The sequence below is a fragment of the Chroogloeocystis siderophila 5.2 s.c.1 genome (genome assembly GCF_001904655.1).
Taxonomy (GTDB): domain Bacteria; phylum Cyanobacteriota; class Cyanobacteriia; order Cyanobacteriales; family Chroococcidiopsidaceae; genus Chroogloeocystis; species Chroogloeocystis siderophila.
Genome location: NZ_MRCC01000017.1, coordinates 1 through 57671 on the forward strand (window position 1 = coordinate 1; position 57671 = coordinate 57671).

47 protein-coding genes and 4 pseudogenes are annotated in these 57671 nt (G+C 42.6%); 24 read left to right on the plus strand and 27 right to left on the minus strand.

Annotated elements, in window-relative coordinates; genetic code table 11:
* Positions 1 to 565 (plus strand): annotated as a pseudogene (locus NIES1031_RS18440) (hypothetical protein); the annotation flags it as partial.
* Here the strand turns inward: NIES1031_RS18440 and NIES1031_RS18445 are convergent.
* The 7 genes from NIES1031_RS18445 to NIES1031_RS18470 form a co-directional block, all read right to left on the minus strand.
* Positions 566 to 1216 carry a class I SAM-dependent methyltransferase gene (locus NIES1031_RS18445; RefSeq protein WP_073550956.1) on the minus strand — a complete coding sequence of 217 codons (651 nt, stop codon included), beginning with the start codon at positions 1214 to 1216 and terminating at the stop codon, positions 566 to 568. It lies immediately after the preceding pseudogene.
* Between the two features lie 339 nt (positions 1217 to 1555).
* Positions 1556 to 2440, minus strand: coding sequence for a 2Fe-2S ferredoxin (locus NIES1031_RS18450; protein WP_073550957.1), 885 nt, complete (start codon positions 2438 to 2440; stop codon positions 1556 to 1558).
* A 204-nt stretch (positions 2441 to 2644) separates the two neighbouring features.
* A complete protein-coding gene (gene prfC / locus NIES1031_RS18455; protein WP_073550958.1) occupies positions 2645 to 4291 on the minus strand; it encodes a peptide chain release factor 3 in 1647 nt (548 codons plus the stop codon).
* 412 nt (positions 4292 to 4703) lie between these two features.
* Positions 4704 to 6407, minus strand: coding sequence for a bicarbonate transporter BicA (gene bicA / locus NIES1031_RS18460; RefSeq protein ID WP_073550959.1), 1704 nt, complete (start codon positions 6405 to 6407; stop codon positions 4704 to 4706).
* A 49-nt stretch (positions 6408 to 6456) separates the two neighbouring features.
* The gene (locus NIES1031_RS18465; protein WP_236738901.1) at positions 6457 to 7065 is read right to left on the minus strand and encodes a universal stress protein; all 609 of its coding nucleotides are present in this window, start codon (positions 7063 to 7065) and stop codon (positions 6457 to 6459) included.
* A 6-nt stretch (positions 7066 to 7071) separates the two neighbouring features.
* Positions 7072 to 7314, minus strand: a complete 243-nt coding sequence (locus NIES1031_RS25790; RefSeq protein ID WP_330219974.1) for a universal stress protein — start codon at positions 7312 to 7314, stop codon at positions 7072 to 7074.
* Positions 7315 to 7359: 45 nt separating this feature from the next.
* Positions 7360 to 8829, minus strand: a complete 1470-nt coding sequence (locus tag NIES1031_RS18470; protein ID WP_330219971.1) for a SulP family inorganic anion transporter — start codon at positions 8827 to 8829, stop codon at positions 7360 to 7362.
* Between the two features lie 493 nt (positions 8830 to 9322).
* Here NIES1031_RS18470 and NIES1031_RS18475 point away from each other — a divergent pair, with 493 nt between their 5' ends.
* From NIES1031_RS18475 to NIES1031_RS18490, 4 genes and pseudogenes are all read left to right on the plus strand, one after another.
* The gene (locus tag NIES1031_RS18475; protein WP_073550961.1) at positions 9323 to 9769 is read left to right on the plus strand and encodes a DUF4332 domain-containing protein; all 447 of its coding nucleotides are present in this window, start codon (positions 9323 to 9325) and stop codon (positions 9767 to 9769) included.
* A gap of 41 nt (positions 9770 to 9810) precedes the next feature.
* Positions 9811 to 10968 carry a GNAT family N-acetyltransferase gene (locus tag NIES1031_RS18480; protein WP_073550962.1) on the plus strand — a complete coding sequence of 386 codons (1158 nt, stop codon included), beginning with the start codon at positions 9811 to 9813 and terminating at the stop codon, positions 10966 to 10968.
* Between the two features lie 6 nt (positions 10969 to 10974).
* Entirely contained in the window at positions 10975 to 11769 is a 795-nt protein-coding gene (locus NIES1031_RS18485) for an SDR family oxidoreductase (protein WP_073550963.1), read from the plus strand.
* A 210-nt stretch (positions 11770 to 11979) separates the two neighbouring features.
* A pseudogene (locus NIES1031_RS18490) lies at positions 11980 to 12318 on the plus strand (DUF2267 domain-containing protein); the annotation flags it as partial.
* A 449-nt stretch (positions 12319 to 12767) separates the two neighbouring features.
* Here NIES1031_RS18490 and NIES1031_RS18495 read toward each other — a convergent pair.
* Both NIES1031_RS18495 and NIES1031_RS24485 read right to left on the minus strand, forming a co-directional pair.
* Positions 12768 to 13982, minus strand: coding sequence for a sodium-dependent bicarbonate transport family permease (locus NIES1031_RS18495; protein WP_073550964.1), 1215 nt, complete (start codon positions 13980 to 13982; stop codon positions 12768 to 12770).
* Between the two features lie 306 nt (positions 13983 to 14288).
* Entirely contained in the window at positions 14289 to 14462 is a 174-nt protein-coding gene (locus NIES1031_RS24485; protein ID WP_178378179.1) for a hypothetical protein, read from the minus strand.
* Between the two features lie 671 nt (positions 14463 to 15133).
* Here NIES1031_RS24485 and NIES1031_RS18505 point away from each other — a divergent pair.
* The gene (locus NIES1031_RS18505) at positions 15134 to 15448 is read left to right on the plus strand and encodes a P-II family nitrogen regulator (RefSeq protein ID WP_073551032.1); all 315 of its coding nucleotides are present in this window, start codon (positions 15134 to 15136) and stop codon (positions 15446 to 15448) included.
* A 96-nt stretch (positions 15449 to 15544) separates the two neighbouring features.
* Here NIES1031_RS18505 and NIES1031_RS23955 read toward each other — a convergent pair whose 3' ends face one another.
* Positions 15545 to 15730 (minus strand): hypothetical protein, encoded by a 186-nt coding sequence (locus NIES1031_RS23955; protein ID WP_143167813.1) that lies wholly within the window; start codon positions 15728 to 15730, stop codon positions 15545 to 15547.
* Between the two features lie 99 nt (positions 15731 to 15829).
* Positions 15830 to 16018, minus strand: a pseudogene (locus NIES1031_RS26255) (IS982 family transposase); the annotation flags it as partial.
* A gap of 176 nt (positions 16019 to 16194) precedes the next feature.
* Between NIES1031_RS26255 and NIES1031_RS18510 the strand changes: the two are divergent.
* On the plus strand, positions 16195 to 18561 hold the full coding sequence (locus NIES1031_RS18510) for an ABC transporter permease (RefSeq protein ID WP_073550966.1): 2367 nt from the start codon (positions 16195 to 16197) through the stop codon (positions 18559 to 18561).
* Positions 18562 to 18607: 46 nt separating this feature from the next.
* Here the strand turns inward: NIES1031_RS18510 and NIES1031_RS18515 are convergent, their stop codons facing one another.
* The 3 genes from NIES1031_RS18515 to NIES1031_RS18525 all read right to left on the minus strand — a co-directional run bounded on the left by NIES1031_RS18515 (position 18608) and on the right by NIES1031_RS18525 (position 20936).
* A complete protein-coding gene (locus NIES1031_RS18515) occupies positions 18608 to 19939 on the minus strand; it encodes an efflux RND transporter periplasmic adaptor subunit (protein WP_218596857.1) in 1332 nt (443 codons plus the stop codon).
* A gap of 77 nt (positions 19940 to 20016) precedes the next feature.
* Positions 20017 to 20499: an adenosine-specific kinase gene (locus NIES1031_RS18520; protein WP_073551033.1), complete on the minus strand. Its 483-nt coding sequence runs from the start codon at positions 20497 to 20499 to the stop codon at positions 20017 to 20019.
* A 17-nt stretch (positions 20500 to 20516) separates the two neighbouring features.
* Positions 20517 to 20936, minus strand: coding sequence for a hypothetical protein (locus tag NIES1031_RS18525; RefSeq protein WP_218596863.1), 420 nt, complete (start codon positions 20934 to 20936; stop codon positions 20517 to 20519).
* Between the two features lie 125 nt (positions 20937 to 21061).
* Between NIES1031_RS18525 and NIES1031_RS18530 the strand changes: the two genes are divergently transcribed.
* Positions 21062 to 21808, plus strand: coding sequence for an ABC transporter ATP-binding protein (locus tag NIES1031_RS18530; RefSeq protein WP_073550969.1), 747 nt, complete (start codon positions 21062 to 21064; stop codon positions 21806 to 21808).
* A 63-nt stretch (positions 21809 to 21871) separates the two neighbouring features.
* Here the strand turns inward: NIES1031_RS18530 and NIES1031_RS18535 are convergent, their stop codons facing one another.
* Positions 21872 to 24637 (minus strand): cation-transporting P-type ATPase, encoded by a 2766-nt coding sequence (locus NIES1031_RS18535; RefSeq protein ID WP_073550970.1) that lies wholly within the window; start codon positions 24635 to 24637, stop codon positions 21872 to 21874.
* Positions 24638 to 24939: 302 nt separating this feature from the next.
* Here NIES1031_RS18535 and NIES1031_RS18540 point away from each other — a divergent pair, with 302 nt between their 5' ends.
* From NIES1031_RS18540 to NIES1031_RS18550, 3 genes are all read left to right on the plus strand, one after another.
* Positions 24940 to 27030, plus strand: coding sequence for a cation:proton antiporter domain-containing protein (locus tag NIES1031_RS18540; protein ID WP_236738903.1), 2091 nt, complete (start codon positions 24940 to 24942; stop codon positions 27028 to 27030).
* Between the two features lie 36 nt (positions 27031 to 27066).
* Entirely contained in the window at positions 27067 to 28056 is a 990-nt protein-coding gene (locus NIES1031_RS18545; RefSeq protein ID WP_073550971.1) for a YihY/virulence factor BrkB family protein, read from the plus strand.
* Positions 28057 to 28175: 119 nt separating this feature from the next.
* Positions 28176 to 29237 carry an AI-2E family transporter gene (locus NIES1031_RS18550; RefSeq protein WP_073550972.1) on the plus strand — a complete coding sequence of 354 codons (1062 nt, stop codon included), beginning with the start codon at positions 28176 to 28178 and terminating at the stop codon, positions 29235 to 29237.
* A 48-nt stretch (positions 29238 to 29285) separates the two neighbouring features.
* Here the strand turns inward: NIES1031_RS18550 and NIES1031_RS18555 are convergent, their stop codons facing one another.
* Complete coding sequence (locus NIES1031_RS18555) at positions 29286 to 30401, minus strand: AI-2E family transporter (RefSeq protein ID WP_073550973.1); 1116 nt, start codon at positions 30399 to 30401, stop codon at positions 29286 to 29288.
* Between the two features lie 417 nt (positions 30402 to 30818).
* On the opposite strand from NIES1031_RS18555, the gene NIES1031_RS18560 reads away from it, so the two are divergent.
* From NIES1031_RS18560 to NIES1031_RS18590, 7 genes are all read left to right on the plus strand, one after another.
* Positions 30819 to 31196 carry a hypothetical protein gene (locus tag NIES1031_RS18560; protein ID WP_073550974.1) on the plus strand — a complete coding sequence of 126 codons (378 nt, stop codon included), beginning with the start codon at positions 30819 to 30821 and terminating at the stop codon, positions 31194 to 31196.
* Positions 31197 to 31216: 20 nt separating this feature from the next.
* The gene (locus tag NIES1031_RS18565; protein ID WP_073550975.1) at positions 31217 to 31999 is read left to right on the plus strand and encodes an N-acetylmuramoyl-L-alanine amidase; all 783 of its coding nucleotides are present in this window, start codon (positions 31217 to 31219) and stop codon (positions 31997 to 31999) included.
* A gap of 195 nt (positions 32000 to 32194) precedes the next feature.
* A complete protein-coding gene (locus tag NIES1031_RS18570) occupies positions 32195 to 32998 on the plus strand; it encodes a bacteriorhodopsin (protein WP_073550976.1) in 804 nt (267 codons plus the stop codon).
* Positions 32999 to 33144: 146 nt separating this feature from the next.
* Positions 33145 to 33702 (plus strand): CAP domain-containing protein, encoded by a 558-nt coding sequence (locus NIES1031_RS18575; RefSeq protein ID WP_073550977.1) that lies wholly within the window; start codon positions 33145 to 33147, stop codon positions 33700 to 33702.
* A gap of 93 nt (positions 33703 to 33795) precedes the next feature.
* Complete coding sequence (locus tag NIES1031_RS18580) at positions 33796 to 34752, plus strand: TIGR03885 family FMN-dependent LLM class oxidoreductase (protein WP_073551035.1); 957 nt, start codon at positions 33796 to 33798, stop codon at positions 34750 to 34752.
* Between the two features lie 145 nt (positions 34753 to 34897).
* The gene (locus NIES1031_RS18585) at positions 34898 to 37066 is read left to right on the plus strand and encodes an amylo-alpha-1,6-glucosidase (protein WP_073550978.1); all 2169 of its coding nucleotides are present in this window, start codon (positions 34898 to 34900) and stop codon (positions 37064 to 37066) included.
* A gap of 96 nt (positions 37067 to 37162) precedes the next feature.
* Entirely contained in the window at positions 37163 to 39163 is a 2001-nt protein-coding gene (locus NIES1031_RS18590) for a di-heme oxidoredictase family protein (RefSeq protein ID WP_073550979.1), read from the plus strand.
* Positions 39164 to 39234: 71 nt separating this feature from the next.
* On the opposite strand, the gene NIES1031_RS18595 is transcribed toward NIES1031_RS18590, so the two are convergent.
* Positions 39235 to 40308 (minus strand): AI-2E family transporter, encoded by a 1074-nt coding sequence (locus NIES1031_RS18595; protein WP_073550980.1) that lies wholly within the window; start codon positions 40306 to 40308, stop codon positions 39235 to 39237.
* 491 nt (positions 40309 to 40799) lie between these two features.
* Here NIES1031_RS18595 and NIES1031_RS18600 point away from each other — a divergent pair, with 491 nt between their 5' ends.
* Complete coding sequence (locus tag NIES1031_RS18600) at positions 40800 to 42014, plus strand: PQQ-dependent sugar dehydrogenase (protein WP_073550981.1); 1215 nt, start codon at positions 40800 to 40802, stop codon at positions 42012 to 42014.
* Positions 42015 to 42095: 81 nt separating this feature from the next.
* Here the strand turns inward: NIES1031_RS18600 and NIES1031_RS18605 are convergent, their stop codons facing one another.
* Complete coding sequence (locus NIES1031_RS18605) at positions 42096 to 42308, minus strand: hypothetical protein (RefSeq protein WP_073550982.1); 213 nt, start codon at positions 42306 to 42308, stop codon at positions 42096 to 42098.
* Between the two features lie 374 nt (positions 42309 to 42682).
* Between NIES1031_RS18605 and NIES1031_RS18610 the strand changes: the two genes are divergently transcribed.
* A complete protein-coding gene (locus NIES1031_RS18610; protein ID WP_269086028.1) occupies positions 42683 to 43855 on the plus strand; it encodes a hypothetical protein in 1173 nt (390 codons plus the stop codon).
* Positions 43856 to 43894: 39 nt separating this feature from the next.
* A complete protein-coding gene (locus tag NIES1031_RS18615) occupies positions 43895 to 45208 on the plus strand; it encodes an APC family permease (RefSeq protein ID WP_073550984.1) in 1314 nt (437 codons plus the stop codon).
* 34 nt (positions 45209 to 45242) lie between these two features.
* On the opposite strand, the gene NIES1031_RS18620 is transcribed toward NIES1031_RS18615, so the two are convergent.
* Positions 45243 to 46721, minus strand: coding sequence for a glycosyl hydrolase family 57 (locus tag NIES1031_RS18620; RefSeq protein WP_073550985.1), 1479 nt, complete (start codon positions 46719 to 46721; stop codon positions 45243 to 45245).
* A gap of 271 nt (positions 46722 to 46992) precedes the next feature.
* Here NIES1031_RS18620 and NIES1031_RS18625 point away from each other — a divergent pair, with 271 nt between their 5' ends.
* Positions 46993 to 47604: a nitroreductase family protein gene (locus NIES1031_RS18625; protein WP_178378184.1), complete on the plus strand. Its 612-nt coding sequence runs from the start codon at positions 46993 to 46995 to the stop codon at positions 47602 to 47604.
* Here the strand turns inward: NIES1031_RS18625 and NIES1031_RS18630 are convergent.
* Complete coding sequence (locus NIES1031_RS18630; protein ID WP_218596864.1) at positions 47591 to 48304, minus strand: glycosyltransferase family A protein; 714 nt, start codon at positions 48302 to 48304, stop codon at positions 47591 to 47593. The genes NIES1031_RS18625 and NIES1031_RS18630 overlap by 14 nt on opposite strands.
* Positions 48305 to 48411: 107 nt before the next feature.
* A complete protein-coding gene (locus NIES1031_RS18635) occupies positions 48412 to 49368 on the minus strand; it encodes a glycosyltransferase family 9 protein (RefSeq protein WP_236738904.1) in 957 nt (318 codons plus the stop codon).
* A gap of 57 nt (positions 49369 to 49425) precedes the next feature.
* Between NIES1031_RS18635 and NIES1031_RS18640 the strand changes: the two are divergent.
* Positions 49426 to 50405 (plus strand): annotated as a pseudogene (locus tag NIES1031_RS18640) (IS5 family transposase).
* Between the two features lie 254 nt (positions 50406 to 50659).
* Here the strand turns inward: NIES1031_RS18640 and ligA are convergent.
* Positions 50660 to 52699 (minus strand): NAD-dependent DNA ligase LigA, encoded by a 2040-nt coding sequence (ligA, locus tag NIES1031_RS18645; protein WP_073550986.1) that lies wholly within the window; start codon positions 52697 to 52699, stop codon positions 50660 to 50662.
* A gap of 261 nt (positions 52700 to 52960) precedes the next feature.
* Between ligA and NIES1031_RS18650 the strand changes: the two genes are divergently transcribed.
* On the plus strand, positions 52961 to 53257 hold the full coding sequence (locus NIES1031_RS18650) for a hypothetical protein (protein ID WP_073550987.1): 297 nt from the start codon (positions 52961 to 52963) through the stop codon (positions 53255 to 53257).
* Between the two features lie 5 nt (positions 53258 to 53262).
* Here NIES1031_RS18650 and NIES1031_RS18655 read toward each other — a convergent pair whose 3' ends face one another.
* From NIES1031_RS18655 to NIES1031_RS23965, 5 genes are all read right to left on the minus strand, one after another.
* Entirely contained in the window at positions 53263 to 54306 is a 1044-nt protein-coding gene (locus NIES1031_RS18655) for a FecCD family ABC transporter permease (RefSeq protein WP_073550988.1), read from the minus strand.
* Entirely contained in the window at positions 54303 to 55529 is a 1227-nt protein-coding gene (locus NIES1031_RS18660) for a FecCD family ABC transporter permease (protein WP_330219972.1), read from the minus strand. The genes NIES1031_RS18655 and NIES1031_RS18660 overlap by 4 nt, the downstream gene beginning before the upstream one ends.
* Positions 55530 to 55591: 62 nt before the next feature.
* Positions 55592 to 55987, minus strand: a complete 396-nt coding sequence (locus tag NIES1031_RS18665; RefSeq protein WP_073550989.1) for a cyclic di-GMP-binding domain-containing protein, MshE-related — start codon at positions 55985 to 55987, stop codon at positions 55592 to 55594.
* Between the two features lie 244 nt (positions 55988 to 56231).
* Positions 56232 to 57344 carry a dTDP-glucose 4,6-dehydratase gene (gene rfbB, locus NIES1031_RS18670; protein WP_073551038.1) on the minus strand — a complete coding sequence of 371 codons (1113 nt, stop codon included), beginning with the start codon at positions 57342 to 57344 and terminating at the stop codon, positions 56232 to 56234.
* A 38-nt stretch (positions 57345 to 57382) separates the two neighbouring features.
* Positions 57383 to 57574, minus strand: coding sequence for a hypothetical protein (locus NIES1031_RS23965; RefSeq protein WP_143167814.1), 192 nt, complete (start codon positions 57572 to 57574; stop codon positions 57383 to 57385).
* Between the last annotated feature and the right edge of the window lie 97 nt (positions 57575 to 57671).

The window sequence follows — 57671 nt, forward strand, 5'->3', positions numbered from 1 at the left end:
CTCCTCTGTCTCACCTACTTGTGCCATACAACCAGTGACTTTTGCAAGAAGTCTACTGTTTCTCACTCAAGCAGATATTGGTTTTAAAGCAGAGACTATGGAAATTGTGGATCGTCAAGCAAAAAACCGTTTTGGAGTACTAGCGTACATTCTTGCTAGTGCTAAGCAGTTGCAACATATGGAGTGGTTTACAACTACAGTAGAGACAGAAAACGAAACGTTAAATTTGAAAGCAACAGCAGTAACAATCGCTAATGCTGTTCCTCCTACCTCACCTTTAGCACAAGGAACAGAAGGTGTAACAGCAGATGATGGATTATTAGATATTACAATCACTACGCCTCAAAGTCGGCTCAATATGGTGACAGCAGCGTATCAGTTGTTACGTTCTAGTTTAAATAAAACTGCTGTTCAACATAAGGATGTCATCTCGTTAAGAGCAAAATCTGTAAAAGCGATCGCCAACCCTCAACAAAAAGTTGCTCTTGATGGTAGTTTAGAAGGCAATACACCTGTAGAGATTGAGTGTATCCCAGCAAGCTTAAATATTGTGGTGCCAAAATAGCTAGACTTCTAGCTTAAACAAAATATGCTTGCATGGATCGAGTTGATTAAACCGAAATTTTTGACTTGTAACTATATTCATTTGACAAGTTTCAATCATCTCATGCCAGTTTTGTTCTGTTAAAAACTGATACGGAAGATGTATGTCGTAAGGTTTGTTACCAATAAAATCAGCAAGTTTTAAGCTTGTAAAATCTTTAGAAGTATTCCAATAGTGATCTTTGATTAAAACGTATTTATTGGCAACGCGTTTTGCTTCTTGAATTACTTGTAAAGCTTCTTCCGTATGATGAAGTACATCAATAATCAAAACACAATCAAAAGAGTTATCTGGAAACGGTAAATGATGACCATTGTATCGGATAACTGGGATATGCGTTTCTGATTGGAGATGAACGTCACATCCCATAAAATTGGTATCTACATCTTGGCTTGCTAGCTTGTTCTGTAATAAAGCAGCTAATTTTCCATCTGATGCACCTAAATCTAGTACGGATTTACTATTTTTGAGATGAGGGGCAAGAATCCGAGTTAAATATCTACGCCTGAGAGGAAACAAGATAGCTTCATTGAGCAATTTTAGAGTAGAAGTAGAGACAAGCTTGAGGGCAGAAATCGAAAGACTTTCGTAGGTTTTATCAGAAAGAAACATGAAATTCTCTAAGTTAATTGACGCGACAATTTTTGAGTGTAACAAGAAAATACTGACAATCTCGCGACTATCAATAAAAAACTTAATCGCTCTAATTTCATCTCAATTAACTTTTTAAATCATCTTTCTATAGATAGAAAAACAAACATACTAAACCTATGTCTAAAAATGAGGAATATCTGTTAGATGCTTAAAGTTATCCAATGATTTTCAGTGATTAAGTAAATGATTTTCTAATTAAGAGTTATTTTATGTTTTTAGTTAAAATAAGGTAAATAACGGAGAATTAAGACAACCAAAAATGAATGCTGATTCATTCGCTTATTGACGCTCACAAATCTAACTACGCCAATGAAGTGTCTGCGCTTTAATTGGGTTAACAAAAGGACGTCCCTGCATTTGAGAACGTGCAAATTCTGCTTTTAATCTGTAATACCAACGAGATTGAGCATCGGCATCTCCAACTAAAGTTAAGGGTGGATCGTGTTGCAAGCCCATTTGTTGTTTAATCAAAATTTCTCGATCTTGATTGAGAAAACTGCGAGTAAACGATAGCAACAATGGTTTGAGAAGAGGAAACCACGCTAAAGTTGTATAAAAAATAGTTGTTTCCTCAGTTTCAGTGTCTGAAATCGGAGTAATTGCGGTTAAGTTGCAAACCTTATGCTTTTCAGTAGTTACTTGCTCAATCCGAATTCCTGGTAGCTGAAATGAAATTTCGATATGGGGATTGCGCCCAACCAAGCGATAGAAAAAAGTTTGTTGTTCTAGTGGATGCCGTTGCATAGTAAAACCATACAACGATGGCTCAAAGGATTTAATTACTTCATTGAGTATTTGAGGCGATCGCCACCACCACGCCTGATGAACAAAAGCAATATGTGCAGGGTCGATTAACCCCACTACAGCATGATCGACATCACAAGGAAAACGGATTGTCTCGACAGCTTGGTAAGATTGATTTTCAAAACCAGGAACTTGGGGAACTGATTCTTGAGGCTGGGAGTCACTATCTGACATATAAATCCAGATATTTCCTTGCACCTCGCACGTTGGATAACTTTTGGTTTCGTCTCGTTTTGCACAGACTATACCTGAACAATCTCGACTAAAAACGATTGGCTCACTTAAGAGAGTTTTGGAAAGTGTTTGTCCAAGCTTAAGCTGCTCACCTGGTAGGGCATAATACCAAGTATTTCTTAAAAACAAAGGTGTTGTCGTCATTTGATAATTGCTAAGTAGGTGAGCACAATTTGTCAGGTAACGGGTAATGGTTAACGGGTAAGCATTTAGCGCTAAGTAATTAGCATTTAACAACCAAACAAAAGCTAATCGCTAATAGTTACTAACCCTGAAGTTATGCTAATTTTTACCGACTTACTCAGGATTTACTTTATTGAGCTAGTAGCGAATTCATGTGCGATATGGCTAGCTTGTCACTGGAGGTAGAGCAATTGGACTCAACTCTAAATCAGGATGATCTGCGATTATTTGCTCTAAATTCCACTGATTTTTAAACAACAGCACAGGGCGATTCCAACGGTCTTTTGCTACAAAGGTATTAAACAAGCGACCTACTTTCTCTAAGGCTTCCCAACCATCCGTAACCCATTGCGCCACTGAGTACGGCAAAATTTCTAGGCGAGTTTCCACACTATACTCATTCAGCAACCGAAACTGTACGACCTCAAACTGAAGTTGTCCAATTGCTGCCAAAATTGGATCGCGCTTACTCTCATCAGTTGAGTTAAGAATTTGAATCGCGCCTTCTTCTTGCAATTCAGATACGCCTTTATTGAAGTTTTTATATTTTGTTGGATCGGCGTTTTTGAGGAAAGCAAACATTTCTGGTGAGAAGGAAGGAATATCAGGATACCTTACTCTTTCTCCTACACAAACAGTATCGCTGATCGCAAAACTACCAGGGTTATTCAAACCCACAACATCTCCAGCATAAGCAACTTCAACGGTTTCTCGGTCTTGAGCAAATAGCTTTTGCGGATGTGATAGACGAATAGTCTTACCCGTACGGGCATGAGTCACTACCATGTCTTTTTCAAACTTACCAGAACACACCCGTAAAAAGGCGACGCGATCGCGGTGTTTGGGATCCATGTTTGCCTGTAACTTAAAGACAAATCCCGAAAATTCTGGATATGTAGGCGGAATTTCACCTTGATTACTTTCATGGGCAGTCGGTTCCAGGGCATAATCTAAAAATGCTTCCAAAAACAACTCCACACCAAAGTTATTCATGGCACTACCAAAAAATACAGGTGTCAGCTTACCTTGATGAATTGCTTCTATATCCAATTCGGAACCAATACCATCGAGTAGTTCCAAATCTTCTTTGAGTTGATGATACAACTCTGGTTCCAGTAATGATTCAAGACGAGGATCTCCCAGAGAAATTACGGTATCAGCAGCTTTTTTACTACCGTGTGCGGCTGTTTTCTGAAATAAATGAATGCGCTGTTGACGCCGATCAAAGACACCTCGAAATTGATCGCCTGTGCCAATGGACCAGTTGACGACGTAAGTAGTTAACCCTAATTCTTGCTCAATTTCATCAATAAGTTCTAGTGGAGTTAAGCTAGGGCGATCAAGCTTGTTAATGAAGGTGAAAATAGGCAGTTGACGCATTCGACACACTTCAAACAGCTTGCGTGTCTGCGTTTCTAAACCTTTTGCCGCATCAATGAGCATGACAGCATTATCCGCAGCGGCGAGGGTGCGATAAGTATCTTCACTGAAATCTTGGTGTCCTGGAGTATCCAACAAATTTAGTAAATGTTCTCGATACTCAAACTGCAACACAGTGGATGTGATAGAGATTCCCCGTTGTTGCTCCATCGCCATCCAGTCAGATGTGGCACTACGCTGTGCCTTTTTTGCTTTAACGGCTCCCGCTTCTTGGATAGCACCACCATATAACAAAAGTTTCTCAGTGAGAGTCGTTTTACCTGCGTCTGGGTGAGAAATAATAGCAAAATTGCGACGACGGCTGACTTCCCAAACGAGTTGCTCAGAAAGTAAATTGTTCTGCACCTGTGCAGGTTGCACCTTTAATTTCATAATCTTGATTTCTAATATTGCTGTACTTAGTAGTCACAACACTCAGGACTATCTGTGAATTGATTCAGAAGCTTAAAAAACATTGGAGTGAGAGCAATTCTGAAGAGATTCGGTACAGCAATCTTACGGTGGGCACTGACCGCCGATAGGAATAATATATTGGCGAATTGTAGAGGAACAGTAGCTCACAGTTTAGAACAAATTTGTAGTACCATCTCTACTAATAACAGCATTTGCGACAATTGACAACCGTAAAATGACTTTAAGCCAAATCAATGAGGTCGAGAAGTCATAACTTAGAAATGTACGCTACTGCAATACTCTTAATCCCGATCGCGGTATAAATACGTGAATTGCAGCGTCAAATCATTGATTGTGACGCTGCACAAAAAATTAAACATCAAGTATTTGGTTAAGAAATAGAAAAAGGCTTATTGGTTTCATCATAGTGATAGCTTTGCTTTTCTCGCACAATCGCCAACCCTTCTTGAAGTGCAGTCAGGCGATCGCCCATCCAGTACTGTCCTGGAATTAAACCAACAATACCCATCTTCTCCAAGCGCCGTTTGACTTTTCCTGTTGCTCCAACAACTATCACTTCTCGTCCTTGATCGAGTGCTTCTTGAATCGCATTTTCAATTGCCAAAGAAGAAGTGACACCAAGGATAGGAACTTCAGCTAAATCGACAATTAAAACATCATAATTGGCGATCGCACTATGTTCTCGTGCAATAGCTTTAGCAACACCAAAAATCATCGGTCCACTCAGATGGAACAGTAACACGCGCCCATTAGCTAAATCCAAAAGTTGCTTTTCTTCAGCAGTGAGGACAATTTGATCGTCAGCGTCAGTAATCGCTTTTACCGAATTGGATTGCAGTTGGTCGAGGCGCTCAATCGTCAAGATATTAGCAATAAATACCCCAACAGCTACAGCTACCATCAAATCAACAAATACTGTGAGCAATACCACACTATAGACAATTCCGGCTGCCTTCCAAGAGATTTTATGAACCCGCTTGAGAAAGCCCCAATCGATAATGTTAATTCCTACTTTCAAGACAATTCCAGCTAAGACTGCTAAGGGAATACCAGATGTTAAGGGAGCTGCCCACAAAACCACAATTAAAAGCACTAAAGCTCGGCTAATACCTGATAATGCAGTACGCCCACCAGCTTGAATATTAACTACAGTCGCCGTGGTTGCTCCAGAACCAGCAATTCCACCACATAAACCTGTAATTAAATTAGCAACTCCTTGACCAATAAGTTCCTTATTAGATTTGTGTTCAGTGCGGGTAAGACTGTCAGATACTAGACACGTTAAGAGGCAATCAATCGAACCTACCATGCCCAATATAACTGCATTTACAAACATTAACCGCAAATTTTCAGGGCTAAATGTGGGAATTTGTAGTTGAGGTAAGCCTGGGGTAATTTCTCCAATTGTGGCAATAGTGCGAATTTCAACACCACTCAAGAAGATCAAAGAAATTGCTGTACCAATTATTAAAGCAACGAGTTGCGGCGGAACAACTTTTTTAAGTTGAGCAGGGTAAAAGAACAGAATTGCTAAAGTTATTACCCCTAACATAGTTTCCCAAGGATTAATATTAGTTATCAGAGTTGGTAAGTTCTGAATAACGCCAATCACTCCACCCTTGGGTGTTTCTTGTCCGAGAAAAGGTGCAATTTGAATAAAGATCAGAATTACACCAATTCCTGTCATAAATCCAGAAATTACGTTATAGGGCAACATCGTAATATACCGCCCCAATCGCAATACTCCAAAGATGATTTGAAACACTCCTCCCATCATGATGACAGTAAATGCCATTGCCAGACCATTTTCAGGATTATTAGCTGTTAATCCGGCAATGACTGCGGTAACAATTACCGTCATTGGACCCGTTGGCTCAGAAATTAGACTAGGTGTACCACCGAACAAAGCAGCAAAAAAGCCGACTAATATTGCACCCCACAAACCAGCAGAAGCACCTGCACCCGAAGCAATACCAAAAGCTAATGCCATTGGTAAAGCAACAACCGCCGCCGTTAATCCTCCTAGAAGATCTCCTTGTAAGTTACGGAAATGAATTTGATTTGTTACTTGCATGAAAGGTTTTCCTTCATTGAAAAATCGAGTTGGATACAGATAAATTGAGTTAACGAAATAGCAATATAGGAATGCTGCTACTTTGCAATATTTGAGTCGTGGTACTACCGATCGCTAGATGCCGAATGCGGCTATGTCCATAAGCTCCCATCAACAAAAGGCTAATATTTTGTTGAGTAATATAGTTAGCGATCGCTTTTTCAGGTTCTCCTGTTAAAACGTGACAAACAGGCTTATATGCTGCATTTTGCAACCATTCTTGGGCTTCCCTAATTCTGGCGATCACTATTGGTTCAGAGCTATTTTTAACTACCATGAGTAGATGTATCTCTAAACGCTGAAAGCTAGGAAAATCTCCTAAAAATTGCAGTATCGTCTTGCTACTTGAACTTCCATCGTAAGCAACTAAGATGCGAGCGATCGGTTGAAATTTAAGAGGAGTAATTAAGCAGGGCTTACGACTGCTACGAATAACTTGATCTACATTTGCCCCTATTCCAGGCGCAGATGCTGATTCTCCTTGTTTGCCTGACACAATCAAATCTGAATTATCTTCAAATTCATCAAGAAAATCTCCTAAAAATCCTGTTTTATGAATCAAATTAAATTCTTCTACGCCCTCATTTTTGAGGGTTTTATCAGCATTTTGTAAAATCAATTTTGATCATTGATTGTTCAGCTTGGCTTTTTCATGTTCTAAGTTCACTAATTCGTTAAGTAATTGCTCTGAAGCACCAAGTCCAATACTACCGCTTAAATTGCCAGTAGAAGTGACTTTTTGAGTGCGAATATCTGTTACAGATAAAACATTTATGTGGGCATTAAATTGAATAGCAAACCAAGCTCCATATCGATAAACGCCTTCAGCAAAAGCAGAGCCATCAGTACACAGTAAAATATTTTTCAGAGTAGTTTTAGCTGCTAATCAGCAAAGAATTAAAAGGCAAATATCCTACTGTTTCAGAGCATTGAATTTTTGATGAATTGCCAATTTATTAAGCAAGGTAGCACTAGCTTCATTCAATCCAATTAGCTCTACTTCTGCTCCATTACGGCGAAATTTAAGTGCTGCTTTATCAAGTACCTCAACTGCTCCTTGATCCCACAAATGAGCATAAGTTAAATCAATAGTGACGCGATCGACTAGTTCTGTAAAATCAAAAGATTCTAGAAACTCATCTCTCGATAAAAAGAAAATTTGTCCGGTAACTTTGTAGATGCGATGCGAGCCATCGTTACTCAGCACTTTATCTACAATTACCAACTGAGCAATCTTGCGCGAGAAGAATACTGTACTCATAACAATACCTGTCACGACACCCAGAGCAAAATTACGAGTAAAAATTGTGACTAACATCGTCGTCAACATCACAGCCGTTTCGCTGCGGGGAATGCGCGGGATATTTTTAAAAGATGACCAGCGAAATGTACCAATTGATACCATGATCATGACGGCTACTAGCGTCGCCATTGGCATTTGCTTAACCCAATCTTGCAAAAACAAAATGGCAAACAACAGAAAAACGCCGGATGCAAGAGTTGACAGTCTTCCGCGTCCCCCAGACTGCACATTGATCACCGATTGACCAATCATGCCACATCCAGCCATCCCCCCAAAAAATGCCGTCACGATATTAGCAATGCCTTGTCCTCTGGCTTCTTGGTTTTTATTACTGGGGGTATCAGTGAGTTCGTCTACTAAAGAGGCGGTTAAGAACGAAGCTAATAAACCAACGATCGCCAAAGTCAAAGAATATGGCAGGATAATCCTTAATGTGTCTAAAGTTAACGGAACTTGCGGTAGAGCAAACAAGGGTAGAGTAGTGGGCAACTCTCCCATATCTCCAACAGTGGGAACATCTAGTTTTAAAGCGATCGCAGCTAAAGTCATCACTGCTAAAGCGACAAGGGGAGAGGGAATTGCTTTAGTAAAGCGCGGTAGAATATAAATAATCGCTAGCGACAGAATAGCTAATACATATACAGTTGGCGGCACATTTGTCAGTTGGGGCAACTGCGCGAGAAAAATTAATACTGCTAGTGCATTGATGTAGCCAATCATCACCGCTCTGGGAATATACCGCATTTGGCGACCCAGCTTTAGCACCCCAAACACAACTTGCAAGGCTCCTGTTAACAAGGTAGCGGCGAATAAATACTGCAAACCATGATCTCGCACCAAATCAATCATCAGCAGCGCCATAGCTCCTGTAGCCGCAGAAATCGAGCCAGGTCTACCGCCTAAAAACGCTGTCATGACTGCAATAATGAATGATGCATAAAGTCCAACTTTGGGATCAACTCCAGCAATAATCGAAAAGGCGATCGCTTCCGGAATTAGGGCAAGCCCTACGACTGTTCCTGCCATAATGTCTTGTCGAGTGTTAAAAAACCACTCTCGCCTCAGAAGTGTTCCGTTCAAGTTTCCTCCTAACGTCTTTCATTGAATAAACATTGAATAAACATTGCCAGTACAAATTTGCACCTCAAAGAACCCACGAATTAGCAAGTGAGGCAACTGAAATAAGTTATGTTGTGACATCAGATAGTAGCTTTACGCACGCAAGCAGAAATCACGCCGACGTGGAGGTATTTATATCTTTGGATGCGATCGCACCGAATTAAAGCTATTCAGCTTGGCTTCCTGATAATCAGCTTTAAAGATTTTTCATCGTTGCAAAGCTCAAACCCCACATTAAGGTGGACAATTCCAACTGTTTGAAGCTACCGAAGAGATTGATACCTGCAACATTATCTAAACCCGCTTACTGGTAAACGATGACTAAAGTCTGCGTATGTGGTGTAAGCGTATCATAACTCTGTAACAATCTGCAATAAAATTTAAGAATGCATTACCAAAAATTGTCAATCTGCTGAAATGGAATAATAAAGTGAGTGGTATTACTTCTATAAAGATGCAAAACTTAGACCGTTTTCCTCAAAGTAAAGTTATTTCTAAAAATTGGCAAATCAGTAAACTCCCAGGATTAAACGCGCAAGAACAAGCACAACTTGCACAACTCGGTGTCTCTACAACACTGCAACTATTACAACAATGTCAAACTACTACTCAACGACAAGCATTAGCAACACAGCTACGCGTAAGAGTTGAAACTGTCAACAAATGGGTAGCTTTAGCAAATTTAGCGCGAATTCCTAGTGTTGGCTGTCAATATTGTGGAGTATTACTGCACATAGGAATTATCTCAGTTGCCCAACTCGCGCAAACTCCACTGCATCAGTTACATCAACAAGTTTTGCGATTGCAAGTTACCACAACTCAACGTCGCGATTTGTGTCCTTCTCGAAGTGAAATGCAAGTATGGATTAACCAAGCGCGATCGCTTGCCTCGCATTTGTAATACAGTTATATTTATATTTGTAGTACAACGAGTACATTGTCATGACGTCTCAGTTTGAATATGACATCATCTCTAACGCTGAAGACGAGCAAAGACTAGGAAAAATCTTACAGCAGTGCTTCAACTCTCCACCCGACAGCATCAAAACTTACCTTCAACGTGTTGGTAGAGAAAACTTCCGCAGCATCCGTCATTCAAACCAAATTATTGGTGGTTTAGTGATTCTTCCCCAAGGACAATGGTTTGGGGCTGAGTGTGTCCCCATGGGAGGAATTCAAGCAGTGGGTATAGCCCCAGAATATCGCGGTTCTGGTGCAGCATTAGAATTAATGCAACAAACTGTCAAAGAACTCTATGCGCAGGGTATAGCAATTTCTACGCTGTATCCTGCAACGCAACGATTGTATCGCCAAGCCGGATACGAACAAGGTGGAAGCCTTTGCACTTGGGAAATGCCAACACAGAGTATTATGATGCGCGATCGCACACTACCAATGCAAGCTGTCGCCCTTGATTGTCATAAATTCTATAATCTTCATCAGCAACAAGCAAAATCAACAAATGGTTATTTGCAAAGTCATCAATCGATTTGGCAAGAGATCGTTGAATTATCTACTTATGCTTATCTGATTGGCGATCGACCTGAAGGTTATCTACTGTTTAAACAACAGGAAGTTAATAATAGCAGTTGTCTTGTAATCCGCGATCTTGTCTTGCTTACTGCAGGCGCAGTGCAGCGTTTCTGGACATTTATTAGCGATCACCGTTCGCAAGTTGAAAAAGTACGATGGAGGGCTTCTCCTAACAATTTCTTAACGCTAGTTTTGCCGGAACAAACTGCTAAATTAGCAAACTTAGAGCATTGGATGGTGCGAATCGTAGATGTTATGAAAGCTTTAGAGAAACGTGGTTATCCACAAGAATTAATCACCGAATTACATTTGGAAGTTCGTGATGACTTGATTGTAGAAAATAACGACAAATTCATTTTAAAAGTAGCACAAGGACGCGGTGAAGTAGTACGAGGAGGAAAAGGAGAATTAAAGCTTGATGTCAGAGGATTATCTCCCCTATACACAGGATTATTTACACCACAGCAATTGCAACTTGTAGGATGGTTAGAAGCTACAGAAACAGCTTTATCAATAGCAACACAGATTTTTGTTAGTTCTTCACCTTGGATGTCAGACTTCTTTTGATTAGAAATGAACTACAGTGCAGAAATAGTGAAAGATTACGGGTTATCTAATAAAGTGGCTTTAGTGACGGGAGTGAGTCGCATTCAAGGAATTGGCTTTGCGATCGCTCGTGCTTTAGCTGAAGCTGGGGCGAATGTTTTTACAACTTATTATCGTCCGTATGATGCTTTGATGCCTTGGGGAAGCCGCGATCAAGAAGCAGAAGAAATTATTACCATGCTGCAATCTTATCAAGTAAAAGCTGCTGGATTGGAAGCGAATCTTGCTGAATCAGAGATACCAAAACAATTATTTGAACAAGTAGAAAATTTACTGGGTTCGGTGGATATTTTGGTGAACAATGCAGCATACGATGAACAAGTTGATATCTACTCGCTATCTGCTGATTTACTTGATACACACTATGCAGTCAATGTACGGGGAACTACACTGTTGTGTCAAGAATTCGCACAGCGTCACGATGGACGGTTAGGGGGAAGAATCATTAATCTGACTTCTGGTCAGAGTTTAGCACCAATGCCAGAGAACCTCCCTTATGCAATTACGAAAGGCGCAATCGAGGCACTAACTATCAGTTTAAGCGCTAGCTTGGCAGAGAAAAATATTACGGTTAATGCAGTCGATCCTGGTGCAACAGATACGGATTGGATGAGTGCAGAATTTCGGAATCAACTTGCAATAAAATCGCCCTTTGGTCGTGTTGGTACACCAGAAGATGCAGCACGCGTTATTCTGTTTCTAGCTTCCGCGCAAGCACAATGGATTACCGGACAAATTATTCGTTCAAGGGGTGGATTGTAATACTACTGTATTTGTTGCAAAAACTTTAATGTATGGGTGAAAGCACAATGACTTTCAGTCAATAGACACAATCAATCTCCTTTTAGAAAGTTGAGGTCATCAAACGATGACTCATGAAGGCGTGTATAGAGGCATTGTGATATGAGTATGACTGGACTGTCTGTGTCTGATACAACTACACAAGAAACCAACATTTGACTTAATGATGTTGCTCAAGAGTATGGATTAGACGACAAACATTTAGTTTTTCAAGGACTTCGGATGACATTGCAGGTGTTGCGCGATCGCCTCATCCTGCTTGAAGCTAACCACTTGGGTGCTCAACTGCCCATTTTATTGATGAGTAGTTTCTATTACGAAAACTGGCGTCCTTCTACTAGCCCTAGTCAAGAAAGGAAGAAAGATGAATTTTTTAATAGCATCCGCAATCGACTGCAAAACGTAAATGCTAACATGGATATTGAGGGGATGGCGGGAGAAATCGAAGTCATGACTGGTATTTTACCTTCTGGCCTAAAAAAATTATGCTTTGAATCAGTAAGAGCATAGACTAAGAAACAAGCTTTCTCTTGAGCAGTCATGATGGAGATCTGATGCAGATTTAAAAACAATACTTCTAGCTTAATACCAATTCTCTATGAGCCTGCATAGAATAAAGCTTGGTGAAAGAGCGCTTCAAGGATGAAATCATAACTTGTCAAAGAGGATACTAACTCAGAAGATAATTGAGCTAATTCATCTTAGATATGTTGACGCAATTGTCTCCTTTTAGACAATGTTTTTTAGTTTCGAGAAGGAGCGATAATACTTTAAAAAACACACTTGCAGATCTCCGAGTTCTATCTTAGGCAAAGTTATTTTACGGTCTCTGCACTAGAAAAATAAATGATTATCATTTTTATTTCTCTCTTAACTTTATTGCAGCTTCAAAATTCCAAAGCCTTGTATTACTGAGGTTTTAGGGTGCTTGTCACCCCAAAACCGCGACCTGTCTGGAATCAGCTGCCCATCAGCGCCTGGGCGAGTCCGATGTAGAGCGGTATTCCCAAGGCAATCGCAACCGGCGTGCCGATGGCTGTGGACGCGCCTATGTAGGCGGAGGGATTGGCTGACGGGATACCGGCTCGTAAAGTGGGCGGTCCTGAGATGTCTGAACTGGAAGCCGCAATGATGGCTAGGAGGGCGACGCCGCCAGGGCTGAACCCCGTTGCGTAGTGGGCAATCATGCCGAGACCGAACGCTATGAACCCATGCAGCAGCGGCGCTACCAGGGCATACAAGGCGTACCACTGAGCCACCTTGCGTAGCTCACCAAGCCTTGCCCAGGCTTCCATACCCATTACCAGCATCAGTATCGAAAGCAGTCCGCGGAAGAGGGGCTCGTAGAAGCTTTCAAAGACACTTTCCGGTCGGGTTATCAGACCTAGAGCAAGACCGAGCAGCAGTGCTGATAGGGCAGATCCCTGGAGGCTTTCTTTCACGATTGGCCATATTTTGACCCGCTTGCCTGCAGTACCGCGCTGTTCGCGGGGATACCCGCTTGCGGTAATGCGCTGCTTGCTGAGATACTCCTGCCTGCTGGTGGGATACTCCAGCTTGCTGAAAGATGCGTCTGCGGTACTGAAAGATGCGCCTGCGGTACTGAAAGATGCGCCTGCGGTACTGAAAGATGTGTCTGCGGTACTGAAAGATGTGTCTGCGGTATCGCGCTGCTGACTGAGATGCTCCCGCTTGCTAGTATAAATGCTGGCTACAACGATCGCAGTCACGAGTGCTGGGATGTCCATGAAGGGATAGAGTGCGCCGGTCCAGGCTTCGTATTGAATGCCTTGCGCTTCCAGTACCGTTATGCCAGCGGCGAGGGTAGAGCCACTCACGGCACCGAATAAGCCTGCAGTCGCAACGGCATCCACGGTTCTGACTTTCGGCAGCTTGGCCAGCGTGTAGCGCCCGATGAACACGATAAGGATTCCCATTACCACGGCGAACAGCGCGGGCAACAGCATCTCCGCCAAATTGGCACTGCGGATCGCAATACCGCCGCCCAGACCGACTTTGATGAGCAGCATGAAGACGATAAACTTATAGATCGCATCTGGAATTTGCAGTTGGCTACCGAGGGCGGCAAGGACTATACCTCCAATTAGAAAGCTGAGCGTCGGGGACTGAAACTGCGCCCCAAATTTCGCCAAGAAATCGAGCAAGAAATCCACCAATACCTCCTTTCGTCTCCTCTAACGAAGAGCGATTATTGTGATAAGTGAGTTTTGAAAAGTAAGGTGAAGCACTTCACCCCTATAGCACAGGTGTTACGCGAGAACCTGTCAACAGGTGTTCAGAGATGGTTGCTCTCCGAACGGAGCCGGAAGGTGATAGCTATCCTGCACTACTCTGCATAGATCTTGATCTATCAATATCTGAGCCTTAATGTGTTTAAGTCTATCCCGAAATGCACAAATTTTTGCGCTCTCTAACATGGATTTGAAACGCAATATCAAATTCAAATTATAAGTTTTTCTTTATGTTTGGCGATATCCGCTGCTGGTTAATGTGAATTGCGATCGCATTTTCTTAATGCAGACATGCCCTTTACCACCGATCAAGAAGATCCAACCATGGGAGGGTTCTAAAGCACAGAGCAAGCGGCGATTACTGCCATACACCTGCACCATCCACCCCTCATCTGTATCCAACTTTAATTGTGGCTGCCTCGATTCAAACTTATTCATGGTTTTCGCTCCATGCTGGTTGTATGTATCGCTTACAGGCTGCTTGCCTGTAGTCTCACGGAACACCTGTCGAAAATTCACCTGTGTGATGTGTGTAGCAGCTTCAGAACAGTGGTTGTGTCTTTGAGCTGCTTTCGCTGAATTTATAGATATAAGCCTATATTTCAAGCACATACCATATTTCTAAGTTTATGCAATACCTGACTAACAAGCAGCATTTTTTATAAAATATTGCTTCAAATTTGCCGAAACTATTGATAACTGAAACTTATAGTTTGAACCTGCGCGGCTATACCGCACCTGATTTCTATGAATTCTGCATGACCAGCTCGTCGATTGCCACACATTAGTTCGCATATGGGAGGAATCACTCTGAGTGACATCTGTTTGATGGTGCGTTGCTTTAGCTTGCTCAATAAGGTGGCGCTCATCTGCGATCAGCAGTGCTTCTCCTGTTGACCGATCGATGGTATGATGCTAATGTGCTCGCTATGGCAGCGCGCTATTACGCAATGTGTATACGAACGCGATGGTACTCCTTTCGTCGATTCAGATTAGCGTGATAGTAAACGGTGCCGTCATTTTACTGAGTTTCTGTGTAGTTAAATGACTACATGCGCCAAGAGGTACCCCACATGACCCAGCAAGCCAGCAAGCTCGTCATCGTCACGGAAAAGTTGCTGCTCAAACAGATCGCCAAGATTATCGATGAAGTTGGGGCTACCGGTTATACGGTAGTGCCCGCTGGCGGTAAAGGCAGTCGCAACGAGCGCACGTCGGGACAACCCATCGTTTCCGACACCTACTCGAATATAAAGATCGAAGTGCTCACCGCCAATCGAGATATAGCCCTGAAGATTGCTGATGAGATCGCAGTGAAGTTTTTCGACGATTATTCGGGCATCGCCTATCTGTGTGAAGCGGAGGTACTGCACGCGCACCAGTTCTGACTCAAAACTCTGTCTTCCACGGTCAATGGTCTCATCATGAGAACGTCACCACTTTCGAGAATTCAATTTGAGAGTTTCGGGTCTGCTGATAGTGCTTCAGGGCATAGGCTTACGGGGAACATTGTGCTTGTCACCGACAAATGAACACATTAACCATCGCTCAAACACTTCCGTCACTCGTGCAATTGCTGCTAATTCCACAAACTGCCGCCCGCAAACTTGGCAACGAAATCGAGGTTTGTGATAGTGTGTCCGTATTTGATGATTTGCGTTGATTGGCACTGGTGACAGTTCATTGCCATGCCTGAAATTACTGAGTATGATCACTTATCACCTTACCATTGCTATGCGTAACTACCGAAACGCCGAACTTTATTGCTGCTTGACCTGATTCAAATAAAAATGCTGAAAATTTCGGTAGTGATTTTGATGAAACGCGACCAGAATCGTGATGATTTTGCTCAAGCATCAGCTTATTCCTCCCTGCTTTAACAGCTGTTTACGCCATTGCGCTTCAAATACTTGACACAAATCATCTACATGACAGAACAATACCTTTAAACTAAACATAAAGTAGTTTGCTGAATTCGTCGTTATTTTCAGCTTACTACTTATCCCGAACTCAGGTTCAGTACGCCCATTGATAAGGCAAAAAAAATTTAATATGTAAATAATACCACCTCATAATTCATACCTGTGCGCCTCTTTTAACTTTACAAGCCGCCTTTAGCCGAACACGACTTACCATGTCACCACTTGCTCAAAAACTCTGGCGCGATCTCTTGCATTGGCGAGGACAAGCGATCGCGATCATACTGGTTGTTGCGTGTGGTATTGCTAGCTTTGTTTCGATGTTAAGTGCATATCATTCATTGCAACTATCGCAAGCGACATATTATGAGCAATATCGCTTTGCAGATATATTCGTACAACTGAAGCGTGCGCCTGAGTCATTTGTTAATCAAATTGCTGCTATTTCAGGGGTAGCACAATTACAAACACGAGTTGTGATGGATGTCACACTCGATATTCCACAACGCGATGAACCAGCGATCGGACGGTTGATATCAATTCCTGAACAGCCGAGTGTCATGCTAAACGATCTTTATTTGCGTCAAGGGCGATACATTCAAGCAGGGCGTAACCATGAAGTATTAGTCAGTGAAGCCTTTGTTAACGCCAATCAACTGCAATTAGGAGATATGCTAGGAGCCGTTATTAATGGGCGCTGGCAATCTTTGCAGATTGTTGGTATTGCGCTTTCGCCTGAATATATTTATGAAATTCGTGGTGCAGGAAATTTGTTTCCAGACAACGAGCGGTTTGGCGTGTTATGGATAGGACGCGAGGCGTTAGCTACTGCATTTAACATGGATGGTGCATTTAATGATCTTACTCTGTCGCTGATGCCCCAAGCAAGTCAAGCTGATATCATTTCTCAACTCGATCGCTTGCTAGCACCTTATGGTGGTTTAGGAGCTTACGGAAGAGAAGATCAAATTTCGCATCGAGTTTTATCCGATGAAATTACGCAACTACAAGGAACAGCTACAGTAGTACCGATTGTCTTTTTAGGAATTGCAGCATTTCTGTTGCATATCTCACTATCACGACTGGTGAGTACCCAGCGCGAACAAATTGCAGTACTCAAAGCTTTTGGGTATAGCAATAACACAATCGGTATGCATTACTTCAAATTTGTGCTGGCGATTGTCTTGGTGGGAGCAATATTTGGAACAGGAATTGGGGTATGGTTCGGCAATGCTGTGACACATACTTATGCTCAGTTTTACGCTTTTCCTGTGTTGCGCTACGAAGCCAGAATCGAATTGATTATTGCAGCAATTGTCATCAGTGGAGGAGCAGCACTATTTGGGGCTTTTATTGCTGTGCGACGTGCTGTATTGTTACCACCTGCTGAAGCCATGCGCCCAGAACCACCTGCGGTATTTCGCCTGACATTGATCGAACGGATGGGACTGCATACTTGGCTATCGCCTGTAGGACGCATGATTGCGCGAAATATTGAGCGTAAACCCGTACAAGCATTTTTTGCAGCCTTAGGAATTGCGCTTGCGATTGCGATGCTTGTGGTGGGACGTTACTTGATTGATGCTGTTGAATACATGATTGATGTGCAGTTTCGTCAGGTGCAGCGTGAGGATATCACAATCGTATTCAACAATCCTCGTCCGGCTCGCGTCCGTTACGAAGTCAATCGTTTACCTGGTGTTTTGTCCTCCGAACCTTTTCGCAGTGTAGCAGCCCGCTTACGCTTTGAACATCGATCGCGCCGCATTGCCATCACAGGGTTAGAACCAACAGGAAAATTGCGTCGCTTAATTGATCGACAACTCAACACAGTTAATTTACCACCTAATGGTATCGTTTTAACCAAAGCCTTAGCAGATATCTTACACATTGGTTCAGGAGATCTACTCACAGTTGAAGTTTTAGAAGAAGAACGCCCGATCCGCACAGTTCCAGTTGTTGGATTCGTTGATGAGATGATTGGTGTTGCTGCTTACATGGATATTCATGCGTTAAATCGATTGATGCAAGAAGGAGGCACAATTTCAGGCGCATTTTTAGCAATTGATACCAACCAAACCAATCAATTATATACGCTATTAAAACGAACACCCGCTGTTACCGGAATTTCTATTCGTCAAGCTGCGATCGCCCAGTTTCAAGAAACAATCGCTAGCAGTAGAGCAATTTTTACTACTGTTTTGGTGATTTTCGCCTGTATTATTGCTTTTGGTGTTGTCTACAATTCAGCAAGAATTGCCCTATCAGAACGCAGTCGCGAATTAGCAACTTTACGCATTATGGGCTTTTCTCGCGCTCAAGTAACAGTGATTCTTTTGGGTGAACAAGCTGCGATTATTCTATTTGCCCTTCCTTGGGGTTTTGTGTTGGGTTATGCTTTCTCAGCATTTTTGTCTGCAGCTTTTGAGTCAGAACTGTATCGCATTCCCTTAATTATCACTAAAACAAGTTATGCTTTTGCTTTTGGTGTGATTGCGATCGCCGCGATCATTTCAGGATTCATTATTCGCCGTCAGGTAAATCGACTTGATTTAGTTGCAGTCCTTAAAACTCGTGAGTAGCAGAGGAAACAGAGAGAGATTTGTGCATCAATGAGAACTTGACAAATCAACCGTTGATTGTTATGGTGCGATTATCTTCTATTTGTTCTGTAGGGTGCAAGATCACTAATTCGCCAGCAGTTAAACCTTGCTGAATTTCTGCGGTAGTATCACTGCGTTGCCCAACTGTGACTTTACGTCTTTGGGCTTTACCGTTATTAACGACAAATACGCACCAAGCGCGATCGCAACGAAACATTGCACTTAATGGCACTTGTATCACATCGGGTTTTTCCCAAACTACAATTTGCACATCGACGCGATAGCCATCGCCGAGTACTGTTGATGCATCAATACTACTGATAACGTTTACGCGCTGTTCTTCTACGCCCAAAGCCGATGTTTTTGTAAAAGCGGAAGGCTCAATACGCCGTACTTGTCCTTTAAGTTGTGTTGTCCCTGACGTGACGTATACTGCATTACCGACAGCAACTCGTTCTGCATCGCTAGACAAAACATCGACAACGAGTTCTAGTTGCGTCGGATCGCCTATTTCTACAAGTGGAGTTCCTTCGCTGACAACTTGGGCGCTGCGTTGCAAAACTCGCAGCACTTGAGCGCGCACTGGCGATCGCATTTCGGTGCGCTGAGCTTCATCTTGCAATCTTGCTAGTTCCGCCTCGACACTAGCAATGCGGGCGTTGTAAACTTCTAAAAGATAATCAGGATCGCTTTGTTCGGCTTGTAGTATAGTAAGTGCTTTTTGTGCGACAGCAACTTCAGATCGTGCTGCTTGTGCAGCTTGGAGTGCAGCATTGTGTTCTTCTTGTTTTGTGCGTTCGTTTAATTCGGCTTGTTCTCGCGCTTGCCGTGAAATGACACCTGTAGCTGCAAAGTATTGCGCGCGTTGGCGATCGCGTTGGGCTTGTGCTAAAGCGGCTTGCGTTTGTGTGACTCGTGCTTCTACTTGGCGTTGATTTGCCTGTGCTGCGGCAATACGACTGCGTGCTTGGGCTAAAGCTGCTGTTTTCGGTCGTTGGGTTTCGACTCCGGCGCGTTGCGCCCGCCATTCTGCTAAACGTCCCAAAGCTTCTTGCACAGCCGTTGTCTGCGGTAAAGGATCAATCCGCGCTACAACATCTCCTGCTTCAACAGTATCGCCTTCATTTAAAGTAATGCGGTCTAGATGTCCATTGACTTGTGCTGCAAGAATATAGCGATCGCGGACTCGTGTCATTCCTTCTGCATTCACAGTGACTTGCAACACACCTTTTTCAACACGCCCTACCTCAACCCCAACAGGAGTAGGACGCAGTAACAAGACAATGGCGATCGCTGTTGCTATGGCAATACCGACATAGATCAATAACTTCGAGGAGCGTTTAGGCAGAGATGGCAATAATATCATTAATGACTACCAATTCTCCTGCATTATTGTAATTAAAGCACTTTCAATTACGAATTACGAATTACAAATTAAAGCTTATAGCTTACTTGCCGTAAAAATTGATGGCGAACTTTAACATCTTCATCAGTTTCTACACCTTTTGGTACTGAACCATCCACAACACCTAGAATTCCTCTTCCTTGGTCTGTTTCTGTGACAATCACGTCAACAGGATTTGTAGTCGCACAGTAAATATGACAAACTTCTGGACATTGTTTGATTGCGTTCAAAACACTAATTGGATATGCGTTTTGCATGACAATAATAAAACTGTGCCCCGCTGCGATCGCTTTGGCATTGTCGATAGCAGCAGCTTGGAGGGCTTGTTCGTTTCCCGCAGCCCGAATTAAACACGGTCCTGATGCTTCGCAAAACGCTATACCAAACTTGACATAACATGAACTTGCCGTCATGATTTCATAAAGATCTTCAACAGTTTTAATGAAGTGTGATTGTCCTAAGATGATATTACTTCCTTTAGGGATTTGTACTGGAATTGATTGAAATTGCATTTTTACCTCAGTATTAATTAAGCTAGTTTCTGGTAGTGATTGTATGCTTTCAGCCATTGCCAAGAAACAACATTAAGTAGCAAACCAATAAATAATAAAACAACCATTAATGCAATTTGATACCAAGCAATCGGTGTCACTGTTAAGTCAAGGACAACGTGGAGAAAATTCAGAAAGGTGTAAAAGATTGTTAAACCAAAATGAATCACGCGATAGCGTTTGGAGTCATTGAACGCCAAGACAATGATCGCAAACATTGGCAAAATAAAAAAGCCAAGCATCCCCCAGAGAATATAAGCAATATTGGTGGTGTTATGAACATCAGTGATCGCAATATCTTGACCGTGAAAGAGTGGCATCAAACCAAGTTGCGTATGAAAGAGAGTGCCTAGTAGAAAAACCGTCCAAAGCGCAATGATTTTTTCCTGATAGCTGATTTTCACAACTGTAGCCTCTACTTCTCATTTGCTGAGTTCAACTTTAGGATCGAAAGTTGAGAATCTTGTGAAGATGGAGGGCAATCGCATAAACTTGAAGCATCGCCATAAAATTAACTCTGACCATGAGAAGCCAACACGGTCAGTTACCCAACTCCTCAGGTGCATCAAACATTGGGTTTCATTTACAAGCCATCACAAAAGTTTACCGCATGGGTGAAGTGAAGGTTTATGCGTTACAGTCAATTGATCTTAACTTATACGAAGGTGAATTTATTGTGGTCTTAGGACCTTCAGGTAGTGGTAAATCAACACTGTTGAATATCTTAGGTGGATTAGATGTCCCTTCGAGCGGGCAGATTGTCTTTAATCGTCGTGACTTGACTAATGCTAGCGATGCAGAACTTACCCGCTTTCGTCGTGACTGCATTGGTTTTATCTTTCAGTTCTACAACTTAATTCCTAGCCTGACAGCACGAGAAAATGTAGCATTAGTTACAGAAATGGCGCGTCGTCCGATGTCACCAGAAGAAGCACTAACTAGAGTTGGATTAAGCGATCGCATCAATCATTTTCCCTCACAAATGTCGGGTGGTGAACAACAGCGAGTTGCGATCGCTAGAGCAATTGCGAAACGTCCACAGGTGTTACTATGTGACGAACCAACAGGCGCGCTTGATTTTCAAACGGGCAAACTTGTTTTAGAAGTGTTAGAACAAGCCAACCGTGAGTTGGGCACAATGACAATTGTGATTACCCACAATGCGGGAATTTCAAGAATGGCTGATCGCGTGATTACGATGCGTAGTGGTCAAATTTTGCATATTCGTCGTAACGAACGCAAAGTTGCGCCTGCCCAATTAGAATGGTAAAGGGCAGGCATTTTGCCTACCCTACAATTGATGATTCTTTAGTTGTGTTGAGCCGTGTACTGCTTATCTTCTTCTAGAAGAAACCTTTTCGATTGGATCGATGCGATTAGCAATAATGGCAGTGGGAATCATCGGTAAACCGACAAGAAGGCAAATCAGCCACTGATTCCAATTAAGTGGTGCTGTAGAGAATAAGGCGTTCATGAAACCCACTTGACTGAAAATAATTTGAAGAATGACTGCACCAACAATTCCGATTACAATAGCACGAGCATCGCTAAATGATTCTCTGCCACGACCAATAAGTCTAGTAGCGATCGCAACTCCTAACTGACTTAAACTCAGTAAATAGAAAATTCTACCAGAAACAAGCGCTTGAATTGCCATTGTCCGCGCTAAAGCCACATTTCCTGTATCGCGCAGTACCCATTCAAACATTCCAAAAATCAGAATCCAGTTGAATGCAGAGATGAGGATAATACGCTGCACTAGCTTACGCGATAATAGTGGTTCATTGGGGTTACGCGGTGGCTGCTGCATGACAATTTCTGACTTGGGTTCAAATGCAAGTGGCACTGTCATCGCAATTGAGTTCACCATGTTTAACCACAGAACTTGTAGCGAGAGAATTGGCAGAACTCGCGCTAGCAACACGCTAATTAAAATCGTCATTGATTCGCCACCATTAACAGGGAGAATAAACGCGATCGCTTTTATTAAATTGCGATACACGGTGCGTCCTTCTTCGACTGCGGCTTCAATCGACGCAAAGTTATCATCGGTTAAAATCATGTCGGCGGCTTCTTTAGCAACTTCGGTTCCCGCACCACCCATGGCGATACCGATATCCGCTTGTCGCAACGCAGGCGCATCATTGACACCATCGCCAGTCATCGCGACAATTTCACCTTTAGATTGTAAAGCTTCGACTAAACGGAGTTTTTGCTCAGGGGCGACGCGTGCGAACACCGCAGCATTCTCTACCGCGTTAGCAAGTTCGCGATCGTCCATTTGTGCGAGTTGTTGTCCAGTAAACGCAATGACTTCTTTGTGGTGATTAAAGCCCATACGTTGTGCGATCGCCTGCGCCGTCACCGCATGATCGCCTGTAATCATCTTGACTTGAATTCCCGCTTCTTGACACGCTTGTACCGCTTTGATAGCTTCAGGACGCGGTGGATCGATCATCCCCTGCAATCCGATAAAGATCAATCCTGTGGCAATATCATCGTGATCGAGCGACGTTTGCTGTGCTGGTGCGTTTTTTTTCGCAAATGCCAATACCCGCAAGCCTTGATGTGCCATTGCATCGACTTGTGCTTGAATCGTCACTGTATCAAGCGGTTGAAATTCTCCTTGTGCATCCAACATTCGCTCACAGCGCTTCAGCAGCGCCTCTACCGAACCTTTCACATAAATGACTCTTCCTCGCCCCTGTTCATGCAACGTCGCCATATACTGAAACTCAGACTCAAAGGGAATTGTATCAACGCGCGGCATTGCTTCTTCATGACTATCATTCAGCCCTGCTTTATTCGCGGCGATAATCAAAGCGCCCTCGGTCGGATCGCCGATGACCGCATTTTGTCCATCTTTGACTTCAATACGCGAATCATTGCACAACAAACCCGCAATTAAACATTCACGCAGCGCAACGTTTGCATTGAAATCTACTGGCTTTTGGGCTACTGCACCATCATTTGTAGCCGTATCTTCAAAGATTTCCCCCTCTGGACTATACCCGCTACCGCTAACTTTATATTGTTTCTCTCCTGCATAAATTGCTTGCACCGTCATTTGGTTTTCGGTCAGCGTTCCGGTTTTATCCGAACAGATTACCGTCGCACCACCGAGGGTTTCTACCGCAGGTAGCTTGCGGATGATCGCATTGCGTCGTGCCATTCGTGAAACACCAATTGCTAGTGTTACGGTGACAACCGCAGGTAATCCTTCGGGAATCGCACTGACGGCTAAAGCTACCGCCGCTTCAAACATATCGACTAAGGAGTTACCGTAGCCAATCCCAACCGCAAAGGTTAATGCGGCAACACCCAAAATAATGTATAGTAGCGTCCGGCTGAAGCGGTCAAATTTGCGGGTGAGTGGTGTGACTAAGTTTGTCCCGCGATCAATTAACTGCGAGATCCGTCCTGTTTCGGTGTCTTGAGCGATCGCAACGACAATACCTCTTGCGGTACCAAATGTTACAAAGCTACCCGCATACGCCATATTGGTACGTTCGGCTAGAGGTGCATCGACGTCTATTTGTTGCGTCGTTTTTTCTACAGCCACTGATTCGCCAGTCAGCGCAGATTCGTTGACTTGTAAGTTACGGACATCGATTAGCCGTAAATCTGCGGGAACTTTATCGCCAGAGGCTAGTAACACAACATCGCCAGGAACAATTTCTGTCGAGGATACGCGCACTTTCTCGCCGTTACGCATGACTGTTGCTTCGGTTCGCACCGCTGAGGCGAGTGCAGAAATCGCACTTTCGGCTTTCGCTTCTTGGACGTAGCCAATAATGGCGTTAATGAGAGTAACACCCCAAATCACTCCAGCATTGACCCAAGAACCGAGTAATGCTTTAATTGCACCTGCAATTAACAAAATATAAAGCAGTGGTTGATTAAATTGCAACAAAAATCGAACAATTGGGCTTTTCCCTGGTTTAGCTTTTAACTCATTAGGACCGTATTTCTGTTGTCGTTGCGATACTTCAGCAGCGGATAAACCCGTTTTAGGATTGCTGTCTAAAATTTGCGCAACTTCCTTTAGAGAGAGATTATGCCAATGATGTTCCAGCAATTTTTCTTCTGTTGCTGTCATGTTATTTGCCCCCAACACTGTTACTGGCAGTTGAGTTATAGATTAAAGTTACACTGCAAGTCATCACGTGTTTGTAAAAACCGTTATCCTTACTACTTTATTTAATATATATGATGGAAAAATGACAGTTTTTAGAATTTGAAACATTAGCTTGTTGCTAACTTATGCCTAGTGCTCAAGCAATCTCCTATTGGAAAACTCAGAGTTTATTTAATAAAAAAAGTAACTAAATATAGATATTTTGAGAAAGCAAAATTGGTATGTATAGCTCATTTGTTAGCAATCTTTACACTCAAAGCACAATGGAAATTTTGCAATTTTATCAAGTAACATTTAGCACATTCGTGCAGGCGAGTTGGTTGTCTACGCAAAATACAGGGCGATCGCTTGTTGAATTTTTTCGTCCCTCAATCCTCACAGGTCCAATTACCGATCCTGTACCTGTCTTCCTGATTATCATGGCAATCATGCTCGTTGCGCCGCTCTTATTTGAGCGAATCAAGCTACCTGGAATTGTCGGTTTAATTTTAGCAGGATTAGTCGTAGGTCCTTATGGGCTTGGACTCTTAGAACGCGATAGCACAATTGTTTTACTCGGTACCGTAGGATTGCTATTTTTGATGTTCATGGCTGGTTTAGAAACAAGCCTTGACGACTTAAAGTACAACGCGGATAAAGCTGTCATTTTTGGCTTAGCAACATTTGCGATTCCCATGCTGTTAGGAACTGGGAGTATGTTACTCCTCGGTTATGGGTTACTCGCATCAATTCTTGTTGCGTCTTGTTTTGCTTCGCATACGCTTGTTGCGTTACCGATCGCGATGAGATTAGGAGTGATGCGCACGCAAGCGGTTACAACAGTTTTGGGAGGAACTTTGATTACAAATGTTCTAGCCCTCCTGGTTTTAGCTGTTGTTGTTCGCGCGCATCAAGGAAGCTTAACATTAGGTTTTTGGTTGTTTTTAATTCCCGCTTTAACAATTTATACTTTTGCGACTTTGTGGGGAGTCCCTAAAGTTGGACGCTGGTTTTTTCGACGGTTTGGACACGATGAAAGTGCCGAATTTACATTTGTTGTCGCAACGTTATTTATTGTATCTTACGTAGCAGAATTAATTGAAATCGAACCAATTATTGGCGCATTTTTAGCAGGAATTGCCATCTCGCAGTTGATTCCGCAATTGAGTCCGTTGATGAACCGCATTCAATTTATTGGCAATACATTATTCATTCCCTTTTTTCTGATTTCTGTAGGAATGTTGATTAATCCTGCCATTTTGTTAGGCGAACCGCGCTCTTTATTAGTAGCAGGAGTCATGACTGCTGTTGCGATTGTTGCCAAATTTTTACCTGCATGGGGAACCGGAAAAATCATTGGCTTGCCATTTCCTAGTATTATGTTAGTATTTGGGCTTTCTGTAGCGCAAGCGGCGTCAACTTTAGCAGCAATTACGGTTGCGTTTGAAATTGATTTAGTCGATCAGTTAACAGTAAATGGTACGATCGCAATGATCTTGGTAACGTGTATCGCGTCTCCTTGGATAACAACACGTTGGGGGCACACAGTCAAACCGGATACTGTTACGCCTACAGTAGAAACAACGCACATAGGCGATCGCATTTTAGTTCCTGTTGCTAACCCTAGTACCGAAGATCATCTCCTGAAACTTGCGATAACTTTGGCGAAAAAAAGTGGTGGTACGTTGCTACCCTTACACATTCTCACCGATAGCAGTGGATTAATTACCGCCGAGAAAAGAATCAACCAACAACAACTCTTAGCCAAAGCAGAAACCATCGCCCATGCGGCTGTGACATCGGTTGAAACGATTGGACGGGTTGATGATTCAATTGAAAAAGGAATTCTCAGAGCAGCACAAGAGCGCGATGCTAATTTAATTGTGTGTGGATGGAAAGGCTACTCTAGCTATCGCGACAACTTTTTTGGCAGTGTGATCGACAATATTATCCGTCAAGCAACTATACCTGTATTAGTCGCGCGATTTACCCAACCAATTAGAAACACAAATCGCGTCATCCTAGCATTAACTGATTTAGATTTTGCTTCATCTCAATTGCAAAAAACAATTGCTTTAGCCGAAACTTTAGCCGACGAACTCAAAGCAACGTTAAAAGTATTGCACGTCACTAGAAGTTCCCGCCGCCAAGCACCTAAAGTTCCACCCGACCTGCAAACGGAAGCCCCAATTGAACACGTACGTGGTAACTTTGTCACCCGTGTTGCCAGAATGTTACAACCTGATGATTTACTCGTTCTGACTTCGGGAAATCACCCTGATATTTTAAGTATGCGGATGCTAGGAACAGAACCTGAAGTTATTGCCCGCACTCATCCAGAGATTTCAATTATTGTACTGCATTTCCCACGATAGGTATAAATTAAAACTAAAGAGTCAATTTGAATTGTGATGAGATATCTACAAAATCTGTGGCAGCTACTCAAAAAGACAATTTCAGAGTGGCAATTTAATCAAGTATCATTACTCGCTTCGTCGTTGGCATATTACACAGTCTTTTCGCTCGTACCGCTAATGATTCTTGTGATTATGATGGTAGGAGCAATTTATGGCGAAGCAGCCGCAAAACAGCAACTTGTCGATCAAATTCAAGGCGTTGTAGGAACCGAAAGCGCGGAGGTAATTGCTACGGCGATCGCCAATATGCGACAAGATGCTACCGGAGGACCATTTCAACTCGTTTTTAACTTAGGCTTTTTTGCGTTTGGCGCTTCTGGAGTTTTTGCCCAAATTCAAAATGCACTCGATAAAATCTGGGAAGTTAAACCAGTACCAGGAAAGCATATTACGCACTTTTTACGTAAGCGATTAGTATCGTTTGCGATGGTGTTAGTTATTGCCTTTTTACTGCTTGTTTCTTTTGTCGCTAATACAGTGCTAGCATCAGTCGTTAATGTTTTAAACGAATTAACACCAGGACGTGGCTACTGGTGGCAAATTCTCAGCTTTGTCTTCTCTTTTTGTATGATTACATGCTTATTTGCCGCCATATACACCGTACTACCTGATGCTAAAGTACGGTGGAGAGATGCATTAATAGGCTCTATCTTCACCACTATATTATTTATGTTAGGTCAATACTTTTTTGGTTTGTTTCTCAGTCAAACAAACTTTGCTTCAGCTTATGGTGTTGCTGGTTCGTTTTTAATTATTATCACTTGGATTTATTACGCTGCTCATATTTTATTTTTGGGTGCCGAATTTACTAAAGTCTATGCAAAAGAACACGGTGCTCCCATCGTACCAGAAGAATATGCAATTCCAATTTCTGAAGATTTGCCCCAAGAACCCCAAAAGCGCAAATCATCATCAGGCTTACTAACGAATTTACGCCGGAAGTATATGCGTGCATGGCATAGTTTAATTGGCAGAAGATGGTGAAAAAAGGTCAGGAGTCAAAGGTCAGAATTTATACAATTGGGAAGTAACCAAATCTGAATCGAAGCTAGAAAGCAGCGTCCCATTCAAAAATATTTATTGAACTTTCCTACGTCTGATTTATGAGCGAATCACCAATTAAACCTTTATGGAATCGACTAAACAATTCGACCTTAGTTCGCTATCTACTCCTGATTGCACTTGGCTGGGTGATCGCGCAAATACTAGCTTACTTTGAACACGTCATTGTCACATTTATTTTTGCGGCAGTTTTTGCCTTTCTTCTGAGTTACCCTGTCCGCTGGGTAGAGCGTTTTTTACCTCACACTGTAGCAGTTGTTATTGTCTTTCTCTTGAGTATTTTTCTTTTACTCGCTATAGTTTTTACAATTGGTTTAGCGATTTTATCGCAAGGCGAACAACTCCTCAATCAAGCTCCAGAATTATTAAATAGTGTTCTACCTGTCGTGGAGCAAATCGAACAACTACTTCAGCGATTTAACTTTCAAGTAGATTTTAATGCGATTGAAGAACAAATTCGCAATCAAGCTTTGGCAGGGCTAGGATTTGGCTTTGCTGCCCTACAAGCCATTGTGACTAATATTGTCGATTTGGTTATCATCGCAGTCATTGCATTATTTATGTTACTCGATGGCAAAAGACTTTGGTATTTTCTTTTGCAAGTCTTTCCACAACGATTTCGCGACAAGTTAACTCATGCGGTTCAACACAATTTTCTCGGTTTCTTTTGGGGAAGGTTTTTGTTATCGCTCTTTTTTGGCGTATCGGTTTATGTTGTTTTGCTGCTATTACAAGCACCATTTGCTTTACTTCTAGCAGCGATCGCGGGTGTTTTTGATCTCATTCCTGGAATTGGCGCTACTATCGGTGTCGGCTTGGTATCAATTATCTTATTACCCCAAGGCGTTTGGCTAAGCCTGCAAGTTTTAATTGGCTGCGTTCTCCTCCAACAAGTTGAAGAAAACGTGCTGATGCCAAAAATCATGCAAGGTTCGCTGAATGTTAACCCAGTCGTGATGTTTTTTGCCTTGCTAGTAGGTGCAAGAATCGCCGGTTTAGTTGGTGTTTTTCTCTCGGTTCCGATCGCCGGCGTGTTGATTAGTTTGTTTGAATTGAATCAACTTAAAGCTGAACACAAAGACGAAAATTCAGTAAATGGGTAACTCTTAGCAATTAGCTTTTATTTGATTGCCAAGTGCTAAAAGCTTTATTTAAACTTCCTTCCATTCCTCACTAATTTCTGTATCGTAGTCGGTATTGGAATCGTAAACAACTTCCTCTCGGACAATTTGATGAGGATGCCGCCATTTATCTAAAATGTCAATAAAGAGAACTTCCTCTAGCCAGGTTTTGGCGATCACGGTTAAAGGTAATGCCATAAGTAAGCCTAATGCACCGAAAAAGCCCGCAAACAATAATTGTGCTATTAATGTAATTGCTGGAAGTAAGGCTACTTGATGTGCCATAACTAGCGGAGCGAGCCAGTAACTTTCAATGTTTTGAATCACGACATACAATATGAGAACTGCAACTGACTTCCAAGGAGCATCGAGCAAAGCGACTGCGATTGGAAATACGGCACTTAACGTCGGTCCAATATTTGGAATGAAGTTGAATAAACCTGCAAGCATTGCATGAGCTAAAGCTAAAGGTACTCCAATAATCCACAACCCTAGTCCACTTAAAAGTGCAACAAATACTGAGTTAATCAATGCGCCAACTGCCCAACTTCCTAAAGCCACATCACACCGCGTCAAAATCTCATCAACTCGACGGCGATAAAATGAAGGAAACAAGCGGATAATGGATTGACGATACGGTTGTGGTTGTGCTAACAACATCAGTGTTAACACGAGTACCAAGAGAAATTGTAAAAGTGCTGTAATCGAAGTTGAGAAAAAGTTAACTGATTGATTTAATAACTGCGTTGCGAGCGGCTGAATTTGTTGAATTAAGCTCGTAACATCCGGTAAATTTGCTGGTAAATTTGGAAACCATCTCAGGATCTGCTGCTCTAACCAAGTAAGCCAAGTTTGAATTCTCGCAAATCCTGTTGGTAATAAAGCGATGAGTTGTTGAAATTGCTCGACAAATGCAGGTACGATGAGCACAAAGAAACCAACAAGCAGCGCCAGTAAACTTGTTAAAGTAATTAAAACCGCCCAACCGCGTTTGACGTTCAATCTTTGCAGTTGTAAAACTAAACGGTTTAAAGCTGTCGCTAAGACAACCGCCGTAAGTAAGAGTAAAAGCAACTGCCGAATCTGCCAAAGGATATATAAAGAAATCAGCAGAACAATTAAGCCAATCCATCGACCAAAATTCACAGCAAACTCTACTCCTCTGACTCAAGATTTTTGTAGCTACTTTTGAATAACTAAGCGATTTCAATCTCAACCATAACACTATGTCTCAAACTCAAGCTGCTGTCCTCAGTAGTGACAGTAAATACCTAAGCTGAATCGGCTAAGCTTAAAAATTATACTACGTAACTCCACTGTTTTTATAAGCTCTTTTAGCTACACAGTCAGCTTTTTTGTTTTCTGTCACATTCTCGTCACAATTATTTCAAATACTGATCGTTAGTGGTAGTTCACTTAACAGCTTGATTTAATAGTATTAATTTTTATCGCAATTCACCGGTTTATTTTTGCTGCAGTATAACTCTTATAAAAAATTGCCTAACTTTTCGTTCTGATGCAATCAAAATCCTGACAAGTGAATGTAATCTTGAGGTAATTAGTATGCAGGGTCATCAATTTTATCAAAGTTCTGTAATCGCGGAAAGAAACTTTAGTAACTCGACCTATGTAGAAGTAGCGCAGAATAGACCATCATCTAATCAAGTCAGCGTACCTAATAATGCAGTCAGCTTTTGGGAACCTCTCAGCTTAGTAACTGGTGGCGCAATTTTTCTGACAATGTTATTTAAGTTTCGTAAAAATAAGCAAAACGATATTGTCGTCGATCTACAACAACTCAATAAGATTCCTTGCAGCAACTGTCGATATTTTTCTAGCAATCCTTATCTCAAGTGTGCAGTGAACCCCAAAGTTGCTTTAACCGAAGAGGCAATAGACTGTGCAGAATACTGTCCTCAAGCTAAAAAATCGTTTCACTAAACTATACAAGTCACTCAAAAATGCGGCGTTCTGTTTGGATTCGAGTCGTCATCAGTATTATACTAGTTTGCTTTTTTACAATTAGTTTAGCTGCGAGAAATACAGACTCGCGCGAAGAAGTAACAACAGCCACACCTGTAAAAACATGGAATCAACCAATTTATCCACAAGCGATCGCCACTCCTCTTGAAACAGTAAATATCGCTCAAACCGGATATCAACCAAAGTATAAAGTTATTCCAGTCCACCCAACAAATTATGGTTTAAGGCTGACGACTGATATTAACGGTGTTTCCGTTTCTAACCAACCAATTATCGTCTTACACGAAACCGTAAGTTCGGCGGCGAGTACAATTAATTTTTTTCAAACACCGCACTATGAAGAAAGTAAGCAAGCAAGTTACCATGCATTAATTGAATTAGATGGAACCGTTGTTTATCTTGTTCCGCCTGAATTTCGGGCTTTTGGTGCAGGAAATTCTGTTTTTGATGGTGCGTCAGGTCCAGAAGCCGTACAAACGCATCCGAATTTTCCTCCTTCGGTGAACAACTTTGCGTATCATGCCGCCTTAGAAACACCACCAAGTGGTAGAAATAATACGCGAAGACATAGCGGTTACACAGAGGAACAATATCGTTCACTGGCGTGGTTAATTGCCCAAAGTAGTGTTCCAGAAGACCGAATTACAACGCATCGTGCTGTAGATCGTTCAGGAACAAGAATTGATCCGCGTAGTTTTAATATGAATAAATTTTTGCAAATCCTCCGTGAATATAAACAGCAAAGTTCCAGGAATACATAAAAACAAAAGTACTAAATTTTGCGACAATTTAACTTTATGCAGTACTCTAATTTTGATGTGTATTCATCCTTTAGATAGAAGATGAATAACACAAAAAGCTGATCAATTTATAGGGAGCATTGCCTACCAACAAACTTTGTAAAACTTTTTTGTCGAGTTTAATACACTTTTCCCCATCAATTCGCTGGAGGAGTAATGGATTTACAAGCTATATTTCATTGGCTCTATATTTTGGGAATGGCTATTGGCGCAATCTACTTTATTTCGTTGAGTACAAATCCGCGTGGTATACCAAAGTATGAATATTTGGTGGCGGCGTTTATTCCCATTTGGTCAGGACTAGCTTATCTCTCGATGGTTTTACCACACGGAGAGTTAGAGCAAGGAAAAATCGCTGTTGCAGGTCAAATTACTCACTACGCACGCTATATAGACTGGGTTGTCACTACACCACTGCTGTTACTAGCCTTAGCGTGGACAGGCATGCATCGCCTCCCAAAAAAAGATTGGACGCTACCTGCTGCACTAATGATGACGCAAGTTATAGTTATTGTCTGCGGTTTAGTAGCTGACCTATCTGTTATTCCTTGGGTGCGATATCTCTGGTACATTAACGGTGTTGTCGCATTTTTAGTTGTCATGTGGGGAATTTGGGGACCTTTACGTACCAAAACCCGCAGTCAAGGGAGTGATCTATCAAACTTTTACGATCGCCTGACAACCTATTTCACCGTGTTGTGGATTTGCTACCCTGTCGTGTGGATTCTAGGACCTTCAGGACTTGGAGTCTTTAATCAAACAATTGATACTTTTTTATTTTGTTTGATTCCTTTTTTCTCCAAAGTGGGATTCAGCTTTTTAGATTTACATGGATTACGTAATATTAGTAGCGGTGCGACCGAAAGCGGTACTGATCGTACTGTTGGTAATATCATGCAGTTTTTTTTAGGAACACCCAAGCGCCGTCGATTGTCAATGCAAAGAAGAAGCTTCTACTAACGCTGCGATTTGTTGCGCAAGTCACAAAAAACTGCTGAATAAATTGCATAACTAGTGCAGCAATTGCGAGGGACTAAACTTTCTGCGTAATGTAGAAGATTAAGTGAATTTACGCGTGTTAGAGCTTTATCTAGTACAGCATCCGCATGAACAATCGAAAACTCCCAGGGAGATTATTTTTAACTACACTGATCGCACTCATTTTAGGAGGATGTGAACCTGCAAGAGAGCTTATCTTATCAATCCCTGGTGCGGATCAATTGCTAAATCAACCGTTACCCTCGATTCCTGCGCAAACTCCAAACATTGCCGAAATGGAAGCGGCGATTCGCCAACAAATTAATGAAATTCGCATGGAGAATAACTTACAACCGCTAGAAAACAACGAACGCTTGGCTCAAGTCGCACGCCAATATAGTCAAAGGATGGCGCAGGAAAACTTTTTTAGTCATACAGGACCTGATGGCGATACTCCGGCGCAACGAGTGCGTGACGGCGGAATTGTTTATTTAATGGTCGGTGAAAACTTATTTCGGAGTACTAATATTTCCGATCCTGTACCCGCCGCAGTTCAAGGATGGATGGAAAGTCCTGGACACCGTGAAAATATTTTACGCTCTGTCTTTGCCGAAACAGGTGTGGGCGTTTGGCGCGAGGGAAATCAGTACTACATCACGCAGATGTTTTTGCGATCGCTCCTCTAATCGTATTGTACTTTAAAGTGGCTGCGTGTGGGTGAGCAGAGGAGGCAGAGGGGAAAATTATGATTGTTTTTTAAAGGTATTAAAAAAGTTGTTATGGCTAAGTTTGGCTACCATTGCTCGCACGAACAATTTAAACCGAGTACCCTGCTGCAATACGCTCAAGCTGCTTACAATGCAGGATTTCAACGAATATCGTGTTCGGATCATTTTTACCCTTGGAGCGATCGCCAGGGGGAAAGTGGTTACGCCTGGTCTTGGTTAGGCGCAGCCATGCAAGCTGTTCCCTTGACTTTTGGCGTTGTTTGTGCGCCAGGACAGCGGTATCATCCAGCAATTATCGCCCAAGCCGCAGCCACCTTAGCCGAAATGTTTCCCGAACGCTTTTGGGTAGCTTTGGGTAGCGGTCAAGCTTTAAACGAAAAAATTACAGGCGATCGCTGGCCAGCAAAAGCCGAACGCAACGCCCGTCTTCAAGAGTGTGCTGAGATTATGCGCGCTTTATGGCAAGGGAAAACCGTCACGCATTACGGTCATGTCCGCGTAGAAGAAGCAAAACTTTATACTCGTCCACAAGTTCCTCCCAAAATCATTGGGGCAGCCATTACACCCCAAACCGCTGAGTGGTTAGCCGGATGGGCAGACGGGATGATTACAATCTCGCATCCCCATGAAAAGTTAAAAGAAGTCGTCGAAGCATTTCGGCGCGGAGGCGGTGAAGGTAAACCGATGTATCTTAAAGTACAGCTTTCTTATGCAGCAGATGCAGCAACCGCGCTAGAGGGTGCTTACGACCAGTGGCGGACAAATATTTTTCCTAGCCCAGTGTTAGCCGATTTGCGCAGTCCGCAGCAATTTGATGCGATCGCCGATTTTGTTAAACCAGAAGATATGTATCAATACGTCCGCATTTCACCCGATCTGCAACAACACATCGAATGGTTGCAAAAAGATATCGAACTTGGCTTTGAAGTCCTCACACTCCACAACGTCAACCGTGAACAAGAAGCATTTATTGAAGTCTTTGGCGAAAAAGTTTTACCAGCACTTTAGTAGGTAATAGGTAATGGGTAAAGGGTAATGGCACAGCATTTAGTAGTCAAATAAAAGCCAATAGCTAATCACCATTTAATGACCAATGACCAGTTACCAATTACCAAGCTTCACATTTATTTATTATCTAATGATCAGGAGTTATATGCGCATCACCGTCGGTCCACCTATTTTAACGATTAATCATGGCGGTACATTTATGGTTACTGACCTTGATGGTCAAATTCAACAAGATGGTTTTTTAGGGATTTTCGCTGAAGATACGCGTTTTTTAAGTTATTACGCCTGTTATGCTAATGGTAGTTCGTGGGTACGTCTGCGCTCAACAACAACAACATATTATGCCTCACGAGTTTATTTAACGAATCCAGAAATTCTTACTGAAGATGGGGCAATTCAGCAAAACTCGCTATCTTTAATTATCAGCCGTACCGTCGAACACGGAATTCATGAGGATTTAGATCTAACCAATTACGGACTTAAACCAGCAAAATTCACATTAGAGATTGCGCTACGCTCTGATTTTGCGGATATTTTTGAAGTTTCTTCAGGAAAGTATGTGCGGCGGGGATGCTTAGAAACAAACTGGGATATCGAAAAAAAAGAACTGCATACAAGTTACAAAAATAAAGATTTTTTCCGTAGTTTAATCTACCAACCGCGTAACTACGACTCGCAACCGCACTATGCAAATGGTCGGATTAACTATGAAATCGCGCTAAAACCAGGTGAAAGCTGGCACGCTTGTGGAAACTATATTTTGGTTGAAAATGACCGCAAGCGCGAACCGATTCATATCTGTTACTACAAAGCCGTTGATGAGGAAGTTAACACCGAGTTAGAACACCTGTATCGCCATTGGTTAGAGACTGTTACAGAAGTGACAGTCTCTAACGAAGAAGTGTATCGAGCATATCGGCAATCGGTCAGCGATACAGGAGCATTACGATTGTATGATTATGACTTTGGTCCTGATGAGTGGCTACCAGCGGCGGGGGTTCCGAAGTTTGTGACACTATTTGGACGCGACAGTTTAATTGCGACGCTGCAAAACATGATTACTCACCCTGGTTTTGCGCGCGGAACTTTAAAGAAACTCGCGCAGTTGCAAGCCACGGAAATGGACGATTGGCGTGATGCTCAACCAGGCAAAATCTTACACGAGATTCGCAAAGGAGAACTCGCACATTTTCAAAAGATTCCACATACACCTTATTACGGTACAGCAGATGCAACAACTTTGTATCTAATTGTGCTGCACGAGGCTTGGAAATGGACAGGTGACGACTCCTTATTGCATGACTATCGCGATACGATCTTGCAATGCTTAGAGTGGATTGATCGCTATGGCGATCTTGATGGTGATGGATTTCAAGAGTATCAAATGCGATCGCCTAGTGGAATCGAAAACCAAGGTTGGAAAGATTCAGGAGATGCGATTGTTTATCCTGATGGTAGCCAAGTAAAAGCGCCAAAAGCGTTGTGTGAATTGCAAGGCTATGTTTTTGATGCGTGGATGCGCATGGCAGAAATTTTTAATTATTTAGATGAAGGCGATCGCGCCGATCGTCTGCGTAATAAAGCCGCAAAACTCCGAGCCCAGTTTGAAGCAACTTTTTGGTGCGAAGACATTGGTTTTTATGCGTTTACACTCGATCCTGATAAAAAACCCGTGCGGACAATTGCGTCAAATCCAGGACATTGCTTGTGGAGTGGAATTGTTTCGCGCGAACGTGCGGCGCAGGTTGTGCAGAAATTACTTGCACCAGATATGTATAGTGGCTGGGGTATTCGGACTTTATCGGCGAATAATCCTGCATTTAACCCTTTCTCTTACCATCGGGGGAGTATCTGGCCGCATGACAATGGCATTATTGCCTTAGGGTTCAAGCGCTACGGTTTCACAGAAGAAACCGCGCGGCTAGCACGCGACCTTTTCGAGGCAACAAGCTATTTTGCTAGCTACCGCTTACCAGAACTTTATTCTGGGGTTGAGCGATCGCCTGGTGCTTTTCCAGTGCCTTACATAGAAGCAAATGTCCCACAAGCTTGGGCAGCGGGTTCAATATTTCACCTGTTGCAAGCAATTTTAGGTTTGCAAGCGGATGCACCGCACAAGTGTCTTTATGTCGATCCGTGTTTACCGCATTGGATACCAGAAATTACCCTCAGCCGTTTAGAAGTTGGCGACGCTTGTATTCAGTTACGCTTCTGGCTGGAAGACAAAGTAACGCGCTGGGATGCAACTTTGCAAAAGGGTGAAATTGAGGTTAAACAGCAGGCTTGGCAACCTTGGAAAGTTGAAGCAAGTTAACAAAGGATGCATTAGCGCCAGTCCACGCAGGTGGACATTGTTGATTAAGCTGCGACTTCAGTCACCAAGCATCCATCGAATTTACATGAGGTACGTATGCGATTACGTCCAATCATCATTTTGATTTCTTTAGTTGTTCTTGTCGGGTTTATTGCATTTCGCATTGAACTCGCGCTTCCTGGAACACCACCGAGTCTTTACAATACCTATACACCATTTACAAAGCCTACATCACAGGAGATTGGTTCGTATGATGTGTTGGGTCACACGGTAAGCAAAGCGGAAGCTGACCAACTTTTGCAAACAGAGACAGGAAAACAAGAACTTTCACCAGAAAATGGTGCGGTGGAAGTCAGTGAAGAACTTATCGATCTTGGTCGTAAAGCGTTTTATTTAGAAACGTTTGGCAATGAATATTTGTTTACTGATGTCATTGGTATTCTAGATGGACCACTGAATCTTGCTAGTTTGAGTAAAGCAATTTTGGCATTAGGAGGAAAACCGACAACAAATTTACAAGTCACTTTAGATGAAGATGTCACAGTAGGTAATCGCACCTTCACAGCAGGTACGGTACTTAATACAGGAATCGATGTTCCGAAAGGTTCGCTATTTCCATTGGGAATTCGTTCGTTTCTCGATCAGGGTAAGGTTCGTGTTGGTGTAACTTGTGCGTTGTGTCATGCAGCGGTCAGTTCAGAAACAGGGCGCGTTTTAGAGGGTGCGCCGAATAATGATGTTGACACAGGTTTAATCATTGCATTTGCCAGCAACTCTGCAGCTTTGTTTCGCCAGGCGAGTGCGAATCCTACAGAAATGCCACTAGGCGATCGCATTTACATCAACAAAGACGGACAAGAAGCCCGCTTACCTGATATCAAAGCAATGGAAGATGCGGTTGACACCGACTTATTATCATGGCCTCCTGGTAACTTTACCTCAAATGGAGACTTAAAAAACAATCCTTCGCAAATTCCTTCATCTTACACCCAAGGTTCTTGGCCTTATAGCTGGAGTGGAGTGGCTTCTGTGGGTTGGTTCCATGGGTTAACAACATTAAATAATGCTGTATTTGGTGTCAATGCCGATCCGGCAACAACAGCGGATGCAGGGGGCGAACTATTAGGAGTAGATAAAGAAATTTATCTAGGAACAATGCTGCAAAATGCCTCAAATCCCAAATTCCGCTTACCCGATAAAGTCAAACCATCAGAATTTTTTGAGAAAATCGATCCGACACCAGGAGCACCAGGCTTCAACGAAGTCATCAAAATGCCAGAATACCCAAAAGGCAGCGTATTTATGCAAAACGGGTTAATGGCAGCTTCTCCAGGATATAAAGTGGCTGAACAAATTAACGCGATGTCCGCGTATCAAAATACGCTAGCGCCACCACCGTATCAATCCACAAATGATATCGAAGTTTTAAAACATGGTGCTGCGATATTTAACCAAGCAGGTTGTGTCGATTGTCATAGCGGACGCTATTTTACAAACCACGATGTGATCGCCCAACGCGAAATTGGTACGCAACCATCCCGCGCCCAAGCATCAAAAGGTTTTGCAAAGCTATTTGTTTTGCCCCAAACTTATCCACCTAACGTATCTGTACCCTTACCGCCCGATCCTCCTGTGATTCCAGTTTCCACGGATATCACGCCTAAAGAAGATATTGAGTTAGCTTACGCGCAAAGCGATCCTTTGGGAGGATTCAAAGTGCCTAACTTAGTTGGACTTTATCTCAGCGCACCCTACTTACACGATGGCGGTGTTGCTGCGAGTTCAGAAGCTCTCAAACCTGATAAAAAAGGCTTTAAAGTTGCAAACCCCGATCAGTTAGGAATGGCAGGTACCTTGCTACAAGGAATTCAACCTGATCCCAGTGCAAGTTTACGAGTCTTGGTAGATCGCAATCTGCGTAAACCTGTCGTTGCTGCTAATCGAGCGAATTCTGACTTGCAACGAGTCAATGTCGATGGTAGCGGTCACAATTATTGGGTAGATAGACAAGCTGGTTTTTCTGTAAAAGACCAAACTGACTTGATTCAATTTCTACTTTCAATCGATGACGACCCAGAAGTGCTGCTTGATAACTAACTCTGGTCATTAAACTTACAGCAGTGGGAGTAAGGGTTCTGCATGGCACCAACTTGGTATATTAGTAGCTATCAATTCTCCCCTGCTCCTCTACTCCTCTGCTCTGGTGCTCTTCGAGGAGAACCAAGGATATCCTGCACGTAAAGCATTCTGATTAAAACCATAATTACCGCAGCAAGCGGGGTAGCAACTAATGCACCAAGTACACCAAACAAACCACCCATTGCTAACACCGCAACCAGTGTGACCGCTGGTGGTAAAGAAACAGTTTTTTCCTGTACAATTGGTGTCAGAACATTACCTTCTAGTTGTTGCACGACAAGATAAAAGATAGCAACATAAACAGCCTGCATGAAACCTTGGCTGATAGCAATAATAATTGCCGGAAATGCAGAAAGAATTGGTCCAACAACCGGAATGAACTCAAGTAATCCAGTAATGATACCCAGAATAAGTGCGAGTGGAACATTAAGTATTGTTAATCCAACAGCAACAACAATACCAATTGTAATCATAGAAATCACTCGCCCTAACAGCCAACCACGCAATATTTGGATGACACCAGCAATGACTTCTTGCGCGCGATCGCGTCCTCTTGACGGCACTAAATTTATTAATCCGTTACGATAGAGGTTAGGTTCAACCGCGAGAAATATACCAATAAAAATAACAAACAGCGTATTTGCTAATCCTTCTAAAGTGAGAGCAAACGCATCAACAAATTGATTAAATAAGTTGGATATTGGTAATCCGCCATCACCACCTGGGACTTGTTCAAGTAATTGTTGACCCCAATTATACTGAGCTAAAAAAGTTTGTAATTGATTGATTCCTAGCTGAATTTGTTGGACAAATAATTCAACCTGACTCAATACTTCGGGAATAAAAAACCACCCACCAATACCAATGACAGCAACAATAAGCACTACAACTATAACTAATGACCATTGTGTGCTTAAAGGCGTGTAACGAGCTATTGGTTTTGCTAGAGTCCGCAGGACTACGGCGAGGAGCAATCCAAGAAAAATTAATAATAAAACATCGATAATTGCCCAAGCAAAGAGTAGCAAGACGACAAATAGCCCAATAATTCCGACTGCGATGAGCAAGCGTTTTAGATATTCCCAAATATTCTGCTGAGACACGTGCCCGACTTCCTTGCAGTTAAGTTTTTCGCAGCATATCAAATATCAAGCTCTAATTAAATATTTTTGAAGAGTTGAGTCATTAAAATGCTGGTGCGATCGCACTATTTTCCTCTCCTCTTAAGTGACTTGCGCTTTGATCTTATTACATAAATCAGCTTTACTTAATTCTGTGTCTTCTATCTATAGGAGGACTTTTGTACAAAATAGACACATCACCACACTGTTTGACTTCTAATGTTACAATGTCATAGTTAAATATATATTTTGATTAAATTAGTCAGATTTACCCATCGAACGAGTGAGCAATTTCATTACCTAATAAATGAAGCCTTTAAAAACACTTGGTTGAATCAAAATTGCTACTTAAAAATTATAAATCTTGTCTAACATCAACCAAATCAAACCCGCGCAGGCGGGTTTTGTCTGTGTAGGTGCGATTTCTAATTGCCCACTTCAACCGAACGAATGAACATAATTGGAGGATAAAAATGCAGCTGACAAGAATCATTGCCAGCATGATAGCAGGTATTAGTACATTAGGAGTTGCTGCGTGTGGGGTACAATCCACAGAACAAGTTTCTAGTAGTGAAAACGTTACTCAATCACCGCGATCGCAACTAGCAACTGCAAATCAACAAGCTTGTACTTTAGTACCACAAGGCGCAGGACCGCAAGGACAAGTGGATGTCCGCGTCGAGGAAGTCGCCACAGGCTTAGAAGTTCCTTGGGGAATTGCGTTTTTACCAAACAATGATATGTTGGTGACAGAAAGACCAGGACGAGTGCGGTTAGTCCGCAACGGTCAATTACAACCTGCACCTGTTGCCACAATCAATGTAACTGATAGCGGTGAAGGTGGATTATTAGGTATTGCAGCCCATCCTAACTTTGCACAAAACCGACTATTTTACCTATACTACACCGCCGATCGCAACGGAACACCAATCAATCGAGTCGAGCGTTGGCAATTATCACAAGATGGTACTAGCGCCACAGCAGATCGCATGATTATTGATGATATTCCGGTTGCACTGTATCACAATGGCGGACGGATTCGCTTTGGGCCTGACGGAATGCTCTACATTGGTACTGGAGATGCGCGTAAGCCGGATATTTCTCAAGACGTTGATAGCTTGGCAGGTAAAATATTACGCGTGACCCCCGATGGTGAAGTTCCACCGGATAATCCATTTCCAGGTAATCCCGTATACATTAGCGGAATTCGCAATACCCAAGGCTTTGACTGGGCGAATGATTCGACGCTGTGGGTAACAGATCACGGTCCGAGCGGCGAACTCGGTAGAAGCGGTCATGATAAAGTTAGCGTTGCCAGCGCAGGTGATAATTTAGGATGGCCTACAATTTACCGTTGTGAAACTCAAGAAGGATTGGTGACGCCATCATTAGTTTGGCGACAAGCCGTACCCCCAGGAGGCGCGGCAGTTTACACCGGAAATGCAATTCCTGAATGGCAAGGTAGTTTAATGATCGCAACACTGCGATCTGAACATTTGCATCGCGTCGTCTTTGAGCCTAATTCTCAACAAGTTCAACAGCACGAAGTTTATCTACAAGGCGAGTATGGTAGGTTACGCGACGCTGTAATGGGTTCTGATGGCGAACTTTACATCACAACAAGTAACTGTGATGGTAGAGGTAACTGTCCCGCTGGTCAGGATAAGATTTTGCGCGTTACTAGGTAATTGACAACAATATCCTTCGACAATTACCAGTTATGCAATTCAAAACTCTGACGGAGAGAAGTACTGAAACCGTTATCTTTTCTACATCCGAGCAATAATATCTATTTGGCGATCGACAACATTTTCCCCTGGAGCGGGTGCAATATCATCAGGAGTCTGTGTATCAGTATTTTGTGGCTCCTGATTCACAGTGTTTTGATCTAGTTCATCAGTAGCAAGATCAGGCGTAACGCCAGTTGTATTGTCAGCGGTGTAGCCTGCTGGAATATTGGGGTTGCTTTGTTCTGAATTCATGATTTTTCTTCTTTGTTACTTGCTCCTAATTTTTTAACTTGTTGTCATGCAAAAACATCACTCCAAAAGTAGAAATAGTTCTGAAAGGTTGAACTTTAGTGAAAATTGCTAAAATTAGATGCCCAAGCAGTCAAATAAAAAGAGATACAAGATAAACTTTGAGGAGCAAAAAATAGCTCATTAAAATGTATTTTTTATAAATTAGCAATAATTTGAGTTATTTTAACCTGCTATTAACTGTAATTTAACGACGAATGAGGTGAATATATGTAGTTTTGAGGTGATGCTGTTGACGATCGCCTTAAGATTATGGTTGTGGAACGTCTGACGCGAGCTTTTCCATCAGGTGGTATCTGGAATATTGTTGGTTTAATATTGGCACTGTTAGGTTTTTTGTTGCCCTCGATCTTTTAGGTGAGGGTTTTGAATTATTAGGTGATGATGCTGCTAATCCGGTTACTGGCTTTTTTACTGGTATCTTAGCAACTACGCTCGTTCAAAGTTCTTCAATATCTACTTCTTTGACAGTTGCACTTGTTGCAGCAGGGCAATTATCTGTCGCCGCTGCTATTCCTGTGATGCTAGGAGCAAATATTGGTACAAGCGTAACAAATTCCATCGTTGCACTAGGACACTTTAACAATAAAGACGAATTCAAGCGAGCATTTACTGGTGCAATGGTCTTGGATTACTTCAACATTATTGCTGCAATCATCTTTATCATCATCGAGATATATACACGCCTTTTATCTTGGTCAGCCACAGGGTTAACGAATGCTTTGGTCGGTGTAGGCGTAATTGAACTATTCGATCCTCTAGACTTCATTGTTGATCCAATTGTCAATTTTATTGTTGGTGTGAATCAAGACACAGGTTGGATTGTTTTAATTGTTGCTTTTATCTTGTTATACACTGCTCTTAGAGGACTTGTAAAAGCACTGAGAGCGATCCTCAACGATGATTTAGAAGAAAAAGTGAAGAAGTACTTATTTGGCTCGTGGTGGCAAGCTATGCTGTTTGAGCTAGTTATTACTGTTGCTGTCCAAAGTTCAAGTATTACAACTTCAGTGATTGTGCCAATCATTGCGCTGGGTGTAGTAGTTGCTATGACAAGCTTGCCATACTTCTTGGGCGCAAATATAGGAACTTCGACAACAGCTTTAATCGCAGCAATGTCACTCGCTGCTGATGGCAATCCAGAGGGAGTAGCATCGCTCACAGTAGCATGGGTGCATATGGTGTTTGATCTCTATGCGATCGCACTCGTCTACCCCATTAAATACACGCGCAGACTACCTGTGTGGCTAGCTGAAAAATCAGCAGATTTTGTTACGGCAGGTCGAGTTTCAGTAATTGGTTATATTGCTGCTCTTTTTTATCTTCTCCCTTTTGGTGCAATTTGGTTAACACAAGATTGGCAAGTTGCCGAATTTTACGAACCTGTGGTACTGCCCGAAGTTGAACACTTACAACAAGCATCAAGTGACGATGCACAAACTCAAAAACCTGATGCAAGTACAAATGAAACAAGTTCTAACTCAGAATGAATTATTATGCGATCGCGAGTAGTTCAGTAAAAATAAATCATGCCGCAATCATCACAAGTACTCAAGCGAGAACTGGGAGTCGTTGGGGCGATCGCGCTTGGTTTAGGCTCAATTGTGGGCACTGGCGTTTTCGTTAGCACAGGAATTGCTGCGGGTATAGCAGGACCTAGTGCGATCATTTCGGTAGCGATCGCGGCGTGTGTAGCAGTGTGTAATGGCTTAAATAGCGCCCAATTAGCTGCGAGTCATCCTGTCAGTGGTGGCGCTTATGAGTATGGCTATAAATACCTTACCCCATGGCTAGGGTTTACTGCGGGGTGGATGTTTTTGGTGGCGAAATCAGCTTCAGCAGCGACGGCGGCTTTAGGTTTTGCCGGTTACTTATTGAATGTTTTGGGAATAAGTGATCGCACCTACTTAGTACCTACAGCTTTAGCCGCAGTAGTCGGGTTGACGTTAATTGTTTTGAATGGAGTGAAGCGCTCGAACGTTATCAATATCACTATTGTGTCAATCACGCTGCTATCACTGCTTTTCTTCATTGTAGCTGGCTTGCCAACAGTAGTTGCGACTGAGTTTAATAATTTTACGCCTTTTGTTGCAGATACCACTAACCCAGTTGCTTCAGTTTTACAAGCTACTGCCTTGATGTTTGTTGCTTACACTGGATACGGACGTATTGCCACATTAGGTGAAGAAGTCAAAGAACCATGCAAAACGATTCCCAGAGCAATTATTATTACTCTTACCACAACAATGTTGCTTTATATCGGTGTTGTTGTTGTTGGGATTGGTTCAGTCGGCGCGCAAACCTTAGGCACAGTCACCAGTGAACAAGTTGCACCTTTAGAAATTGCAGCGCGTAGCTTTAATATTCCTGGAAGTGGTTTAATTTTAGCTGTTGGTGCTGTGACAGCAACATTAGGTGTATTACTCAATTTAATTTTAGGTTTATCGCGCGTGTTATTCGCTATGGGGCGGCGTCGGGATATGCCTAAATTTGTAGCGCGGATGAATTCCTCACGCACAACGCCTTACATTGCAGTACTGATTATGGGAAGCGCGATCGCTTGTTTGGTTTTGATTGGTGATGTCAGAACAACGTGGTCATTTAGTGCGTTTGCTGTTTTAATCTACTATGCGATTACCGATTTATCAGCATTACAAATTCCCGATGAAGATCGGCTTTATCCGAAGTGGATTGCTTGGATTGGTTTAGCAGCTTGTTTATTCTTAGCTTTTTGGGTAGAACAGCAAATTTGGCTAGTAGGTGTTAGTTTAATTATTACTGGGCTAATCTGGAAAACTGTAATTAGAAAGCTAGTATTAAGTTACACTGATAATCAGGGGTGAAAAGCGAGTTATTAAGATTCTTTTAAATTCAAAACTAACTATCAGCAACGGCAAAGTTAGTTTTGATAGCTGCGGTTCCCTGGTCAAAAATTGTTTGTGCGTAATCTGTCCAAACGCCTTGTCCCCAGTAGCGAAAACAGCTTGTTTGTAGAAGTAAATTGTATAACAAAGCTTGACGGTATTCTGACTGTTTTGTATCGATATTCGCACTATCGACTTTTTCATGAAATAAAGCACTCAATTGATTCATCGGGCTTAAAACATTTTCATATCCTGCTACCCAACTGATGTGGTTTGTCCAAGAAGCCCCATCAATATGAAAGTTTGGGTTAGCTTGCTTGATTTGTGTGATCGCATTAGCGATCGCATCAGGAGTAAAGTCATCTTGCACTCTTTGCCAAATTTGATATTGACCTGCGGCTTGACACATTGGATAATCTTCAAATCGACACCCAGCAGCTTGAATTAATTCTAAATATTCTGTGCCTGTTAATCCCACAACACGACGATCTTGCTCGTACCATACTTTCTTAAATGCTGAGGGAAATTCATTCATCATCACGCCACCATTTTCACCATCCGCGATTTGCGTCACTAAGGGTGGAATAGAAACACTACCAAGCTTTTGCCAAGATAATGTTTTTGCTTCGTAGTAAGGTTGCATTTGCCCGACTAACTTTGTATCAGAACCTTGAGTTTTAATTAATGCTGTAATACTCAAAGTTTCACCCGCAGAATTACGGGCAATCAAGCGATGTGGAAGATGTTGAAATTGCAGTGCTTCTCCTGTTAATGATTCTACAGTATGCTCTTGAACAATTAACCAACGATAGCCACACTCAAGGAGAGCTTTGATAAATTGATACAGCGTATCAGGATGATTCGGCAAATGCATTTCAGGAGGTGAAAAACCTTTCACCCGCGCTAAAGCTTCCCAACCAAAAATGGCAGCAAAATGATGTTGCCATGCTTGAATATGTAATTTAATATCTGGAATCGGAGTAGAAGGAACAACGCTATGACTCCACATCGTTCCTAGCCATTCGACATACGGTTGGTAAGTGCGATCGCACGTAATACGTTTGAGATTCTCCAAAATATCGCCGCGCCCCATTTGTTGCAATCCCCACAACAAATTGCCAGAATAATCTAACATCACGCGCGGGTTATACCCTTGACTGACCAACTCAGGGATAAAATCAGCCATACGGCTATAGCAGTAGCTAAAAGGACCTGCATTATGATTATCGCCTTCGTGAGGATATTCAAACATATATTGCAGGTTACTCATCAAAGCACTATTGACACCCGCAGGAATTATCGGTTGGTGCATATGAAGGGCGATCGCAAAACCCGCAGTAATTTCCTCTAACCGGATGTTCGTCGTGGGTAAAAAAATCGGTTCTTGATGGAGTACTACCGATGCAACTTCGGTTTCCCATCCCGAAATATTTGGTAATCCATCAACAATTTCTGGTAGTTGTGGTAAGTTAATCAATTGAGTGCTAGTCATAATGACTGAAACGCTAAGTTCAACTAAGCTACTAACTTTTCTTCATTAATGCAAGTTTTATATTCTGAGCAACACTAAAATCATTCCATTGCCCTACAACTTTCTTCGGGGCTACTCCTACTAAGTACATTCACGCGGATTAACAGGATTATTTAGTAGCGAATTTATTCGCAATTCTTTTCATGTAGGAAGTTCATTGCGTGGCGGATGCGAACATTTTCACAACCAAGCTAACCTGTAAAGAAAGCGAAAGTTGATGAGTTTACTTTAGATGATCGACAAAATAGCTAAGACTCAATACCCAATTGACGATCTACTGCGACAGCGCTGGAGTCCGTTAGCATTTTCAACGCAGACAGTTGAACCCGACAAGCTACGCAGTATTTTAGAAGCCGCAAGCTGGGCAGCATCTTCTTTTAACGAGCAACCCTGGAGTTTTATTGTTGCAACTTCAGATAACAAGGTTGAATTTGAACGCTTGCTGAGTATTCTCGCACAAGGAAACCAAGAATGGGCACAGTATGCCCCAGTATTAATGCTGAGTGTAGCAAAATTGCATTTCGAGCGCAATGGCAACGAGAATCGCCATGCTTTTCACGATGTTGGTGCAGCGGCTGCAACCTTAGCTATCCAAGCGACGGCATTAGGATTATTTATTCACCAAATGGCAGGATTTGACGTTGCTAAAGCAAAGGAGATTTACGGTATTCCTGAAGGGTACGAACCAGTAGCCGCGATCGCATTAGGTTATCTCGGAGATCCACAAACTTTGTCAGATAAATTGCAGCAACGAGAAATGTCGCCACGCACTCGTAAGCCGCTAGAAACTTTTGTTTTCTCTGGTGGTTGGAACCAGCCTTCACCACTCGTTAACCGTTCGTAATCGGTAAAATCTGCGGTGCATCGACACTGCGATCGCGCATCGTCGTCGGTAATTCTTGATGATAAACGCCTGAAGGTAATACCCCACAGCCACCATAACGAGCCATGACTCGTAGTTGTGCGAGTACATCTTCGCCACAAGCTTGTGTTGGTAATTCTTGCCAAAAACGAAAACCGCCGATATCGAGGAGTTTTAATCTGTCATACAAAACGCACCCTGCAATCCAAGCAACGCGATATTTGCGCAGGCGATCGCACGTAATGTTGTAACGTTGTTGAATGTGATATAGATTAGCCGCATTATGCAATTTCCAACGTTCCCAAGCAGGAGTATTTGGTTTTACTAATTCTGGTGTTACAGGAGTATCCCAAAATTCAATCTGCTGTTCGTGCAAGCGAATATCGTGAAGAAAGCTAAGCCCGATAAATGCATTACCAACAAAGCCGCATTTTTCTTCGGCGATCGCTACTAATAAATTATGGACGACGTAAGACTCGCAAATAACATCATCATCTAAATAAAGAACATAGGGAGAAGTTGCTTTCTCTAAAAGAAATTGACGTTGTTGCGCGATACCACGTCGTGGTAAATTTTTGTAGACAATGATTTGATGACCGTGACTTTCAAGCACTCGAACTACAGCTTGAACTTCTTTAGTTTGAATTGCATCTCGATCTTCAGTTTGATCGGAAATAATTATGCGAAAATCGCGGTAAGTTTACGCGCAAAGACTTGTTAGCGTTACAGCTAAAGCTGTTGGACGGGGTTATAAGTAGGAATTAGAATATCAATCATCAGTTAGTTAGCCTAACGGCTGGTAATAGGTAACTGGTAATTGGATACAGACATTGAGGTGTCTGGAGATAGTAGTTCTAAGACTGCACTAACCACGGTTTCGGGTTTTACTAAGCGTAAACAGTGATGATGTCCTTCGGGACAAATGCTTTTATAACAAATCCGACAAGGAACATCGTGAAAGATAACACGATTAGGAACTTGCCAAGGAGTATGTTGCGGATTAGTTAAAGCGTATATGTCAACAACAGGCGTACCAACTGCAGCGGCGATGTGAACAGGGGCGGTGTTGTTAGAAATTAATAAAGGGGCTGCATCGATTAAAGCACTAAGTTCGCCTAAGTTAAGACGGTTAACGAAAGAATGCGATCGCATCTTTCCGCGAATGAATTCAACAAGTTCGATTTCAGATTCAGTTCCAGTGAAAACCACTTGAATATCGTAGTCTCGAACTAATTTTTCCGTGACAATTGCAAAACTTTCGGAAGGATAGCGACGCGAAATCGCAGATGCGCCTGGGTGAATGACAACCCAAGGCTGTTGATGAATTCCTATTTCTGCGAGTAATGATTGAATTCTGAGTTTAGCTGTGTCTGGTATACATAACTTCAAGCGTTGATCGGCTATGGTACTCCCGACGCTAGCAACTAAATCGAGTTGGTGTTGCACTTCGTGACGGATAAATTGTTCCGGTTCGGGATCTTTAATCCAATGCGTGAGAAGTTGATAAGGATTTTCATGGCAATGCGCTAACGTCAAAGGAATACCCGCCATGTAGCACAAAAAAGCCGTTGGTAAAGGATTTTGACTGTAAACGGTGAAGATTACTGCTGCATCAAAATCACGTTCTCGCAATAAATTAATAATTGCATATTCTGGATCGCTATTTTTCCGAGGTGCAGTTGCTTTTAACCAAGGAGAATCATAAACGATGACATCATCAATATCAGGGCACCTCGAAAAATTCATGAAGAAGCGTCTTGAGTTGAGACAAACTGGTATTAGAGCGAATAGGGGTAAAGTTCAATGAGCCAACCCGGATTTGGGGACTGGGAAGAACACCAAAACAAATTGAATCAGAAAAGGGACTTACTGGTTAGGCTCAATGAAATTGTTCCTTGGGAAGCATTTTGCCCAACATTAGAACAAATCCATGATAAACCCCGCAAGAGTAAAGCCGGACGTAAAGCGATTGACGCAGTGGTGATGTTCAAATTACTGGTAGCGACCGTCTATCATTCATGCAATTTATGGGCTTTGGATTAGCGGATGAAGTTCCTGATGCAACCACAGTTTGGCTATTCCGCAAACAATTGAGCCAACAAGGGTTGATTGAATTGCTATTTGAGCAGTTTGATGGTTATCTCATTGAGCAGGGCTATGCTGCCAAAGGCGGACAGATAGTCGATGCCACTTTGATTCCAGTACCCAAGCAGCACAACAGTGACAAGGAAAATGAACAATTGAAGCACGCACAGACCCCGCAAGAATGGCAGGATAAACCGCATCGATTAGCGCAAAAAGACCGGGATGCCCGATGGACGAAAAAAGGCGGCAAGAGCTACTTTGGTTACAAAACTCATATTGGTGTGGATGTCGAGTATGGTTTGATTCGTCGTTACAGCGTTACCGATGCCTCAGTGCATGATTCTCAAGAGTTGGGCAACTTATGGGACGACGACAACGAAGCCGATACCCTGTAGGCAGACAGTGCCTATCGTTGTGAGGCAACTGAGGCAGTGCTGGAGTTAATGGGCTTTGAGAGTCAAATTCATCCGCGAGGCTATCGCAATCACCCTCTGATCCAAGAGCAAAAACAGTCCAATCGAGACAAATCCAAAACTCGTGCCAGAGTGGAACATGTCTTTGGCAGTTGGGTGATGCAGATGGGAGGTAAATTAGTGCGTTCTATTGGTTTAGCACGGGCTCAGGCATCTCTAGGGTTGAAGAATTTGACCTACAACTTCATGCGTTATATGTTTTTACAGACTCAGAGCGTCTGTTAGGGCAGTCGATGCACGGTGAAATTGATTCCATTGCGTCTCTTGGAGCTGTATGTTGCAGTTTGCTTCACAATTGCTTGGTCAATTCATTGCCTGTTGTCTTATCTGAGATCCCCATCTGCCCAAAAACTAATTTATCGAGGTTCCCTTTATAAAGATCTCTGATCATCTCTTTCCTCTGTGACCTTCGTGTCTCTGTGGTTCGTTAAAAAATACTGTTAACAAACAATTTTGATGTATAAAATTTCTTTTAATTTCTACCCATTTACATCCTTTAGCAACCCCAATAATTCCGCTTCAGACAAACAAGTAACCCCTAATTGTTGTGCCTTCTCCAACTTAGAACCAGCAGCTTCCCCAACAACAACATAATCCGTTTTTTTACTCACAGATTCTGTCACTTTACCACCTGCATTTTGAATTAAAGCTTTAGCCTCGTCGCGTTTTAAGGTCGGCAATGTCCCTGTAATCACAAAAGTTTTACCACTAAGAAGACTCGCCTCAACAGCCGATGTTGTGATTTCTTGAGCTAATTGTAAGCCAGCAGTTTGCAACCGTTTGATTAAAACTTGATTTGCCGGAATGCGGAACCACTGATGCACCGACTGCGCAATTTCAGCACCAATACCATACACTGCGGCGATATCTTCAGGAGTTGCAGCAGCTAACTTTTCTACAGTTGGAAAATGCTGCGTTAAAGTCTGCGCATTCACACTACCCACATGACGAATACCTAGTCCGTATAATACCCTTGACCAAGGTTGCAATTTTGAGTGCGCGATCGCAACCACTAATTTTTCCGCCGATTTTTTCCCCATGCGTTCGAGTGACTGTAACTGCGTAGCGGTTAAATCGTACAAGTCAGCAACCGACTGCACAAGAGCGCGATGTACAAGTTGTTGTACCAGCTTTTCGCCCATACCGTTAATATCCATTGCATCGCGGCTGACCCAGTGTTCAATCGCCCCTTTAAGAATTGCGGGACACGAAGCATTGACGCACCGCGTGACCGCTTCACCTTCAGGGCGAATCACAGGTTGACTGCATACCGGACAATAGGTTGGCATCTGAAAAGGTACAGTATTATCAGGACGTAGTTCTTTTAAAACGCGCACCACTTCAGGAATAATTTCACCAGCCTTGCGCACAATCACGGTATCGCCAACGCGAATATCGAGTTGCGCGACGCGATCGCTATTATGTAACGTCGCCCGTGATACAGTCGTTCCCGCTAATTCCACAGGACGCATTTCAGCAAGTGGCGTTAATGCACCAGTTCGCCCGACATTAACAGCAATATTTTCGACGCGCGTCGGGGCTTCTTCCGCTGGATACTTAAGCGCGATTGCCCAACGCGGAAATTTTTGTGTAAAGCCCAATTGTTCTTGCAGCGCAAACGAGTTAATTTTGACGACGACACCATCAGTCATGTATGGTAAATTCAACCGTTCTGTATCCCAATACTTGTAATAAGCGGCAACTTCCTGAATTGAAGGACACAGTTCGCGATTAGGATTTACGCGAAACCCCATATTCTGCAATAATTCCAAGGCTTCCCATTGCGTGCGCGCAATGCTTGCATCATCCATTCCTGGAATATGTAACGTATAAGCAAAAAAATCAAGTCGTCGCTGTGCCACAATTCGCGAATCGAGTTGGCGTAACGTTCCGGCGGCTGCATTGCGCGGATTAGCAAACAACTGTTCTCCTGCATCGCGCCGTTCCTGATTAATTTGTTGAAATACCTCTAATGGTAAAAAAGCCTCGCCGCGTACTTCCACACGGCTGGGGGGATTTTCTAAATTCAACCGTAAGGGAATCGCGCGAATTGTCCGCACGTTTTGCGTAATGTCTTCTCCTACAATTCCATCACCGCGCGTCGCCCCGCGTACAAGAATGCCATTTTCATAAGTTAAAGCTAAAGCGGAACCATCGATCTTCAGTTCGCACACGTACTCTGCGGATTCTACCTTAGGGGCGTGACGCTTCCAGCGTTCTTGCCAAACTTTCAATTCATCGATATTAAACGCATTTTCTAGACTATAGAGCGGTACATTATGGCGTACTGAGGAAAATTGAGTCGCAGGTTTTTCCCCGACGCGCTGTGTTGGACTATCCGGTGTAATGAACTGCGGATACTGAGATTCTAGCTGTTGTAATTCGCGGTAAAGCTGGTCATAAACGGCATCCTCCATGATCGGATCGTCTAACACGTAGTAGGCGTAGCTTGCTTTTTGTAGCAATTGCCGTAGTTCTACAATGCGTTGTTGTTTAATTTCTGATGCCGGTGGTTGCATAGAACTTTTCCCTTACCGATTGAAATCTCAAGTTTTAGTTTAGCTTCCACGTTTTGAGAATCTGATTGCCCTTCCTCTTCGCAAGCTACTACAAGCTACTACTATAATTAGATGATGAAAATTACACTGCGAAATTCCTAGCAATATTTTCATACGCAGTATCATCTAATTGTTGATAATTATTGCTCTACGACTTCTCACACACCTTTTAACAAAAAATCAAGTATCCTGCTAGATAGCAAAAATGGACAGGTGTGAATCATGAAGGTTTGGCTAGCTTGCTTTGTACTTTTATTTGCTCTCGCTGAGCTTTTTCAATGGATGAAGCAGTTTTCGCTACCGTTGCCGATTTATATTTTGGGTGGTGCGTTTTTAGCGATCGCATCTAACTACGACAAACTTGGCGGTTTACGTTGGCTATCGCATGATCGCGCGTTCATCAATTCTGCAAGTCAACCTTCTATCACTCAATCAACTGCACAGCCGTTGCAATCAGTATCGTTTACTACAGTGCCCGCTGCTGAACAAATGCAACCGTGCACAAAAGAGAGTAAATAGTATGATTACTTGCCACGCTGCTGCACCAATAAATAAACAAAGTAAGGCGCACCAATAACCGCAGTGACAATTCCACAAGGAATTTCAATCGGGGCAAATAGCGTACGTCCGATTAAATCTGCGACAACAACAAGCATCGCCCCCATCACGCCAGCAACGGGAAGTAGCCCACCATGAGTTGCACCTACTAACTGACGTGCCATATGCGGAGCCATTAAACCCACAAAACCAATCGCGCCTGCTGTCGCCACCGCAGATCCAGCGAGTGCGGTACTAATCAGCAACAACCAGCCGCGTTGCCACTCAATGTGACAGCCTAATCCTGTCGCAATTTCGTCACCTAAAGCTAAAGCGTTGAGTTGGCGAGTCTTGACTAAAGCAAGCGGCAAAAATACAATAAGCCAGGGTAAAAAAGCAAAAACCTGCTCCCAACTGCGTCCGTAAACACTTCCTGCTAACCACACTAAAGCTTGACTGACGCTGTTAATCTCACCAAAAGTCGTAATTACACTTGTGCAAGCACCAATGACCGTCGCAATTCCGACACCGATTAAAATCAACCGCAACGGCGAACTGCCTCCTTCCCATGCTAAAAAGTAAATGAGCAACGAAACCGCCAAAGCACCGCCAAACGCAGAGATGGGCAAGAATCCCACAGGAACACTAGGAAATAATACAATCAAACTCACCGCCGCTAAACTCGCGCCAGCATTAACGCCAATGATCCCAGGATCGGCAAGTGGGTTACGCGTGATTCCTTGCATAATTGCACCAGAAATTGCTAAGGCTAGTCCTACTAAACTTGCAACTAAAGTCCGCGGTAATCGCAGCGTGTTAACGACAAATGTATAGTCAGAGTTTTCTTCTAGCCCTAACACAGTTTGAATAACTGCAAGGGGCGGGATCGGATATTCCCCGTACGCAACGCTAGCAATCATTGCGATTAGCGTCACAAGTAACAAAAGTAACAATACAGTCAAAACGCGTTGCTTGACGCGTAGCGATAGCGGTAGCGATCGCGAACGAATCCGTAGTGTATTTTGCTTCATTTACTAACTTTCATCCGAGCAAGATAAACAAAGAAGGGCGCGCCTACTAATGCTGTCACAATTCCTACTGGCAATTCTTGGGGTCGAATGACGAGTCGCGCAACGACATCCGAAGCAAGCAGGAGGATTGCACCAAATACCGCACTATACGGCAAAATCCAACGATAATCTACCCCAATGAGTAAGCGCACAATGTGGGGGACAACTAAGCCAACAAATCCAATCGGTCCTGCGGCGGCAACTGCACTTCCTGCTAATAACAATACTGCTACTGCCGCTGCGATTTTGACCCAAGCCGTTTTTTGACCCAAACCTTTCGCCACATCTTCACCCAGGTTGAGAATATTGATTTGGCTTGCTAAGGCAAGAGCAAGTACCAGACCTATGACGATATAGGGTAGCACTTGCGCAATAATTGCATAATCGCGACCAGCAACCGAGCCTGCTAACCAAAACCGAATTTCATCAAGCGTGCGTTGGCTAATAATCAAAATGCCTGTTGTTAGCGCTGAAAGTAAAGCGGCAATGGCTGCACCAGCAATCGTTAAATTCAGCGGCGTAAGTCCTCCACGCCCCAGCGAACCCAAAAGGTAAACACTAACCGCACTCGTACCTGCGCCGAGAAACGCACACCACACATAAAAACTCGGTTCAGAAGTTCCAAAAATAAAGATCGCCACCACAACGGCGATCGCTGCACCCGCATTAATTCCCAAAATTTCGGGATCTGCCAAAGGATTGTGGCTAATACCTTGCATAATCGCTCCAGCAATCGCCGTCGCCGCACCAACAAGAATTGCGAGTAGCGATCGCGGTATGCGCACTGTGCGAATAATCAAATGTTCGGTTGAACCATCAAAAACAGCGATCGCCTCATAAATTGTTTTGAGTGAAATGTCTGCTGCGCCCAAAGCAATACTGATAAACAGGCAAATCACTAATACTCCGATGCTCGCAATTAAACCTAGCACGGGCGATCTGCTTTTCCAATTTGATACTTCTGTCATACCTTCGTTTTGCTGCAATATCGCTGCAAAGTAATTGCAATCGCACCTTACCAGTGAGCCACTAGGGTAGGCATCGTCGAATACTACTCGCAACTTATTGCCAAATTCTATCAATAATTTGGTGGGTTTTATCCAAACTGTCGCTGCAAAATCTTCAACAGTGGTTGAGGGCGATCGCGCTTTGCCGCTTTTCTTACAAAGTAAAAAGGCTCTCATCAACATCATGTGCTAGAAGTTAAGGAGAACCGAATAGGTAGGATACTTTAAAATTTATCTTACTAAATCAACCAAAACCCTTTTTTTTGCCAATATTGTTTTTCTAAAATGTTATCTAAGCTTTGCTGCGAGATGACACATTTCTCAACCAATAATTTTCCTAAAGGTTTATTGTTGTATTGCTGCTCAAGTAAAAATTGCTCTAGCGCATTGGCGGAAATCAATTTTTCTTGAATGAGTAATTGACCAAGCTTAATTTGCTGCTCTGCTAAAACTCGATTAAGCGTCCCTTGAGACACTAATTGTTTTTCTACTAAGATTTGTCCAAGTTGTTTTTGAATGCGGCGTTGCTCAGCTAAGACAGGTTCTAGTTTGTCTTGAGAAATTAAGCCTTTACGTACTAGCATTTCGCCGAGAGCAGCTTTTTCTACTTTTCTCTCAAAAGTTTTAGTAAACATTACTAATCCTTGACTTAATTATGCTATTCAAGCGTTTTTATATAGGAAAATATTACGTTTAAGTAATTCATACAAAATTTCTTAGCAAGTACTGACAACAAGATACTTACATTTTTATGATTCCCTTTTTTGGATAGTTTGTGGTATAGAAACTATAAAGAGCAAAGTAAGACTTTGTAAGCAAAGTCTTACTAATAAAAACTAAGAATTTTTCGTAAAACGCGTTTACTAACGTATAAAGTTTTTAACTTTGATGCTGAGAAAGATAAACTTTATGGTAGTATTCTTGATACTCGTCAGACAGTAAAGGTTGCCACCAATCGCGGTGCGTGAGATACCATTCAACTGTACGACGCAATCCCTCAGCGACAGTTATTGCGGGTGTCCAGCTGAGTTGAGTTTTAATTTTAGTCGCATCAATCGCATAACGGCGATCGTGTCCTGGTCGATCCTGAACAAAAGTGATGAGTTCGCGTGCTGGACGCACTGGTAAATCAATTGCTAGTTCATCCATAATGTCACATAGCATTTGCACCAAGTCGATATTTTTAACCTCATTATTGCCACCAATGTTATAAACTTCTCCAGGTAAACCTTGATGAATGACAACACCTAAAGCTGTACAATGATCGCCTACATATAGCCAATCACGGACATTTTGTCCATCACCGTATACAGGTAGTTGTTTACCAAGCAAGCAATTGATGCACATTAAAGGAATGAGCTTCTCAGGAAACTGATAGGGACCGTAATTATTCGAGCAATTTGTAATGATTGTTGGTAGATGATAAGTATGATAGTAGGCACGTACTAAGTGATCGCTACCAGCTTTAGAAGCCGAATACGGGCTATTGGGTGCATAAGGAGTCTTTTCAGTAAATGCAGGATCGTTGGGATTAAGACTACCGTAGACTTCATCAGTAGAAACGTGAAGAAAGCGATGATGATCTGGTTGTCCACAAGTACGCCAGTGTTGTAGAAATGCTTCTAGCAGCGTGAAAGTCCCAACAACATTAGTTTGGACAAACGCAGCGGGTCCCAAAATCGAACGGTCTACATGAGATTCCGCAGCAAAATGCACAACTGTATCAATCGCCTCAGTTTGTAAAAGTTGGTCTAAAACTGTGCGATCGCAAATATTCCCTTGGAAAAAGCGAAAATTTTCTGTTGCTTCCCAACTTGCTAAGTTACTACGATTTCCTGCATAAGTTAAGGCATCTAGAACAACTACGCGGTCTTCAGGATAAGTTGTACACCAAGAATGCACAAAATTTGTACCAATAAAGCCTGCGCCTCCAGTCACCAATAGCCGCCTCGGCTGCGGAGAGTTTAATCGCTGATTCTCTGCCCTACTCACAAAATCTTCCCTTGCTCGATCGAAAATCCCAAATAGTATCACTCCTCGCGCAGCACTTGTAAAGCAGATTTCATTGCTAAAGCCATCAAACACTCAGCCTTTTTCTGATTTCTGAGCAAAGTTCCCCAAACTTGGGGAACCAGTGCGCCCTTAAGGGTTATCCCCCGTTGTAGCAAGTGGCGTAGATTTAGGGGACTGATACGAGTGCGGTTACTTAACGATTCATACATTGATTAAGCAATGCCGAAAATCAAGTTCCGATTTATGCAAGTAGTCTAAAGTTTCTGTGCTGTCTGACAGAAATGAAATCAGAATTGAGCCTGGTGT

Excerpts from the sequence above, each read along its gene's own strand:
- NIES1031_RS18445 (WP_073550956.1), bottom strand. The coding sequence starts at position 1,216 with ATGTTTCTTTCTGATAAAACCTACGAAAGTCTTTCGATTTCTGCCCTC.
- NIES1031_RS18450 (WP_073550957.1), bottom strand. The coding sequence starts at position 2,440 with ATGACGACAACACCTTTGTTTTTAAGAAATACTTGGTATTATGCCCTA.
- prfC (WP_073550958.1), bottom strand. The coding sequence starts at position 4,291 with ATGAAATTAAAGGTGCAACCTGCACAGGTGCAGAACAATTTACTTTCT.
- bicA (WP_073550959.1), bottom strand. The coding sequence starts at position 6,407 with ATGCAAGTAACAAATCAAATTCATTTCCGTAACTTACAAGGAGATCTT.
- NIES1031_RS18475 (WP_073550961.1), top strand. The coding sequence starts at position 9,323 with ATGCAAAACTTAGACCGTTTTCCTCAAAGTAAAGTTATTTCTAAAAAT.
- NIES1031_RS18480 (WP_073550962.1), top strand. The coding sequence starts at position 9,811 with ATGACGTCTCAGTTTGAATATGACATCATCTCTAACGCTGAAGACGAG.
- NIES1031_RS18485 (WP_073550963.1), top strand. The coding sequence starts at position 10,975 with ATGAACTACAGTGCAGAAATAGTGAAAGATTACGGGTTATCTAATAAA.
- NIES1031_RS18505 (WP_073551032.1), top strand. The coding sequence starts at position 15,134 with ATGACCCAGCAAGCCAGCAAGCTCGTCATCGTCACGGAAAAGTTGCTG.
- NIES1031_RS18510 (WP_073550966.1), top strand. The coding sequence starts at position 16,195 with ATGTCACCACTTGCTCAAAAACTCTGGCGCGATCTCTTGCATTGGCGA.
- NIES1031_RS18520 (WP_073551033.1), bottom strand. The coding sequence starts at position 20,499 with ATGCAATTTCAATCAATTCCAGTACAAATCCCTAAAGGAAGTAATATC.
- NIES1031_RS18530 (WP_073550969.1), top strand. The coding sequence starts at position 21,062 with ATGAGAAGCCAACACGGTCAGTTACCCAACTCCTCAGGTGCATCAAAC.
- NIES1031_RS18535 (WP_073550970.1), bottom strand. The coding sequence starts at position 24,637 with ATGACAGCAACAGAAGAAAAATTGCTGGAACATCATTGGCATAATCTC.
- NIES1031_RS18540 (WP_236738903.1), top strand. The coding sequence starts at position 24,940 with ATGGAAATTTTGCAATTTTATCAAGTAACATTTAGCACATTCGTGCAG.
- NIES1031_RS18545 (WP_073550971.1), top strand. The coding sequence starts at position 27,067 with ATGAGATATCTACAAAATCTGTGGCAGCTACTCAAAAAGACAATTTCA.
- NIES1031_RS18550 (WP_073550972.1), top strand. The coding sequence starts at position 28,176 with ATGAGCGAATCACCAATTAAACCTTTATGGAATCGACTAAACAATTCG.
- NIES1031_RS18560 (WP_073550974.1), top strand. The coding sequence starts at position 30,819 with ATGCAGGGTCATCAATTTTATCAAAGTTCTGTAATCGCGGAAAGAAAC.
- NIES1031_RS18565 (WP_073550975.1), top strand. The coding sequence starts at position 31,217 with ATGCGGCGTTCTGTTTGGATTCGAGTCGTCATCAGTATTATACTAGTT.
- NIES1031_RS18570 (WP_073550976.1), top strand. The coding sequence starts at position 32,195 with ATGGATTTACAAGCTATATTTCATTGGCTCTATATTTTGGGAATGGCT.
- NIES1031_RS18575 (WP_073550977.1), top strand. The coding sequence starts at position 33,145 with ATGAACAATCGAAAACTCCCAGGGAGATTATTTTTAACTACACTGATC.
- NIES1031_RS18580 (WP_073551035.1), top strand. The coding sequence starts at position 33,796 with ATGGCTAAGTTTGGCTACCATTGCTCGCACGAACAATTTAAACCGAGT.
- NIES1031_RS18585 (WP_073550978.1), top strand. The coding sequence starts at position 34,898 with ATGCGCATCACCGTCGGTCCACCTATTTTAACGATTAATCATGGCGGT.
- NIES1031_RS18590 (WP_073550979.1), top strand. The coding sequence starts at position 37,163 with ATGCGATTACGTCCAATCATCATTTTGATTTCTTTAGTTGTTCTTGTC.
- NIES1031_RS18600 (WP_073550981.1), top strand. The coding sequence starts at position 40,800 with ATGCAGCTGACAAGAATCATTGCCAGCATGATAGCAGGTATTAGTACA.
- NIES1031_RS18605 (WP_073550982.1), bottom strand. The coding sequence starts at position 42,308 with ATGAATTCAGAACAAAGCAACCCCAATATTCCAGCAGGCTACACCGCT.
- NIES1031_RS18615 (WP_073550984.1), top strand. The coding sequence starts at position 43,895 with ATGCCGCAATCATCACAAGTACTCAAGCGAGAACTGGGAGTCGTTGGG.
- NIES1031_RS18620 (WP_073550985.1), bottom strand. The coding sequence starts at position 46,721 with ATGACTAGCACTCAATTGATTAACTTACCACAACTACCAGAAATTGTT.
- NIES1031_RS18625 (WP_178378184.1), top strand. The coding sequence starts at position 46,993 with ATGATCGACAAAATAGCTAAGACTCAATACCCAATTGACGATCTACTG.
- NIES1031_RS18635 (WP_236738904.1), bottom strand. The coding sequence starts at position 49,368 with ATGAATTTTTCGAGGTGCCCTGATATTGATGATGTCATCGTTTATGAT.
- ligA (WP_073550986.1), bottom strand. The coding sequence starts at position 52,699 with ATGCAACCACCGGCATCAGAAATTAAACAACAACGCATTGTAGAACTA.
- NIES1031_RS18650 (WP_073550987.1), top strand. The coding sequence starts at position 52,961 with ATGAAGGTTTGGCTAGCTTGCTTTGTACTTTTATTTGCTCTCGCTGAG.
- NIES1031_RS18655 (WP_073550988.1), bottom strand. The coding sequence starts at position 54,306 with ATGAAGCAAAATACACTACGGATTCGTTCGCGATCGCTACCGCTATCG.
- NIES1031_RS18660 (WP_330219972.1), bottom strand. The coding sequence starts at position 55,529 with ATGAGAGCCTTTTTACTTTGTAAGAAAAGCGGCAAAGCGCGATCGCCC.
- NIES1031_RS18665 (WP_073550989.1), bottom strand. The coding sequence starts at position 55,987 with ATGTTTACTAAAACTTTTGAGAGAAAAGTAGAAAAAGCTGCTCTCGGC.
- NIES1031_RS23965 (WP_143167814.1), bottom strand. The coding sequence starts at position 57,574 with ATGTATGAATCGTTAAGTAACCGCACTCGTATCAGTCCCCTAAATCTA.